Below are 57,671 nucleotides of genomic sequence, written 5' to 3'. Positions count from 1 at the left end.
TTCAATCGTTCAATTAGATGCATGGCATTGGAATGATGCTATCATAAAAGAGAATGATGGTATTCATGTGAACTTTCCATCTACTTTTAGAAGAAGCGGTTCATGGTTTGAACCAGGAGGAATAGAAGCAAACAAAGAATACTCGAAGCAAATCTCAGAATTAGCTGCTTTTTTAACAAGCGCTAAAGCCTATTTAGGAGCTTCTTCAAAAGATAGAAATTTAGTTTTAGAATCTACTAAAGGTTTATTTGATGGTACTCAGACTTTATATATCAATGCCAATGAAGAAAAGCAAATTACAGACGCTGTTCAATTTGCAAAAGAGAATGATATTAAAAAGATGGTAATTGTAGGTGGCTACGAAGCACACAAAACGGCAGAATTATTACAAAAAAATAATGTTGGAGTTTTACTGCGACGTGTTCATGACATGCCTTTGAACGAAGATCATGATATTGATTTACCATACAAAGCGGCCAAATTATTAACTGATAAAGGCGTTTTAGTAGGTTTAGAAAATAGTGGTTCTCATGAGAGAATGAATACTAGAAACTTACCATTTTTAGCGGGTACTTGTGCTGCTTACGGCATGGAAAAAGAAGAAGCTTTAAAATTAATAACTTCAAATACTGCAAAAATCTTAGGAATTGATGCGCAATGTGGTACCTTAGAGCAAGGAAAAGACGCAACGCTTTTCATATCAGAAGGAGATGCGCTAGACATGCGTACAAATAAATTGACTAATGCTTTTATTCAAGGTAGAATGATCAGTTTAGAAACGCATCAAACAAAACTGAATGATAAGTACAAAGCGAAGTATAATCAAAAATAAAAATATCACATGGGACTATTTAATGCCATATTAGGGAACGCATCAGAGGTTAATACTCAAAATGTTGCTAGCGAATTTGAACCACTCCTTATAGATGGAGAAATTATTGAAAAGGCTTATAAGCTAATTAGAGATATGTTTATCTTTACAAATAAAAGATTAATTCTGGCTGAAAAGCAGTTGGTGGGCACTAAAGTAGAATACATGTCTATTCCCTACTCGAGCATTAAGAAATTTTCGAAAGAGAGTGCAGGAATTTTAGATATGGATGCTGAGCTAAAAATTTGGCTGAACCATGACAATGCTCCAATTGTGAAACAATTCGGAAAAAGTGGTAATAACATTAACGAAGTATACCAGATTTTAAGTCAACATACTTTAAAGTAAAAAAGGCCTAAAATCCATAACAAAAAAAGCACCAACTGTAATTATTACAATTGGTGCTTTTTGATTAGAACAAACTCTAGTTTACTTTAAAACTGTAAATTCAATTTTTGAATCGTTGTATATTCTGTGCGTTTGTTTTTTGAAATCCTCTGGTTTAGCATAAAAAATATTTTCGACGAAAGTCTGTGGATTTAAATCTATCAATGGAAACCAAGTACTTTGAACTTGAATCTGGATTTTATGACCTTTTTTGAAAGTGTGAAATACATCTTGTAATTTCACGTTAACTTCAGTTTTTTCATTTGGAACAAATGCTTCCGGTTTTATAAAACTATTTCTAAAACGACCTCTCATCACTTCACTTCTTACCATCATATGATAGTTGCTCATTTTTAAATAGGGACTAACCTCTTTAGTTTCTGGTTCATCATTTGGAAAAACATCTATAACTTTCACAATCCAGTCGGCATCTGTTCCCGTAGTTGAAACTTGAAGCTTTGCTAAAATCGAACCTGCTAAAGTTGTATCATCTGTTAAAACATCAGTTTCAAAAACGATTACATCAGGACGTCTGGCAGCAAATCGTTGATCATCTGTCATGTATTTTCGTGGGGTCATTCCTTGTTGCTTAATGTCCTCTGAATACGGCACCGGTTTCTTTGGATCACTTACAAATTCTTCAAACGAGATGTTTCGCTTTGCCATTGTAGTCAATTGATTTTCTTGCAAAAAGAAATCTTGCTTCACACTATTTTTTGGAGGCCAAGCATCGTAGGTTTTCCATTCTTTCGAACCAGAGTCAAAAACATAAGCTTCAGGTAATTTATTTTCTCCCTTACCATTATTTTTCAAGAAATGACGAAAGAAATTAGCTTCTATGTTTTTTTGATAAAAATTAGAAATACTATCACCAAAATTAATATTACCTATAACCTGTTTAGCTGAATTTCTTGCCCAATCTCCGTGACTCCATGGACCCATCACTAACGTATTGTAATTCTTGCTTGTTTTTTCGATTGTTGAATAAGTATTTAGTGGACCGTATAAATCTTCGGCATCAAACCAACCTCCTACGGTCATGACAGCTGGTTTTATATTTTTTAAATGTTGAAGAATTCCGCGTTTCTGCCAAAAATCATCATAACTAGAATGATCTTTTAGCTGTTGCCAAAATTCATTGTCTTTCCCATAAAACTTATCTAAATTTGATAATGGACCAGCATCTAAAAAGAATTGGTAATCATCATTAGTTCCTATTTCTGGAAACTTGAACCAAGATTCAGTTGTACGCTTAGTTTTTTGAGGACCAAACAAAGGTGTAACTTTCCAATAACTCAATAAATAAGCACCATTGTGATGAAAATCATCAAAAAAGAAATCTGAAATAGATGCTTGAGGCGAAACAGCTTTCAATGCTGGATGATTACTCAATAAGGAATACGTCGCATAGAAACCAGGATAAGAAATTCCCCAAGTCCCAACATTACCATTATTATTTGCTACATTTTTAACGAGCCAATCAATAGTATCATAAGTATCTGACGCTTCATCAATTTCGTTTTTACCTTTTTTACTTGGAATAAAGCCACGCATGTTATCATATAATCCATCACTCATGTATCTTCCTCGCACATCTTGATATACGACAATGTAACCTTCTTTCATCATTGTTTCACTAGGCGATATGCCTCTTTTTAACCGCCCTTCTCCATAAGGACCAGAGTTGTAAGGCGTTCTTTGCATAATGATAGGATACTTTTTGCTAACATCTTTCGGAGAGTAAATAGCACTAAATAGTTCAACACCATCACGCATCTTGATGTGCACTTCTTTTTTAGTGTAATTATCCGCGACGTAATTGCTTGTACTGTTTTGAGCAAAAACAAATACACCAAAAAACAATAGGCTAAGACTTAGTAGTTTTTTCATAAATTCTGTTTCAATTAATATAGAGTTTAAAGGTAAAAAATATCAGCGAAATTGAAAATTATAGCACCTTATTTCTTTAACAATGATGGATTTAGTTTTGGATTAATATGATCAAACATTCTAATAAAATGATTTTAACTTTATTCAATAATAAAATACTAATTACATATTTATAAGTGTCAAATGTTGGCAAACACTTTACGATCTTTCTCTAATTCGGCCGTAACTAAAAGACTCGATAAAGAATCTTCTTCAACTAAATTAATTTATCACTTACTAGAGAAATTTGAAACAAAACTTTGCAGAAAAGTCAGAAAACAAACTAAAATCTGGGTTTTATAGCTCTTTTTCCTTCATTTTAGCTTATCTTTGTAAAATACCAAGTTATGTTTTGTTGTTTTCGAATGCTCATTTAGCATAAATAAAATACAAAACTAAGATTGCTTATTTCGGAATAGTCTCTGAAAAAAAACATCTTTCAATTTGCAGTCACTGCATCTTTTGCCTTTGGAAAAATTCCATATTCAGGCTAATTAATAATCACTAATAAGTAGCATAAATCAATTTTCTCACGAGAAGATGATTGATCATTTGCATCTAATTAAAAAGTAAAATACGCAATAAAATGGAATTCAAACAAATCAACGATACCACCGGAGAAGACGTCATTTATACAAACCCAATAATCGCACTCTTTTTATATGCACATTTAGAGCAGTACGGAGATACAGTTGAAGATATAAAAAAATGTATAGACTATGTTATGAATCCTAGCAAGGGAGGAAATATCATTGTGGGAATCGACGATCAAAAGATTGTAGGTGTTGTAATCTTAAATAATACAGGAATGAAAGATTTTATACCTGAGAACATTTTAGTTTATATCGCTGTAGATAATACGCAACGTGGAAAAGGGTATGGGAAAAAATTAATGGAAAAGGCAATTTCTATTGCTGAGGGGAATATCGCATTACATGTGGAACCCGATAATCCAGCTAAAAAACTATACGAAAAATTAGGTTTTACTAATAAATACCTAGAAATGCGTCTCATCAAATAAATCCATATGGAAAATTTAAACGCACTTACAATTTTACGCAAAGAGTTACATCAACATCCTGAAGTTTCAGGAAACGAATTTACTACAGCGCAGCGTATTTTTTCTTTCTTAGAAAATTATCCACCAGATGACATATTAACTGAAGTAGGAACTACTGGAATTTTAGCAACTTATAAGGGTAAAAACGCAGGAAAAACGGTGCTTTTTAGATGTGAACTAGATGCATTACCTATTGATGAGATAAACACATTTCAGCATAAATCAATCTTTAAAGGAGTTTCTCATAAATGCGGCCACGATGGTCACATGGCAGTTTTATGTGCATTAGCACAAAAACTGCATAAAGACAGACCGGAATTTGGCAACGTTATTTTATTGTTTCAACCTGCTGAAGAAGACGGTAGTGGTGCAAAAAAAGTATTGGAAGATAAACGTTTTCAAATTTTAAAACCTGATTATGTTTTTGCTCTCCATAATTTACCTGGTTATAAAATGCACCAAATCGTAGTTAAAGATCACGCATTTTCCTGTGCAGTAAATAGTATTATTATTATATTGAAAGGAAAAACAGCGCACGCAGGTGAACCTGAAAAAGGTGTTAATCCAGCCTTAGCAATCGCTGCTATTACGACTGCATTTAACGAATTGATTCAAAGTGATATTTCAAGTGAAAATTACTGTTTGATTACGCCGATTTATAGCAAATTAGGTAAAAAAGCATACGGTGTTTCTGCAGGTGCAGGAGAAATACATTTTACGGTACGAAGTGATAGTAATTTACGTATGGAAGAAATAGAAAACACTTTAGAAAAACTAGCTAAATCACTCGCTAAAAAACACCATTTAAAATGTAAAGTTAAATGGACTCAAAGTTTTAAGGCAAACACTAATAATAAAGAGGCTGTAGAACTAATCAGAGCCGCTGCAAATTATAATTCATTTGATTTGATCGAGAAGGAGCATCCTTTTACTTGGGGTGAAGATTTCGGTTTATTGACACAACATTATACTGGAGCGATGTTCGGACTTGGATCTGGAGTTGATACGCCTGCCCTACACAATCCTGATTACGATTTTCCAGATGAAATTACACAAACTGGAGTGTCAATGTTTTATCAAATCAGCAAACAAATTACAGATGCATACTAATTCAATAATAGAGCTGAGTGAAACAGCTTATCAAAAAAATGTCGACTTTTTAAAGAAAACTTTTGGAAAGAATGTCACCGTGTCCTCTGTTGTCAAAGGAAATGCATACGGTCACGGTATAGCCGAATTTACGACTATAGCTTTTAACTGTGGAATCAATCACTTCTCTGTTTTTGATGTTCAGGAAGCAAAAGCATTAAAAGAGGCATTGCAGGACAAAGTTACCATTATGGTTATGGGTTTAGTCACTGATCAAGATATGCAGTGGGTTATTGAAAACAATGTCGAATTTTTCGTTTTTGACAAAAGCCGACTCAACCAAGCCATAAAAATTTCAAAGAAAATAAATAAAAAAGCGGTCATCCATATCGAAGTGGAAACGGGAATGAACAGGACTGGCTTTGATAAAAAAGATTTAATTTCTGTTCTTTCGATCCTTAAAAAAGAGAAAGAACATCTATATCTAAAAGGACTTTGTACGCACTACGCGGGAGCCGAAAGCGTTGCTAATTATTACAGAGTTAGTAATCAAATAAAGAAATTTGAAGAAATATATGAAGTGTTTTGTAACAATGATTTGAAACCTGAGATTAAGCATTCTGCTTGTTCTGCTGCATCAATTATGTTTCCCGAAACAAGAATGGATTTAGTTCGAATAGGAATAATGCAATATGGAATGTGGCCAAGCCCAGAAGTATTTGTAACGTACTTACATTCTAAAAAAAATAAAATCGATCCTTTACATCGTGTTATCAGTTGGAAAAGCAACATCATGAGTGTGAAAAATGTAAAAATGGGTGACTTCATTGGTTATGGAACAAGTTTCATGGCTAAGCGTAATATGAAAATTGCTGTAATACCTATTGGGTACTGCCACGGTTACAGTCGGTCTTTAAGTAATCAAGGCCGCGTGCTCATACACGGACAGCGATGTACCGTCGTAGGATCAGTAAATATGAATATGATGACCGTCGATGTTACTGATGTTGATGTAGCAAAAAAAGAAGATGAAGTAGTATTAATTGGTACTCAAAAAACACTAGCAGTTTCGGTTGCTTCATTCAGTGATTTCAGTAACCAACTCAACTACGAATTATTAACACGGATTTCAACAGCAATTCCAAGAAAAATTAAAGAATAATGGCCTTTATAAAATTATACAGAAAAAAATTGGAAGAGAATTATGCCTTCTTAGACAATATTTTCAAATCAAGAAATATTGAATGGGGCGTTGTTTCCAAACTTTTATGTGGAAATAAAATATATTTAAAAGAAATAATAGCACTGGGCGTAAGAGAAATTCATGACTCAAGAGTCAGTAATTTAAGAAAAGTAAAAGCTTTAGACCCAGGAATACAAACAGTCTATATCAAACCACCAGCTAAAAGAAGTATAGAAAGTATTGTTAGATACGCTGACATCAGTTTTAATACTGAAATTTATACAATCCAACTCCTTTCAGATGAAGCGGTGAAGCAAAACAAAGTGCATAAAGTAATCATCATGATCGAAATGGGTGATTTACGTGAAGGTGTCATGGGCGAAGAACTAATAGCTTTTTACGGCACAATATTAAAAATGCCAAATATCGAAATTTCAGGTATTGGAACAAATTTAAATTGTTTAAGTGGCGTGATGCCAACTCAGGACAAACTGATTCAACTAAGTCTTTACAAGCAGTTAATCGAGGCGAAATTTAATATAAGCATTCCCTATGTTTCGGGTGGAACTTCAGTAGCAATTCCATTGATATTAAAAAATGCTCGTCCCATGGCTGTGAATCATTTTCGAATAGGAGAAGCACTATTTTTTGGAAAAGACTTGTTTACTGGAGACACGATTGAAGGAATGCATAATGATGTATTTAAATTATATGCTGAAATAATCGAAATAACAGAGAAGCCAAAAACACCAACTGGTGAATTAGGAGAAAATGTAGCTGGTAATTCTTTTTCGATGAACGATGTAGATGATTTAGGAGTTACTTCGTTGAGAGCAATATTAGACATTGGTCTATTAGACATGCAACCGCAATATATTGAATCTGATGACGCTGATATATCAATTGTTGATGCTAGTTCTGACATGTTAGTTATTGACATCTCTGAATCAAAAAAGAAATATAAGATTGGTGATTTAGTCGCTTTTAAAATAAGATATATGGGAGCATTATATCTCTTAAATTCTGATTATATTGAGAAAACTATTGAGTAGTTTTTTAAATAAGAGAGCTTGATTTTATTATTGTTTTTACTTTATGATTATCTACATCAATTAAAAAATTAATTTAGGATTTGAATTACTTAATAAAATTGAAAAATCATCAATCCAAATCATTAAACTTGAATAAATGAAAACATACACATTTGCCATTGTCGGTTGTGGAAAACTGGCTCATATTATTCTTGACGCCTCATTAAAAGGACTGCTGCCAAATTTTAAATTGGTTGGATGCTTCTCAAGATCTTTTGAAAAAGCAGTTGAAATTGCAAATAAAGTAGATCGTAGCGAAACCGGATATATTTGTAAACCCTGCCAAAGTTTTGAAGAAATTCAGCAACTTAAACCTGATTATATTGTCGAGACGGCTTCTCCAACCGCATTTCGTGAGATAGCGATTCCAGCTTTAAAAAATGGATCATCATTAGTTACTTTATCTATTGGGGCACTTGCTGATGCGGATTTCTACAAACTGGTTCAGGAAACTGCTTTAGAAAATAACACTCGTGTGCATTTAGCTTCAGGAGCTATTGGTGGTTTTGACGTGATGAGAACTGTTGCACTAATGGAAGATTGTGAGGTTACTTTTCGAACTGAAAAAGGCCCAAATTCTTTAAAAAATACAAGTGTTTATGATGATTCTTTGCAAACGGTGAAGCGCGAAGTGTTTACGGGAGATGCAAAAGAAGCTATCGCTCTTTTCCCAACGCGCGTTAATGTTGCGGTTGCTGCTTCATTAGCGTCAGTGGGCCCTGAAAACGTAAAAGTTTCTATAAACTCTGTGCCAGATTTTATAGGTGATGATCACCTTATCGAAATAAAGAGCGAACATATTCACGCCGTAATAGATATTTACAGCAAAAACGCGCAAATTGCAGGTTGGAGCGTTGTAAATACACTTCGGAACATTGTTTCACCTATTGCTTTTTAGAAAATGCAGTTAAATTAGCCAATACTTTTTCGCTTAAGCGTACAAATGCTTGTTGCGTTCTACCAGATGATATTTGCATACAATTGACATTTGTATATTTTAGTAAACTTTCAATTCCTAAAGCTCCTAATGTATCTGTGTAAACGAGATTATCATCCTGAATCCAACTTTCAAAAGCTGTCAAATCCCAAGCGGGAGAAAGTCCAGTATTGAATAAGATTTTGCTATTTCCCAAAGCTTTAAATTCAGCTTCATGCAATAAGACAGTATTTTTATTCAAACAACAAATGATAACTTCGTTTTCAGCCAGTAATTGTTGTAAAGGTAAAAAAGAATAGCCTTTCGTTTTAGCGTCTTCTTTTTCGCTGCGAGCGAAATAGGAGATTTCTGCACCAAAAAATCGAAGTGCATCAGCAACCATTCCTCCCGATTTTCCTAAACCTACAATACCCACTTTTAAGCCAGTAATTTCCCTTGGAACAATACTCCAAGCTTTCCTTGGTTTTCCGTCTGAGGTAGTTCCAAAACCATGTAAACAGCGTACTAATTCGCTGACTACATATTCAACAACACCTTCGTCTCCATAATCAAGTACACCTTTAACTGTAATACCTCGAGAATTAGCATAGTTAATGTCGACGTTAGCGCTTTCTGGCGTGTACAACGAGCAACACATTCCAATATACTTGAGATTCGGACATTGTTCTAAAATTTCTTTTCCCAATGTACTTCTAAAACTTAATAAAACCGCATCTGCATCACCAATTCGTGCGACAATTTCGGCTGAATCTGCAGGTTGGTTTTCATGCAAAATGACAATCTCTGCAAAAGATTCTAATTCTTTATTTGCCGAAGGGATCAACTCTAACGGCTCTATTCCAACAAGTTTCTTGAACATCATTATCATGTTTGTAAAATATAAATAAAATATAACTTTGGCTTATAAATACGCAGTTGTATTTACAATTCTTAGTGTATAAAAAAAAGGCCTATTCGGCCTTTTTAAAACGATCAATTCCTTCTCTTAACCATCCTTTATAAGATTCAATGTTTGAATTGTAGCTCTCTGGTTTATCAGAAAGCATATTACCATCCGTATCTAATATTATATAATAGGGTTGCGCATTGGCTTTAAATTTAGTGATTTGGAAATCACTCCATTTATTTCCTATACTTGTAATTTCTTTACCAGTTTCTTTAGAAACGTATTGTTCGTTTTTAGGTAAATCTTTTTTATCATCTACATATAACGAAATCAAAACTACCTCACCTTGTAAGATCTTAAGAATTTCAGTATCAGACCAAACGTAATCTTCCATTTTTCTACAGTTCACACAAGCAAAACCTGTAAAGTCAAGTAAGATCGGTTTGTTAATCGATTTTGCGTAAGCAACTCCTTTATCGTAATCGTCAAAAGCAACTAAGTCGTGAGGTCCTAAATGTGCTCCTTCTGGCAGCACTTGAGCTGTTGCAGCTGAACCTCCTTTTGAACCTCCCACTCCATAAGGACTTTCACTATAAGTCATTGGTGGTGGAAAACCTGAAATCACTTTTAATGGTGCTCCCCAAAGTCCTGGAATTAAATAAATAGTAAATGCTAAAACCACTAATCCAAATGATAATCTTCCTACAGATATATGTGGCATCGGACTATCGTGTGGCAATGTAATTTTTCCAAATAAATAGAACGCTAATGTTCCGAAAATCGCAATCCAAATCGCTAGAAAAACTTCTCTTTCTAAGAAATGCAATTGTAAAACTAAATCAGCATTCGATAAAAATTTGAAAGCTAAAGCTAATTCTAAAAATCCTAAAACTACTTTAACTGTATTCAACCATCCACCTGATTTAGGTAATGAGTTTAACCAACCTGGGAACATTGCAAATAACATAAATGGTAAGGCTAGAGCCAATGAGAATCCAAACATACCTACAATAGGTGCAATTCCACCTTTGGAAGCTGCTTCAACTAATAGTGTTCCTACAATAGGTCCTGTACATGAAAAAGATACAATTGCTAAAGCTAAAGCCATGAATAGAATTCCTATTATTCCTCCTCTATCTGCTTGACTATCTACTTTATTCGCCCATGAATTAGGCAACATAATTTCAAATGCGCCTAAGAACGAAGCAGCAAACGTTACTAAAATTATAAAGAAAATAACATTGAACCATACATTAGTAGACAACGCATTCAAAGCGTCAGCACCAAAAATCCAAGTTACTACAAGTCCTAAAATAAGATAAATCCCTATTATTGAAATTCCGTAAATAATGGCGTTACGAATTCCTTTCGCTTTTGTTTTACTTTGTTTTGTAAAAAAACTAACAGTCATAGGAATCATTGGGAACACGCAAGGTGTAAGCAATGCGGCAAATCCTGAAAGAAAAGCGATAAAGAAAATAGACCATAGTCCTTTCTTTTCTGATTTTTTATCATCCAAAACTGGAACTTTTTCAGTTGTCACTGCTGAAGCAGTTGTCACTTCTGAACCTTGAGCAACTGTATCAACTACTGCAGTATCTGGTGGAACTACAGTTGTAATATCTGCTGGAACAACTACAATACTTTTTGCAGAAGCAGGAATTTTAAAAGTGAAATTTTTCTCTACGTTGATGCAAACCTCTTTACAAACTTGGTAATTAAAATCGACTTTAATTTCAGTCAAATTTGGATTCGTGATCGAAATCTCTTGTCTCACTTGTCCTTTCTTTTCAAAGAACTTTTCATTGACTTCGAATATATCATTATAAGCAGTTCTAGTTTTGCTTTCCACCGCCTTTCCAACTAAATTAAAATTCCCTTTTTGATTTTTAAAAGTGATTTCTAAAGGAAGTGGCCCACCATCTGGAGTAGTTTGAGAGTATAAATGCCAATCGTTTTCTATAACCGTATCAAATATCAAAACGTAATTAGTATCCGATTTTTTTTCGATTTTCGTAGTCCATTTTGCAGGATCTAAAATCTGTGCATTTACATTGGCAAAAGCCAAAAAAGCAATAAGTAAAAATAATATTTTCTTCATTAGTCCAATTCTATTTTAATTATATTCTTAGTTGTATTTTTAATTTTAAACCGTTCATCCTGACGTAAACCAATTACCCAAACAATGTTGTCATTTGAACATAAAAGCCAAGTTTTTTCCTTTTCCAACAAGGATAATTTTTCATCCTTGAAAAATTTACTTAATTTTTTTGACTTACCATCCATTCCAAAAGGTTGAAATTGATCACCTTCATTCCACCGTCGTAATACAAGTGGATAATCCAATATATCTGAATCGACAAATATAGTTTTATTTGAAACGATAGTCCTCTCAGCTGCTGGCGAAAAAGTCATATTTAAGGGAACATTAACTACTTTCTGGTCTGCGGTGATCAAAAACTCTTCTTTTTTATTTACGTAATCGAAAGGACTTAAGATTAAAGTTTCGCGATCTTTTAACAATCTATATTCTGGTGCGTATACAAATTTCCCTGACTGACTGTTAACCAAGTCATAGATATCTTCCCAGGCTGAAAATCCAAATTCATTCAGCCATTGATATAAATAAGACTTATAATTTGGAAGTTTTAATAGCTTTTTTAAATCAAAAGTTATTTTATCATCCTCTTGACTAGCCACTTGTTGATACACCATTATCGTCGCATCTTCAACCATGTCCTTTGCATCTTGCAAATACGATTGTGTTGTGATAAACGAAGATAGAAAATTAGGATTTAGTTCTTTTAACATCGGAACAAGATGGTGCCTAATTTTATTCCGAAGGTATTTATCTGAAGAATTGCTGCTATCTTCACGCCATTGTATCTTGTGCAATTCAGCATAATCTTCCAATTCTTTCTGGCTAAACGCCAATAGTGGACGAACTACTTTCTCATTTTGTTCCGGTATCCCCGTTAATCCATCTAAGCCCGTTCCACGTGATAAATTTATCAAAAAAGTCTCCAAATTATCATCCGCATGATGCGCTGTCAAAATATAATCGTAATCTTCTGTTTCTGCCAATTCATAAAACCAATTGTAACGCAATTCCCGCGCTGCAACTTGCGTAGAAACTTTGTAATCCTCTGCGAAAGCAGTTGTATCAAATTGAGTTATAAATACTGGTATGTCATTTTCAGTAGCGTAATCTTTAACAAAATTTTGATCACTAAAACTATCTACACCACGCAATTGAAAATTGCAATGTGCAATAGCGATTTCGTAATCTAATTGCTGAAATAAGGAAAGCATAACCATACTGTCAATACCGCCACTTGTGGCAAGCAATAGTTTTTTACCAGTTAAAAACTGAAAATTATGACTCAAATGATTTTGGAATTTTTGTAACATTTTCAAATTTAATTGATTTTAATTGAAACTATGAATTATAAATGTAATCGCAACAATTAATCTTTTTTAAACCATTAAGGAAATTAAGTTTAGTTAAGTTTTAATGCCTAAAAAAAATGTGATTTTTACTTTCAGTAATTGTAAAAAAAATCACACTATGTATTTCTATTTCTACAGAGATTCGTGGAATAATAAGACAACACTATTTGTGTTAATTCGTGCAATTCGTGTCTAATTTTCAAAGTATTTCATTTATCCTAACAAGACTTCTCGCATTGCTTTTGCTTTAAGCAAACACTCTTCATACTCTTTTTCTGGAACAGATTGCGATGTAATAGCACTACCCACAGAAAACGAAACATATTTTTTTTCTTGATTATATAAAATACTACGAATAACTACGTTAAAATCGAAATCACCATTTGGCGTAAAATAACCTACGGCACCGCTGTACAATCCACGTTTAGTTTCTTCCAGCTCTTCAATAATTTTCATAGCCTCAATCTTCGGAGCGCCAGTCATACTTCCCATTGGAAAAGTAGTTTTGATCACATCAACTGCAGCGTACTGCGCATCCAACTTAGAAGTTATAGTAGTAATCATTTGGTGTACTTGCAAAAAGGAATAAATACCACACAACTCTGTAACCTTTACGCTTCCTTTTTGTGCTGTTTTTGATAAATCGTTACGTACAAGATCAGTAATCATGATATTTTCAGAACGTTCTTTAGGATCTGAAATTAAGTCATTTTTAGATTTTTCATCTTCGATCGAATCTGAGTACCGTTTTGATGTTCCCTTTATGGGCTGCGAAATTATACTTTCTCCTTCTTTTCTTAAATAACGCTCTGGCGTGGCAGAAAGTAAAAAATGTTTATTGTTCTTAAAAAAAACAGCAAATGGCGGTTTTGATATTTCGTTAAGCTTTAAGAACTTTTCGGTAGGATTAATACATGCATTTTCAGCAAAAAACTCCATACAGAAGTTAGCTTCATAAATATCTCCTCGATGAATGTGTTCTAAAACTTTTGAAACCTTGGTAAGATAATCTTCTTTGGCAATTCGTTGCTGAATAAGAAGTTTTTCATCCAATACTTCTTGGAAATCATCACCCGAACATATTTCTTCAAAATCCTCCTCGACCTCATCGTCACAAAAATTAAGATATTGAATTTCGACATCATTACCCTTTAAAAAAAAGAGTTTCTTAGGTTGGAAGAAAAATAAATCGGGAAAATCTAATCCGTCATAATTTTTAGAAACTAAAACTTCAGTATTGTTTTTTAAATCATACGACAGATAACCAAAAAGCCAATCTTTGGTAATTTGTTGGTACTGTTTTAAATCATCAAAAGCGTTGTTAAAATCTGTTTTAATCGAGGTAAAAGCATCAACTGCAATTATACAATCGTAGCTTGAATATTCTTGAGGATAATCATTGCTATCTAAATAAATGATTTCGCGAAATTGCTGTGACCAAGTCAATAACTGTTTCTTAAACAGTTTTGAATTACCGATCGATTTATGTATTGAGGTTCTCAAAAATAATTATGTTTAAAATTCAAAATTACGATAAAAATCAAACCTTAGATTACTGATTCGATCAAAAAAATATAATTAGAATGCGATTCTGTTTAGAAGACAAGTAATAACATACAAATATTTTATTCCGATTTCTAATTATAATGAATCAATAACCTCTTTCATTAGCTGAACACTTTTCAACTTCAAATCGTGGTCATAAAGTGGGCTCGTCATCATCAATTCGTCCACTTTAGTATAGTCTATAAATTGTCTCAGCTCTGCTTCTACCTTGCTTTTACTACCGATAAACGAACAAGCAGTCATTTGCTTTACATGAAAATGTTCTTCTTCTGACATAATTCCGTCCAAAGAATTAACAGGCGGTTGCAAAGGTTTCCTATCATTGCGAATTAAATTTAGAAACATCATTGTCAAACTAGTCGAAAGGATTTCTGCTTCCTCATCTGTATCTGCTACGACAGCGTTTACACAGGCCATTGTTTTCGGTTTATCTAAATACTTTGAAGGTTCAAAATTGTCGCGATAAAATTGGAAAGCTTGGTACATTTGTTTCGGTGCAAAGTGACCAGCAAAAGCATACGGTAACCCATTGGCTGCAGCCAAAGCCGCACTATCCATACTCGAACCTAAAATCCAAATAGGAACATTCGTCCCTTCAGCAGGAAACGCTCTCACATTTGCAGCAGCATTATCTGCAGAGAAAAAATCTTGTAAAGTAGCAACATTTTGCGGAAAACGTTGCGATTGCTCGTAAAAATCTTTCCTAATTGCTTGTGCCGTCAATCCGTCAGTCCCAGGTGCTCGTCCTAAGCCTAAGTCAATACGATTAGGATATAAAATCTCAAGTGTCCCAAATTGTTCCGCTACAATTAGTGGCGCGTGATTAGGTAACATAATACCACCAGAACCAACGCGAATAGTTTTAGTCTGACTGGCAATGTAACCAATAAGAACAACGGTCGCGGTACTAGCCACATGAGCCATATTATGGTGTTCAGCTAACCAAAATCTTTTATAACCTAAGTTGTCTGCTAATTGTGCCAGCGCTTTAGTTTTTTCAAATGTTTGCTTGGCGTCACTATCTTGGGTAATTATTGCTAACTCTAAAATCGATATGGGAATATTCTTTTTCATTATCATTTCTTATTTGGTGCAAAATTACGCTTTTAGAATCAGCCTTGAAATTAAGTGGTGTTAAGAGATTTGTAATGTTTGTGTATACAAATGAGATCTTTTGCATTCATAAAAAAACTCGGTGAATTCCGCAAGTCAATTCCTTTCAAACTCAAGTTAGTGAATTCCTTCTAAAACAAACGTAATTAATGTTTTGATGCTTGAAACCTTCTAGAATAAGCATAAAAAAACCTGCAATTATAAAGTGCAGGTTTAGTTTTTGTGTTATAAAAGTAATTTATTTACCATCTACATAATCTTGTAAATAGCTAAATCTTTCAGTCAATTTTCCTTTTTCAGTAATTTTGGCTCTATTTAGAATTCCATCTTTATCATCGTTAAAAAAGGCGGGGATTACATGCTCTAAAAACATTTCCCCAAATCCTTCACTGGCATCTTTAGGCAATTCACAAGGCAAATTATCTACTGCCATAACAACAATTGCTGCAGGATGAAAAACGTCAACTTCTATATTCTCTTCCGGCAAATATCCATATAAAGGTTCTGCAATAGTCGAAGACCTCAACGTACATGCAATGGGACCGTTCACATCACATGAAACGTCAGCAACGACTTTTATTTTACAGTCATTTGCTTTAAGCATTTCTCTTGTAAGTATAACGGGAGCATCATTACCATAAAAATGGCCGGTAATATAAATATCAGTTACTTTAGTAAACTTCTCAAAATCCGAGTCATATTCCTTTGGGTTTTGATAAAAATCAGTAAAGTCTAAAACCTGACCATCTTTGCGCTTATTATATTCTAAAACGTCAATTTGAGTATAGACAGCTTGGGTATAATTCTTAGTTAAATAATTTTCAACAGAAACTTCTTTAATTTTAATGGCATCTAAAACTTCTTTAGCTCCATTACCAACTTTTCCAGTACCTGTAATTACAAATTTTAAAGGTGGTAGCACAATTCGCTTTAAATGACTTATCAGAGCTTCTTTACCAGCTAATGTTTCCGCTTTTGGCAATTTAAACAATTCAAATTTGATTCCGAATGCGCGAATACCGTTATAAGCTCCCACAATACCTGCATATCGCCCGAAACCTATTAGTCTGCGGTTATCAGCGTCAACGATTGTTTCATAGTCATATAAATCAATGTTTTTCTCTAAAACAGCTTTTAATAAATTTCTATTATACGGCTGTTTTTTTATTGTATGTGAAAAGAAGAAATAGGATTTATTAGCAATTAAATTTTCTATTGGAACCTCTTTTACACCAAATAAAATATCGCAATCACTAACATCGTCAACCACGTCAATACCTAAATTTATATATTGAGCATCTTCAAATATTCTAATATCTGAAGTTTCTACTTTCACACTAACTTGTTGGTATTTCTGCTTTAAAAGTGTTAATTCGTTTGGAGAAAATATAACTCTTCTATCGGGTGGATTTTTTCTTTCTTTAATAATTCCAAATTTCATGGTATCAAGGGCTTTAAAATTAATGTAATATAACTTTATAGTATTCGTTTGTTACAAATATAACATTATATACTAAACACTATTTATTTTCTAAATAAAATTGATGGATTGCAATCTATTACCCGCTGACTGACAAAATGATACAGAAAAACCGTAACAAATCTACTGATAAAATAGTGTTAAGGTTTAAAAAAACAATGAATCAAAAGGCATTGATTCTATATATTTGCTTTTCTAGCACTACAAAAATGAATTTCATAAAAAAAACAAATATACTACATATATCGCTCCTCTTTTTAGTTTTTAGTTCTTGCGCACAAGACAAAAAGAAAGTTGAATTGAGTGATAGCGAACTTCCAAAGAGTACAATGCCTAAAATGAGGCCTTTAGGAAAATCACAGAATAAACTAACGGCAGATTACATTGAAGCAAAAAAACAGGAAATTGATTCTTTTTACAAAAAAAATTGGCCTAATAATAGCGCAAATGGAGGTTTTTTAGTCGCAAAAGACGGACAGATTATTTATGAGAAATATGAAGGATTCTCTAATTTTAGAGCTAAAACTTTAATTACCAAGTCAACTCCAATACATGTTGCGTCAGTAGGTAAAGTGATTACAGCTACGGCGATTCTAAAATTAATTAACGCTAAAAAAATAGAATTAGATCAGAAAGTCAATACCATTTTAAAAGATTTTCCTTATCCTGAAGTTACTATAAAAACATTACTGAATCATAGAAGTGGAATGCGTAACTACGCCTATTTTACAGACCGTGATAAAACAGTTTGGAATCGACGTGATATTTTAACCAATCAGGATATTTTGAATATCATGGCCACAAAGAATATCGGTCTTGAGTTCAAAACAGATACTCGCTTCAGCTATTGTAATACTAATTATGCTATGCTCGCTTTAGTGATTGAAAAAATTACAAAGCTGCCGTACGAAACAGCAATGAAGCAAATTATTTTTGAGCCTTTAGGAATGAAAAACACGTACGTATTCAATTATAAAAGAGATAAAGACACCGCTGTTACCTCATATAAAGCGAATAAAGTGGAAATAGGCACAGATTATTTAGATGCGGTTTATGGAGATAAGAACATCTATTCTACGCCTAGAGATTTGTTGAAATTTGATAGAGCTAGAAACAGCCCTAACTTTTTAACACCGGAGTTGAATGCGATGGTGTACACTCCCTATAGTAATGAACGAAAAGGAACCAAAAATTACGGACTTGGTATTCGAATGGTAAACTGGGAAACAGGACAAAATTTCTACTTCCATAACGGATGGTGGCATGGAAATACGTCATCTTATATAACGTTGCCAAAGGAAGGTGTCACTATTATCGCTCTTTCGAATAAATTCACAAGAAAAACGTATGACATTAGAAAATTAGCGCCATTGTTTGGCGATTATCCTTTCAAATTAAAAGACGAATAAAAAAGGAATGGTTTTTGAACTACTGATTATTAATTAGATTTTAAATGCTTATATTTGCACACTCAAAATTTGCATTTCAGTTTTGAAATAAAAAAGGGGTCGACTGGTTTTGACAGCAAGTCGAATTGATTAGTAAGCACGTCGAGCATTGAGACCTTGCTCGTAAATCTAAGATCTTAACATTTTACACGGCGAAAATAACTACGCTTTAGCTGCATAATCCGAATTATAGTACGATTAAGCCACGTTCCTATCAGATAGGAAAGCTGGATTCTCCTTGAAAGCCTTGGTTTGTGGCGGTCAATTTAGGGGAACCGTAAAAATAAACCTAGATTTCCATGAGCTTCGGGTGGATTTCGAAATTAAGAAGATAAGTAGCGTGTGGCTGTTTCTGGCCTAGCACACTATCGAAAATTCAATCAGGAAATAAACGTGTAGAAAGCTTTTTAGTTGCTTGTTTGGACCCGAGTTCGATTCTCGGCGACTCCACAAAAAAACCCTGTAATCAATTGATTTACAGGGTTTTTTATTAGTTGAAAATTAAAGTAGTTCCTTTGTTTATTTCTTTTTGTTTTTCTTCTCCTTCACAAATAACCCAGCCGTATATTTCTCATACAACTCAAACAAAAACTCCATACGTTTGGCTTCACTTGTAAAAGCTTGTTTGCTGTAAGCTGCATCAACGGCTTTGTCTAACTCATTATGTGCTTTAACTAAAGCCGGTGGCATCGTTAACGGACTGTATAAATCTGCCAAGGAACTGCTAGGAAAACTAGCTCTCACATCTAAAACATTCTGAGCTTTCTCTTCAATAATTTTTATTTGATTTTCTGTTGGATTTTCTGGCCAAGGATAGTTGTTATAAACAATACTTGAAGAATATCTGTAATCACTTTTAAGTCTCCCACATACGAACTTAACCCATGCCATGTGCATGATAGAAGTTAATATTCCAAAATGAAATAGACTTGCATTAGGAATTATATAAAGTTGATTCGAAGCTATTACATTAGGATTTAAAAAACCGATTGGAATGTATTTTCTATTTTCTGAAGAAACTGTTGGAAAGGCTAAATAATTACTTTTTGGTTGTCTTATTTCTGCAAAAATTGTTGGGGTTTCAGCAAGTCTTTTTGTTGTGATTCTATCACTATTTGATCTCCAATACTTAACTGCATTAATTTTTTCTATTATTAAAGAATTCTTTTTTAAATCATTGGGCATACTATCTAATAACCACAAACAATATCTTTTTTCAGAATGCAATAATTCTCTTCCACCAATAAACGGTCTTATTAATTTTTCAGAGTCGCTATTAATTTTAATAATATTTTGTTTTTCATCTTCTGACAATGTATAATTTCCATTATCTAAAGCAAAACTCCCGTAATTTATTTCGGGAACATTACATATAGAATTTCTTCTACTGGTTATAAATATGTCTTTCCCTTCAACTAAATAAGGGTTAATATTTTTAACTTTTATCTCATGTGGTTCTGCTTTAATATTTTCATATTCATATAATCTTTTAAGAGAAACATCAAAATTTGCAAAACCAATTATCACACAATGGACCGCAGCATTACCTTTGGCTTCATTTCTCCAAGAAAATGTTTGATGAGCAAAATGGATTTTAACTTTATAATAATTGAATAATAAATTCCACAAAATATTAACTTGCTCTCCTTGTGAAATTGAATTTGTAGAAACAAAGGCAACCTTTGTATTAGTGTTTTGAATTAACTGAGCAGCTTTTACATACCAGCAAGCAACATAGTCCATAACTCCTGAACCTTTTATTCCTTTAAAAATAATTTCGACATCGCTTTTTTGACAACTATTTTGTTCTTTTTTACCAATAAAAGGAGGATTCCCGATGATGTAATCATATTTACTTAAATTACTACTAGATGTAGGATTTTGATTTATAGGATTAATGTGTACTTTTTTGGAATAAATATTCAAAACCTCATAGTTTTCTTTTATCTCATTAACTTCAAAAATATTAGTCACATCTGCACTTATATCCATTGTCCTTTTGTCATCTAGACTATTCCAATCTACTCTTAAAGCATTCCCATGCACAATTTTAGCCGATTTTTTCAAAGGTAAACGAGCGAAATATTGCCCAAACTCATTACTAATTAGCATGTTCATTTGGTGATCAATTAACCACATCGCTACTTCGGCAATACGTGCAGGGAATTCTTCGTATTCAATACCATACATCATGTCAACATCCAACCAAATAATGTCGCTAATATCCAATACTCCTTGTCCTGATTTGTAAGTGGCTCGTAAAACTTCCAGTTCTAATAAGCGTAATTCTCGATATGTGATGACTAAAAAGTTTCCGCAACCACAGGCAGGATCTAAGAATTTTAGCTTGCTTAACTTTTTATGAAATTCTGGTAATTTGTTTTTGTTGCCTTTTATGTTTTCAAATTCTTCCCAAAGTTCATCAAGAAACAAAGGTTTAATTAGTTTTAAAATATTGCTTTCACTAGTGTAATGTGCTCCTAAATTGCGTCTTTCTTTAGGATTCATAACACTTTGAAACATCGAACCAAAAATAGCTGGCGATATTTTGCTCCAATCGATATAACAGCAATCTAGCAAGGCTTTGCGCATTTTACTGTCAAAACTCGCCATTGGTAGAATCTCTTCAAACAATTTACCGTTAACGTAAGGGAAATCGTTTAATTGCTCGTCTAAATTTTTAAAACGTTTGTCTTTTGGAGTATTTAAAACCTGAAATAGTTCTTGCATTTTTGAAGCCAAATCGCTTCCATCTTCTGCAGTCCTATTTTCAATAAAATCTTGTAATTGTTGTTTGTTAAATATGGTAGTGTCTTCGGCAAACAAACAAAACAATAATCGGACTAGATAAACTTCTAGCGGATGTCCTTCATAACCAATTTCTTCTAAACGGTCGTGCAATTTCCCCATTAACTCCGCTGCTTTTATATTAGCGGGATCTTGTTCTTTAAAGGTCTTTTTTTGGTAGCCCAATAAATAGCCAAAACTTTGAACGTTTTGAACTAATTCATCTAAAGTAAATTGTACTGTTGTTTGATCTTCGGTATCATATAATCGGAAAATATGGAAGTCGCAAACCAAGACATACTTTGGTAGTTCATTTTGTTTTAATCCATGCGTATAATCAATGGCTTGTTGAAAAGCTTTGTCAAGATTTTTGCCACGACTTTTCATTTCAACTAAAATAGTACCTTTCCAAAGTAAATCAATATAACCATCAGCATCTGATAGTTTTTTTACTCGATGTTCAAATGTTCCTATTTTTTTGCGAGTAATCCCAAATACGTCAAAAAAAGCATCTAAGAAGGATTTTGCATCGGCTTCCTCGTTAATAGTGTCTTTCCATTCTTTCGAAAATCCAAGTGCTCGGTCTTTTATTTCGTTCCAGCTTAAAGCCATAGTAAATTATGCAATTTGTTAGTGATCAAACCTACCAAATATAAATGATTTTAACACGATTATTTACACGTATATATACCTGATTATTAACAAACTTACAGAAGAAGATTTCAGTTTATTTGCGGGAGGCGTAAAAACTAGTTTATTTAAGATCTCTGCTCTTGCTTTAAATATTCTTTAATTATTTCTCTTTGCTTCTGGTTCTAATTGTTTTTGGCACTAAATTTTTATTAATTAATTTTACTACTTCTATTCTAGTAAATAAAAATTACCCTTAATTAAGTTATTAAAACCAATTTTAACCTTGAAAAACTAATTTTACCTGAAAAACCAATAATAAAATCAGCGGTGCAAACTTAGCAAACACAAGAAGTTTAAAATAAATATTATATTTGATTTAATATATTTTACTGGATTCTCTTATATTACTTCCAAATTAGTATAATAACGAACAAATAGATGGATACATTCAATGACATAAAAGAATTGATTTCTGCTCTGAAAAGAGAAGAGAAATTGATTTCTGAAATGTTTAGCAAAAGAAAATCTATTGATTACAAATACAGTGATGCAGTAGCGCTGGTCGATTATGACGAAAATCGTATTGACTATTTGATACAAAGATCCGTTTTGAGAGAAAATGGTGGATTATTAGAACTTGACGACCAATTTTTAGAATTTTTTGAACAGATTCTAGATGTTAATGAAGAAGTCAACTTGTCCTATATTGATGAAAACATCAGAAATATTAGGGAAAATATTGATTATTTTTTAAACGAAAATAACGAAAACAAAAAATACATTTACCTACGATTTATAAAAAAAACGTTCCGTAAAATGGGAACTGTTACTCTTCGAAGTGTAGTGGATTTGAGAAGAAATATCGAGAACACGTTTAAGAACGAAGCTAATTATAAAAACAAACAGCTAAAGTTAGAAAATCTAGACACGAAAAGAAAAGTTATTGAGAACCTCATAAATCATACCTTAAAACTGATTAATGAAGATGAAATCACCTTTTTTAACAGAGCTTTAGATGAGGAGTTAAATAGAATTATTATTGAGTTAAAACACCAATTGGGAGAGTGTTCTCATAACTTGATTGAAATAGAAAAACAAATTATTGATTACCTCAATCAAATAAAACATCAAGGACTGTTTTTAGAAAAACTCCGCAAATTAAAACATTTAAAAGATCATTTTACAATTGAAGCCGAAACGGACATTAAACAAATAATAGCCTCCAAAAATCAAGTTATTTTTGAAACCAGAATAACTGAACCCCTAAATTTATCCTTAGATTTTCTTCGAGAAAGCGAAAAAGCTTTTGAAGCAATTAAAAAAGTTGCGAAAAATCATAAAAATAGAAAGCAGTACAAACCAATATTAGCCGATAGAATATCGGATGAATACCTTGAAAGTACTATTGAAAATGAAATAATGATCAATTTGGAAGAAATTAGAAATAAATTTGTTGCAACCAGCGATAATCTATTCAACTTTATACTCCTTTATGACTTTCTTAAAGAAGTTGATTTTGAGGAACGAGTAACCCTATTTTGTCAAATTATTTCTCAATACGAAGAAGAATTAGTAATAGAAGATGATTTCAAAAAAACAAATGGCATAGAATACGCCATCGTATATTCAAAATAATATTTATGATTACAAAATATACTTCCGAAATATTTGACGTGCTTCGCCGAGGGCAGTTTATCTGTTCAAACAGCCCAAATGAAAACATTCAAACATTATATAAAATCCTTGATGATCAAGACACCTTTGAAGATTTATACGAGTATTTTTATCAAATCAATTACATTCTAGAGCAAGGAAACGAATATTTTTATTTTAGCCGTGTTGAAAACAATGTTGATTTAGAGAGGAAATTAGAAAAAGCTTTTAATTGGATTGATATTCTAGATTTTTTTAAAACTTTCGATTCTTCGTTTGATGTTGGCTTTCGGTTTTCACCAGCAGATATTGTGAATCAATTAAAAAACAATGCCGACTTAAAAACAAAATTAGAAAGTCTTAAAAAAATAAGTGGTGATCAAAAAAACTATACGGATAGAGTTAAAAAAATAATCGAAAGATTGGAAAAAGAAAATTTCATTACACTTGAAAATGAACTGTCTGAAACCTACAAAGTTTTAACTTCTTTCAATTACCTAAAAGACATCATTACTACTATTAATATCCCTGAAGCAATAGAAAATGAGATACCTGAATAAAATAGTTTTTATAAATAGTGCCTCAATTCTATATAAGGAAATTGAATTAGATGGAAACACGCATTTAATCGGTACACAAGGTGTTGGCAAAAGTACTTTGCTTCGCGCCATTTTGTTTTTTTACAATGCTAATAAAACGAAATTGGGTATTCCAAGAGAGAAAAAAGGTTTTGATGATTATTATTTTGAATATCAAAACTCTTATATTATTTATGAAGTTGTTAAAGATAATGTTCCGTTTTGTGTTTTAGCCTACAAAGTAAACGGCAAGGTTGCTTTTCGATTTTTCAATTCCAAATACAAAAGAGAAAATTTTGTTGATACAGACAACAAAGCATTTGAAAATTGGGATAAAATAAGAAACTCTTTTGGGAAACAAATCCATTATACTTCATTGATTACAAGTTATGAAGATTTTCGTAGAATCATTTATGGAGACAATAAAGGATTAAATCCCGATTTCCGAAAATATGCTTTAATCGAAAGTAAACAATATCAAAACATCCCTAGAACAATCCAAAATGTATTGCTTAACTCCAATTTAGAGGCAAAATTCATTAAAGACACCATTATAAACTCTTTGAATGAAGAGGAATTTATTATAGATATTGAAAATTATTCGAAAAGTCATTTGCGCGATTTTGAAACTCAAATTAATGATATTAAAAGATGGTTTGATAAAAACAAAAAAGGTCAAATTATTGTTCGTCATCAAGCAGACCGCATTATCAACAAATACAGCGTTTTCAATTATTTAAATAGAGAAAAAAAGGAATTGGCTTTAAATCTACAGTCTAGAATGGCTTTTATTGAAAGTCAAAAACCAATAGTAGTATCAAGTTTTACAAGTGAAAACAGTTCGCTCCATTTAATTTATAAGAAGAAAGAAAACTTACAAGATCTTCATTTAAAAAGAGAGCAAAAAATAATTTCAGAGATTGATTATATCAAGAAAGAATTAGCGAAAGCAAGTGATAAACAAACAGAATATAGCAATCAAAACATTTCTGATTTAATTCAAAAAGTAGCTCAAAAAAACACTTTGAACAATGAACAAAAGAAATTGGGTGAAGAAAAAAACATCCTAACCTCTTCCTTTGGGCTCATCAGTCAGAAATATGATGCTTTGATCGCGCAGATTCAAAACCAAAATCAGGAATATACAAATACTCAAAACTCCGAAACCAATAAAATCCAAAGTGACTTTAGTGATGCTAAAACAGCATTAATCAATAGGTATCAATCGTTAATTTCTCAAATTAGGGTTAACAATAAAGACGAAAAAGAAAAGGTTAATAACGAATTAAATACTATCCAAAACGAAGAAAATCGCCTTAAAAACAAAAAAGCAGAACTAAAGCATCAAACCTTTTTTGTAGATGATATTGAGAAGCACAAAGACGAAAAAAAAGTATTAGAAAATCGAATATTACTTTCGGAGTCAATCCTTTTGGATTCAAAAAACAAAACAGATAACATTCGAAAAGAATGGGATTTAGAAACAAATCAAATCGAAAACAGCACTACTATTTCCATTGAAAAGGAAAAAGACAAAAGTGAAAAGATTACTGCAAAAATTGAGGTCATTGAAAACAAGATTAAGCAAAGCAAATCTTCACTTTATGGTTGGTTAAATGATACAATGCCAAATTGGGAAAATACAATAGGAAAAGTAATTGACGAAGACACTGTGCTTTTTAATTCGGACTTAAACCCAAAATTAATTGATAGCAAAGCCAATACGTTTTTCGGCATAGAACTAAATTTAAATGCTTTAAAAAGCAGAATAAAAACAGTAAGGGAATACAATTTTGAAATTGAGGAACATCAAATAAAAGTTGCAGAAATTCATAAAACAATTGATCAAATTAATGCCAATAAAGAGTCAAATTTACTAAAAACAAAAGCTAAATTTCTAAAACAATTAAAAGAGATTAAAGAAACTACTTCAGAAAACGAATACATTAAAATGCAATCGGAAGAAAAGCTCTCGAAAAATAAAATTGAATTGAATGAGTGGATTGAGAAATCTAAAACCGAAAAACAAACGATTTTACAAAACTTGGATCAGGAGTTAGACAAAACAGCGTCTCTGAAAATTAAGACACAAGAACAAATAGAACTCATCAAAAAAGGAATTGATCGAAAAATCACTTTAAAAGAAAAAGAAAGAGATACCGAAACAACAAATTTAAACACGATAAAGAACTTAAAAATTAATGAAATAGCAAATGCTATTTCGATAAACAAAAAAGAGTCAGAAAATCGCATTTTGGAACTCAAAAAACAACAAACGTCTGAACTACAGGACAAAGGCGCCGATACAAAAAGACTTGATGAAATAGCTATTAGATTAACGGAATTAGTGAAATCTCTTGATTTTATTACCAATAATGAACGTGTCGTTTTTGAATACGAGAAAGATAAAAGAGAACTTTTTGATACAATTCCGGAATTGAAAGCCAATAAAATAAGTTTAGAAAAAAAGCAAAATACGTTTGAATCCGAACATAAAATGGAAACAAATAAACTAGACGAAAAACATCGTAATCAAAAAGAAATTGTTGAAAAAATTCAATCAAAAATTACTGAATTTCAAGAAGATGAAAATAAGTTTCTAGAATTTAAGAAATCGGAAACATACACAAGTATTCTACTTTATTTCTCTGATCCAATTAATGAAAGCAAAGACAGTAAAACCGCTATTTCAATTATATCTGAAATAAATGACAAGCACTATAAAGGGATAGAAACCTTCAAAGAATTACAGCAGGCTATAAACACGTTTAATGGAAACTTTGCTGAACATAATATTTTTAGTTTTAAAGTAAAATTAAATGAGGATGCTGACTTTTTAGATTTTGCATCTGGTTTAAAAGAATTTATTGAAGCCGATAAAATAAATGAATTTGAAAAAAGAGTCAATGAACGCTTTGCTAACATTATACGTTTAATTGGTAGAGAAACTACTGAACTCAACTCCAAAGAAGCCGAGATTGAAAAAATTATAAGAAAAATAAATGACGATTTTGTAAACAAAAATTTTGTCCAAGCCATTAAAGAAATGGAAATGAGAACGCAAAAAAGTTCCAATCCAATAGTAAAATTACTCATTCAAATTAAAGAATTTAATGACGAAAATAGTCAACTATTAGGAGAATCCAATTTGTTTACCGGTTCTGATACCAATTCGAAAAATCAAAAAGCGGTAGAATTATTAAAACAATTAGTTAATGAACTGGGGAAATCTAAAAACACTTCGCTTACTTTGTCAGAATCTTTTGATTTGCAATTTAGAATTGTAGAAAACGACAATGATTCGGGTTGGGTAGAAAAATTATCCAACGTAGGAAGTGAAGGAACCGACGTTTTAGTAAAGGCAATGATTAATATTTTACTCCTGAATGTTTTTAAAGAAAGTGCTTCCAAACAATTCAAAGACTTTAAATTGCATTGCATGATGGACGAAATAGGACGACTTCACCCCAATAATGTAAAAGGTATTCTGCGTTTTGCCAATGAAAGAAACATTTTATTAATCAATGGTTCGCCAACAAGTCAAAATGCAACTGATTATAAATACACTTATAAACTGGCGAAAGAGCAATCGAAAACAGAAGCGAAAAAATACATTACAAAAATAAATCGTTTGGTAAAAGTAGATGCAAAAATTCTTAATTAATGGAATTAACTTTAAAAATAGCAAAAATAATAGTACAACTAATCAATGGAGAAACGATTGCCGACAGCGCTGCCAAAAGCAAGTTAATCGACGATTTAGTAAGTGAGAATATTATTTTAAGAAAAGGAAAACATAAAAAACAGTTACAGTTATTAAACGAAAATAATTTACGCATCTATTTAGAAAATCAATTACGAATCAATGATTTGGAGCGTTACATTTTACTTCTAGAAAATAAGAATTCTAGTCGTGCCGAATCTGTAAAAATTACCAGTGATTCTAAAAAATCAAAAGAAAGAGCATTTAAAGGTTTTTTGGTAAACTGTTACAATCCAATTATTGCCGAACTAAATAATCAAGAAGTAACCATCCATCCAACATTGGGTAGTTTTGTCTTTATTTATGATTATGAAACTTTTAAAATACCCGAAGTGATTACAATTATAGGAGTCGAAAATGCTAAAAATTTCAGTCAGATTCAAGATCAAAAACACTTATTTAAAGATTTAAATCCGCTATTCGTATCACGTTATCCACAAAATCAAAACAAAGATTTAATAAAATGGTTGCAATCTATTCCAAACAACTATTTACATTTTGGAGATTTTGATATTGCCGGCATTGGGATTTATTTGAATGAATACAAAAAGCTTTTATCACAAAAGGCGACGTTTTTCGTTCCTGAAAATATTAAAATTGCTTTAAGAAAAAATGGAAATAGAGAACGGTTTAATAATCAAAAACTAAATTTCAAAATAAATACCATTCAGGAAGTAAAAATTTTAAACTTATTGGAAATCATTAATATAGAAAAGAAAGGGTTAGACCAAGAATATTATATTGAGACCGAAACCCAATGATAATAACAAAATTTAAATCAAAAAAATCATTACATTTTCCCTATTTAACAATGTTCTAATCAGTGTACGTCTTTTTTCAAAAAACAGATTAAATAACCGAAGAATAAAGACTTTTACTAAATTAATAACCCTGAAGTCAACTGTTTAAGTTCTATAATCAAGACTCTCAAAAAACGTCAAAACAGGTATTAAATGTTCGATTGTAGTCCCATTCACTCCACAAAAAAGGGATGATTTTAGAATCATCCCTTTATTTTTATATTAGAATTAGTAAATTTTCCTTTGATTTCTGCACAAGTCATTAAATTCCTTTTATTTATCAAACTGGAAATCTCACAGAATTGAAATTTTTTTTAATCCCTCTTAAGTATCCTATTTAGTTTAACCGTTCTTTGAGTTGGCCACAAAGAAACCTTTTCATTTTTAATTCGAATGGAATTGCTTCGCAACCACATACTTCACCTTTCCTTCGTAAATTAAATGAAAAACGAATGCTATTTTGAATCCATTTAAATCAAAACATCTTACAAGGAGTGATAGTTTTTAAAAAAGTAGCAACTTCAAAGCATACTTAAAATGATGTAACAATCATCAAAAATGATGTAACCATCACTTTAACATCAATTCCTACATTTACATTATTGATATGGTTTACTTATAAACTGTAAAAAAATAAATGAATGTCGTCTAATAAACGAACTCAATTAATCTAATTTATTTAAATCTTAACAATTAACCTTTAAATTATTTATTATGACAGAAATTAAAATTGAAAAGAAAAAGTCGATTTTCCCATGGATATTATTGGCACTTGGTATTATAGCTGCAATCTGGTTCCTATTTTTTAGAAATCAAGAAGTAGTAGAACCTATGGAAACGGAAACAACAAGAGAAAACACTCAAGTATCAGAAAGTAATAGCGCAGTTAATGCATACTTAATGTTTATTGAAGATACAGAGGCTGATATGGGTTTAGATCATGAATATACCAATGATGCATTAATGAAACTTACAAATGCAGTTGAAGCTAAGGCGAGTGAAACAAATTTTGACGTTTCAGATAATATTATGAAGGCAAAGCAGATTGCTGAAGAAATTACCAAAGATCCAATGTCTAAAGATCACGCTAATAAAATTAGAAGTGCCGCCGATATCTTAAGCTCGTCAATGCATAATATGCAGAAAGAAAAATTCTCAAATTTAACTGCTGAAGGAAATGCTGTTAAAACTGCTGCTGAATCTATTGACCCAGCGACTTTAACATTAGATCAAAAAGATGCTGTAAAATCGTTTTTTAGAACGTCAGCAGAATTATTAAAGAAAATGAATTAATATAATTACTAAAAATTAATATTATGAAAAACGAAAATAAAGATTTATATTATTTGCACGAATTATCTGATTATAAAGTAGCTGATAATTATGCTGATGTACGTGATTGGCAAGTAGTAGATTCAGATGGAAGATTTATTGGAAAAGTAGATAGTCTACTAGTTAGTAAGCAAGCGGAACGCGTTGTTTACTTAGATGTCGAAGTCGATAGCGCTGTCATTGAAGAAGGTCACGAAACGTATAGCAAACCTACAAGTGAAGGCATACACGAGTTTTTAAATGCAGATGGTGAAAACCATTTAATTATTCCAATTGGTGTTGTAACGCTTGATGAGAGTTTGTCAAAAGTTCATTGCAATGGAATCAGTTATTCTATGTTTGCAAAAACTAAAAGATTCAAAAAAGGAACTGAAATAAATCGCTCTTATGAATTAATGGTTTTACCAAATACGCAAAATGAAATAGGAAATGATGTAGCAAATCAGACAGATAGTTCATTTTATAATCGTCAGGAGTTTTTCCCTCGTAAAATAAATGAAGAATAAATTTCAACAATTCTAGTTTTATAATGAGTTAGAGTAAAATTTTAATTCATCAGTAGTAAAGCCCTTGCAATGATTTGTAAGGGCTTTACTTTTTAAATATTTTATCGTACCTATCGACATTTATGATTTAATGCGAGAATAGAAAACTCTTTAATCGCACTTAAATATTTGAAGAGTTTAATTATTATCGGTAAGAAATATTTCATCAACTACAGCAACCATCTCTACTATAATTATAAAAGTAAGTAAGACTTATTGTTCCAATAAAAAACCCATCAAAAACTATCTAATTAGTTTTTAATGGGTTTTAATAAAATTTTGTCAATCAATTAGACTATTTCTTGTTCATCAAAAATTTTCGAATTTGAAAATCTTCGATAATTATTTAATCACAATTAAGCTCCTCGCCGATTTCGTTTTATAGTTTTTATTAAGTTGAACTGGAAGAATGTTTTCCTTACAGTCATTAGTATTACTCTCTTTTAAATTTGATAAGGAGAAATGATAATGCTCGTCCGTTTTTACCTTGAATAACTTATTCCCTTTCGCTCTAGAGGTATACGTCTCAATAAGCAATCTAGCTGATAGATAACAAAGTGTTGATTCTGCACCTTGATTTAAATTTACATTCTCTTTCTCTAGGCCATCATAGCAACCTCCGGTAATAGGATTGTACATAATATGATTTAAATGATTATCTCCTAAAAACCAGTTAAACGCTTTTTTTAAATATTTTTTATACTCTGATTTGCCTAATGCTCTATAAAATATATCTAAAGCATGCATCATATAACTTGCTTCTATCGGCTGCTCACCGTAATTATGAGGAATAGCTCCTTTTTCATGCCAACCATTATTACTAATAATTTTGAATCGGCCATCTATGAACATTTTCGAAATTAAAAAATCCATGGATTCTACTGCTATCTCTTTTGTACGTTCTTCTCCCGTAATAAGAAAAGACAATAACAAAGCTTCTGGAAGAATACTATTAGCATACGTTAATTTATCTTCAAACCAATTCCAGTTTGCAGAACTTGTATGTTCATACATTGCTTGTAACTTGTGCGAAAGAAATATAATTTTATTTTTTAAATTCTCTGTCGGTACAACATTATAAGCATGATAAAAACCTTTTATCGCAAAACCAATCGCTCGAGGAGAATGCATCTCACTAACACAGTTCATAGCCAAGTTTAAAGATGAATTTGCTTTGTGTGTCATGTCATATGGAATAGTTTTTCCACTTAATCTTAAAAAATACCCCAAAGCCCAAATCGCCCGACCATTGGAGTCATCCAGGTTTTCATTGCTGTTACGATCTTCAACAGTATTGTTTTTATCTACATAATTTATAAATGTTCCATTTTCCAACTGACACCTACTAATAAAATTAAGGTAAGTATTCATGTAAGGAATATCAGAGCGATCTCCACTCAACTGATAATGTTTGCAGATAGTTATTAATGCTCTTGCGTTATCATCTAAAGTATAGCCTGAATCTAAATCAGGTTCTGATATCTTTGAAAATTGAATCATACCCATTTCGGTAGTCATCGTTTTCTGATGATCCATTTTTATTTTTGGATATGAAATTTTTATGTCGCTAAGTCCTTCTGCAATTTTTTGATACACGTTGATATGTTTAATAGCAGTGTTCTCCCAAGAAGTCTTAGTAGTTTTTGCATAAGCATTTATGGACATTGCATCTCTTAAACTTGAATCACTTAATAATTTCAAAGTTGCATCTGCAAATTGTTCGACATTTTGAATATCAGCTAAAATACCAACATCAGAAGTCAAACTTTCCATTGTATGAGGAATTTTACTAGCAACAATTGGGCAAGAACAACTCATTGCGTAAGAGAATGTTCCGCTAACCGCCTGATTTGGATCCTTAGATGTAAATAAATACACATCAGTAGCTTTTAAATAATCTAAAAGCTGATTCACCTCGAGATATTCATTCACAAATCGAACATTGTTTTCTAAATTTAATTCTGCTACTATTGCATCGAGAGAATTTCTATAAACGTCTACGTTATTGACAATAGTATTGGGATGCGTTTTTCCTAAAATTAAATAGAGAACATTTGGAAATTTTTCTACAATTTTTGGAAGCGCTCTCAAACCAGTTTCGATACTTTTTCCTTCACCAAGTAATCCAAAAGTTGAAAGAACGATTCTATCTTCAAAATCAAATTTTTTCTTAGCTTTTTCAGTAGTTTCATAGTCTACCAAGTGTGTTCCATGAGGGACTAATGAAATATCATTCTCTGCGATATTGTAATCTTCTATTAGTATGCTTTTTGATTTATTAGTCATTACAAAAATCGCTTTCGAATAACTGCAAAGCAATTGCACAACTGCCTTTAAATCAGGATTAGGATTAGGAAGCACAGTATGAAAAGTGTATGCTACTGGTTTTTTTAACTCCTTCAAAAAATCTAAAATATAATCTCCGTACTGACCACCAAACAAACCAAACTCATGCTGAATGTGCACTAATTTAACATCAGGATCACTATTTATTTGAGAAGCAACTTTTACATAAGCTTCTTTTTCTTTAGAAGGCAAATGATATGTAGATGAAGCGCTTGCCTCACCAGAAAAAGTTATTTCGCAAACTTCACTAATTATACTTTTCCCATAAATTTTATTAATTGCATTAATAGTATCCTCCGTAAAAGTGGCTATACCACAATGCGTAGGAGGAAAAGTAGAAAGAAAAACTATTTTTGAATTTTTTGAGAGCGTTTTCATCTGTATTGGAAAATTATATTAATTCAGTGCTTCTATTTATATCGTCTAATATTAGATTACTATCTAAATCAGTTGGATATTGTAAAAATTGATTGATGCTTGTTTTATTGCTGTGTGACTGATTCCCCTTAATTAATAGAGACGTAAGCTTTTTGTACATGCCCGAACGGATGGAAAGGACATGCGCCATTACAGCTACTTCAGCAACCTGACACCCGTGTTCTTCGTTTAATCAAACATCGAATCAATTTTATTATCATATTTTAAAACAATAAATATGTAGTCAAATCTTTTTTTATTTTTATTTCTAAATCAATAAAAATAAATTAAAAAAAATTGTTTTTAAATGTATTGTAAAGCTATAAATAGTTCACTGATTGCTAGTTATACAATTATTTCAAATCCTTATACTATTTACATATTTGTCTTAAACAAAACTTAAAAAGAATGAAAATTGTAACATTGGAATAATTTTATACTATTTTTTTGTAGCTTTGAGTTAGTTCCATTTATAAGTTGCTATTAAATAGTAAATGATTTAGAGTAATAGTAATTAATACTAATTCAGTAATGCTATCTAACTCTTTAAAAAAGTGTGAATGAATTAATAATTTTTTATAGACTTAAGCATAAGTTGTAATACATAAGGCATCAATTAACTTAAAAAAATTGCAAGGTGATTTGCAATAGAAAAGTTCTTAGTAGTTATTTCTAATAAATTTAATAAAACAAAAGTTCGCATCATTCAAGCGAAAAACAATCCCCGAAATTGTAATAAACCCCAAACAAATTATTAATTAAAATACATTTTATGCGAGTTCCCGTAATAAGAAAAAATACAGTTTTTTATCCAGATGCTAAAAGAGTAGTTGCGAGATATTTTATGAATGGTGATGAACGTACGCAAAATTTAGTGAGTCGCATTATGATGTTAGATGAAAAGCAAGTCTCAGTAAGTCTAGAACATACGTTAAGGGAATTTGCGAGAAGACATCGAAACATTTCTAAAATATTTTTCTCCCATTGTGAAAGAATAAGAGGTATTATCGAAGGAATGCAGATCAATTATAATGAATTGACAGATGAACGTAAAATGTTAATTGGTTCCTATTGCACTATGGAGTATGCGATAGAATCGGCAGCATTTTTTAATCCTTCTATTGTCGAGGATTTGGACCAATCTGATTTAGAAGAAGGTGAAACGCGAGTAATAATTTCTTTTAGGGCAACGGGTGAAGGGCATATTTCTTCCATCGTTTTTAGAAGAGGAATTTTAGACAAGAATAACAATCTCCGCGTAATGAAAATTGGAAATCATATTGATAAGGCTGAAATCCAACACAAAACTCTATATAACAAAGAGCGTTTTCTCAATAAGCTAGTTGAAATGAATATACCTCAAAAATATTCACACGATATTATGCAAAATTTACCTGAGGAATTTGAGTACTCAGTTCTACATGAATTATTAAATAACGCACTTAGAGATCCATTAATTGGTCATAATAGAAAGACTGCGTTAGAAGAAATAATTTGGTTATCAGATTCTTTTTATGATATCCAATTCAAGCACGATTCTGATTTAACAGAACGCGTTATTTTTCCAGTATCAGATTCAGAAAGTCGCGGTATAGAGGATGCACGTTTCGTTCGTTTTACAGATGATGACAACACAGTAAAAGTAATGGCAACTTACACGGCATACAATGGCCATGTAATTTTACCTAAACTGATTTCTACTGAAGACTTTTACTCTTTTAGAGTAATGCCGCTCTACGGAACAGGAGCTAAAAACAAAAATTTAGCATTATTTCCTCGAAAAATTAAAGGGAAATACGCAATGCTCTCCCGAATTGATGGTGTAAATAATTATTTAATGTATTCGGATAGACCAACACAATGGAATAATCCTGTATTACTTCAAGAGCCCAAATACTGCTGGGAATTTACGCAAATTGGAAACTGTGGTTCACCACTATGGACTACTGAAGGTTGGCTAGTTATCACGCACGGTGTCGGTGCTATGAGACGATATTGCATAGGTGCCTCACTATTTGACTTGGATAATCCTTCAATTGAAATTGGGCGTCTTAAAGAGCCTTTATTATCTCCTCTTGAAGATGAGCGCGAAGGATATGTTCCCAATGTTGTTTACTCTTGTGGATCAATTATTCACAACAATAACCTTATCTTACCTTACGCAGTATCTGATTATTCCTCGACTTACGGAGTTGTTGACCTTGCCGAATTGCTAACTGCTCTAAAGAATAGTAAGTAAGATTTTAAAGGATTTACAAGGACCCAATTTTACTTTACAAACCATGTTTCAGAGAAACTTTGTTAAAGTTTTATTTTCGAAACAACTATAAAAAAGTAAGAAACCGTCATTTGATGGTTTTTTTTGTATACATTTGTTAACCGAATGGTTAAACCATATAATTAAATCAGATGACTAAGGAGAAATCAGAAAATACGGAAATAGAAATACTTAATGCTGCTAAAGAAATATTTCAGCAAAAAGGAATGGATGGTGCTAGAATGCAAGAAATTGCAGATAAAGCCAAAATTAATAAAGCCCTCCTACACTATTACTATCGAAGTAAACAACTCCTTTTTGAAGCCGTATTTAAAAATGCATTTTCCCTACTCGCTCCTCAGCTTAATAGCGTGCTTAATGATGAAAGTGATTTATTCGAAAAAATAAGGAACTTTACTAATAGTTATATTTCGTTTGTTATTAAGCATCCCTACTTACCCAATTTTGTTATTCAAGAATTAAATAAAAATCCAGAATTCGTTTTAAAATTACGGGAGCAAAAAAACTTTCCCACCATTGATACTTTTAAAACTCAGGTAAACGACGCAATTAAAAATGGAGTTATTAAACCTATAGAAGCGGAACAATTATTTATTAATATAATTTCAATGAATGTTTTTCCTTTTATAGGTAAACCGTTATTAATGGCTTTGACTAATACAGATAAAAAAGAATATGATAGAATAGTTCAGAAACGCAAAACTGAAGTGGCAACATTTATAATTGACGCGATAAAAATTTAGAAGATGAAAAAGAAGTTAATAATAGTATTTCTATTTCTGCTACCACTGCTTTCGAGCTCACAAAACATCTTGACTTTGCAGGATTGCTATTTAATGGCGGCAAAAAATTATCCTACTGCAAAGCAAACAACTCTATTAGATCAAAAATCAAAATTTGAAACAGAAAGTATCAGCAAAGGAAAACTTCCAAAAATTGACCTTAATGCGCAAGCCACATATCAATCTGATGTTATAGGTTTTCCTTTGTCGATGCCTAATTTAACTCCGATAAATAAAGATCAGTACAGAGCCACATTAGATATCAATCAATTAATTTATAATGGTGGAATCATTGATGCAAATTCAAAACTAAAAGAGTCACAAATTAAAACACAACAGCAACAAATTGAGATCACGCTATATCAATTGAAAAGCCGAATCAATCAATATTACTTTGCTGTTTTACTACTTCAAGAAAAAAAGTCGTTATTAATTTCGAAAAATGAATTGCTATTATCGAAAGTTAAAGAAGTAAAATCAGGAGTGAAATTTGGTGCTATTCTCCCCGCGTCTGAATTAATCTTAGAAGCGGAATCGTTAAAGATCAAACAGCAATTAACGGAAATAAAGTTTGAAAATGAAAAGATAGTTCAAAATCTTTCTGAGCTAACGTTTTCACAGATAGATTCACAAACAAAATTTGTACAACCACAAGTTTCTGCTTCGACCAGCAGTACCATCAGACCGGAGCTTACATTTTTCGAATTACAAAGTGAACAATTAGAATTTTCGAAAAATTCAATAGCGAAATCAGTTCTGCCAAGAATAAACGCATTCGGTCAAGCAGGTTATGGAAATCCAGGTTTAAACATATTGAATAATACGTTTCAACCTTTTTATGTAGTAGGATTAAAAGCAAATTGGAATGTTTTTGATTGGGGAAAAAACAAAACGGATCAAAAAGTTATTCAAATCGCTAAAGAAATTGTCCTGTCAGAGAGAGAAACATTCGAATTAAATACAAAAATGCAATTACAAGAAATGCAATCAGAAATTAATAAAACTATTGAATTACTTAAAACGGATGAGGAAGTAATTGAAGTTCGAGAAAAAATAGTCAAATCAGCAAATGCTCAGATGAAAAATGGAGTAATTACCACATCAGAATACCTTACGGAATTAACTAATTTATTCGAGGCAAAAAGTTTTCTGAAAACACATGAAGTACAATTGGCTGCAGCCAAATCAAACTTTGAACTCATTAAAGGAAATTAAGAAAGTAGCAAATACATATTTATAAATGAAAAATATCAGTTTAATAATAGCACTCGCAATAGGATTATTTTCCTGTAGCAAAAATAGTGAAAAAGCGGATGGTTACGGCAATTTTGAAGCCACAGAAGTTACAGTTTCTGCGGAAGCGAATGGGAAAATAGAGTTTCTTGACATCCAAGAAGGCGATCTCGTAGAACCAAAAAAACAAGTTGGTTTAATTGATACCATCCAACTTTATTTAACAAAGCAGCAATTACTTGCTTCCAAAAATACAGTCTCATCAAAATCAGCAAATGTGTTATCTCAAAAAAGTGTTCTGCTACAACAACTTAAAACTGTAAAATTAGAGAAAGAGAGAATAAGAGGCATGTATGATGAGAACGCTGCAACGAAGCGTCAAGTTGATGAGATAGATGGAAAAGTAACTGTAATTGAGGCTCAGGTAAATGCTGTTGGCACTCAAAATGCGCCAATAATTAGCGATTTAAAATCTATCGATGTCCAAATTGAGAAAATAAACGACCAAATTCAAAAGAGTAAAATAGTAAATCCAATTCAAGGCACCATATTGTCCAAATACGCTGAATCTGGCGAAGTAACCGCTTTTGGAAAACCATTATATAAAATTGCCAACATTTCAGACATGACTTTGCGCATATTTGTTAGCGAAACTCAGCTACCGCAAATAAAGATAGGGCAAGAAGTAGCAATAAAAATTGATGCAGTAAATGAAATGAAATCTTTTAAGGGAACTATTTCTTGGATTGCTTCACAAGCAGAATTTACGCCTAAGATTATACAAACTAAAGAAGAAAGAATAAATTTAGTTTACGCCGTCAAGGTGAAAGTAAAAAATGATGGAAGCCTAAAAATAGGAATGCCAGCTGAAATGTGGATCAAATAAAAAAGACAAATAATAAAATTTAATATCATGAAAAAAACAATCGTACTACTATCAATCTTCGCATTATTCAGTTGTAAATCAGTTCCTGTAGAGCCTGTAAGAACAATGAATTTAAAAGATTTGCATACGGAACAGAAAGACGTACAAACTGCGCTTCTATTTGCTCCATCAGAAAATAAAGTGATGTCTCTACAAATAGAAAAAGGAAAGCAATTAGCAGAACATATAACTAAAGTTCCAGCACTTTTAGTTTGTGTATCAGGGAGCGGTAACTACGGAGATGAAAGCGGCAGAAAATTGTCATTAAAATCAGGTGATTACGTAAAAATTGAACCAAATATTAAGCACTGGGTGGATGCGTATGAAAACAGCAATTTTCTATTGATAAAGTAATGAGTATTATAGTTCATAACATATCAAAATCATACAAAGCTGTTAAAGCACTTGATGCTGTTTCTTTCAACGTGGAAGAAGGAGAATTATTTGGTTTAATAGGTCCTGACGGAGCAGGAAAAACAACTATTTTCCGCATATTAACCACGCTCTTAATTGCAAATGAAGGAAATGCCTCCGTCTCTGGTTTTGATGTTGCAAAGGACTTTAAATCAATTAGAAATTCTGTAGGCTACATGCCTGGCAAATTTTCTCTATATCAAGATTTGACAGTTGAAGAAAATCTAACTTTTTTCGCTACTATTTTTGGAACAACTATCGACGCAAATTACGACTTGATAAAAGATATTTACGTTCAAATAGAACCATTTAAAAATCGAAGAGCTGGAGCATTGTCAGGTGGAATGAAGCAAAAATTAGCTTTATGCTGTGCATTAATTCATGCTCCAAGAGTATTGTTCCTCGACGAACCTACAACTGGAGTGGATCCTATTTCTAGAAAGGAATTTTGGGAGATGTTAAAGAGATTACAGCAAAAAGGAATTACTATTTTAGTATCAACGCCTTATATGGATGAGGCGTCGCTTTGTGATCGAATTGCCTTGATTCAAAATGGAAAAATTTTAAAAATAGATTCGCCTGAGAATATTATAAAAAATTACGAAAAAATTATTTATGATGTTTCCACAAGAAATACGCATTCATTAATACATGATTTAAAAAATTATGCTAGTCATTATAGTGTTTACGCTTTTGGAGAATACATTCATTATATAGATAAGAATAGTGATTTTGACAGTACTAATCTCAGGAAATATCTGGAAGATAAAAATCATACCGAAATAGAGATTAAAAAGGCGAATATTACGATCGAAGATGTATTTATGGATTTGTAATTGTAAATCAAAATTTCATAAAATTGTTATTTACTGAGTATGAATAATCAAGAAATAAAACCGCAATCAGAATTTAGTTCTCGCGTTATCGATGACGCAAAAGAGAAAATTATCTCTGTTCAAAATTTGACTAAAAAATTTGGTGACTTTGCCGCAGTCGATGCTATCTCTTTTGATGTTTACAAAGGTGAAATATTTGGCTTTTTAGGAGCGAATGGCGCCGGGAAAACAACAGCAATGAAAATGCTGATTGGAATTTCAATTCCCACTGCAGGAGAAGCTCAAGTTGCAGGATTTGATGTTTTGACTAATGCTGAAATGGTTAAAAAAAATATTGGCTACATGAGTCAAAAATTTTCATTGTATGATGATTTAACCGTTAAAGAAAATATTGTTTTTTTTGGAGGAATCTATGGACTATCTCGAGCAGAAATTAAAATTAAAACTGCAGCACTTGTCAAGGAATTACAAATAGAAGCCATCATAAATAACTTGGTCGGCTCCATGCCTTTGGGTTGGAAACAAAAACTATCTTTTTCTGTTGCATTGCTGCACGAACCTAAAATAGTTTTTTTAGATGAGCCTACAGGAGGGGTTGATCCTATAACAAGAAGACAATTTTGGGAAATGATTTACACTCAAGCTTATAAAGGAACTACGATTTTTGTAACAACACATTATATGGATGAAGCCGAATATTGTGATAGAGTTTCGATAATGGTAGCAGGAAAAATTGAAGCATTAGACACACCAAAGAATTTAAAGAAGCAGTTTAATGTAGAAACAATGAACGATGTGTTTTTAAAATTAGCTAGAAATATAGAATAGCAGTATATCAAAAGTCGAACAGCTGATAATTAAGATTTAAAAAATAAAATTTGCGGATTAGCAGCACTAAAAAACAGGTAATAATCTTTAGAATCTGTTTTTAAATTAAAAAACTTCTCAATCTATGCTTTATGCTCGTCAAGTTTGCGATTAAAAACTTCATAAAATGAAACGATTTATAGGTTTTATAAAAAAAGAATTTTACCATATTTTTAGAGATAAACGATCGCTGTTTATTCTATTTGGTATGCCTATAGCTCAAATATTACTTTTTGGTTTTGCAATTACTAATGAAATTAACAACGTCGATATTGCAGTTTTAGATCATTCAAAAGACTTCGAAACACAGAAAATAATAAATAAATTAAAGTCATCGCCTTATTTTAGCATCGAAAATCAACTTGATAGCGAAAAGGAGATTGAATCAGAATTTAAAAAAGGTAAGGTTAAAGCAGTCCTAATTTTTGAACCTAATTTTAGTCAAAATTTAGTAACTAAAAAATCAGCAACCATTCAAGCTGTAACAGATGCCACTGAACCAAATGTCGCGAATACAATAGCAAATTATACTGCGGCTATAGTTCAAAATTATCAATCCCAAAAAAATAGTTTAAGTGGCAGTCCTGCCTCCGTAGAAGTGCAATCACGAATGTTCTACAACCCAGAATTAAAAAGTGTTTTCAATTTTGTTCCAGGCGTTATGACTGTGATACTAATGTTAGTTTCTGCAATGATGACATCGATCTCCATTACCCGCGAGAAAGAACTTGGCACAATGGAAATCCTTTTGGTTTCACCTTTGAAACCCTTTCAAGTTATCATTGGAAAAGTATTTCCATACGTTTTCTTATCGATAATTAACGCAGTTGTAATTTTGCTTTTAGGATATTTCGTTTTTAAAATGCCAATTAACGGAAGCCTATTTCTACTACTATTCGAAAGTATTCTCTTCATCATATCAGCCTTGTCATTAGGGATATTAATCTCTACCATCTCAGACTCGCAACAGACCGCAATGATGTTATCTCTAATGGGACTAATGTTACCCGTAATAATACTTTCTGGCTTTATTTTTCCTATAAATAGTATGCCAGTGCCCATGCAAGTAATTAGCAATATTATTCCGGCGAAATGGTTTATTATAATCGTAAAAGCGATTATGCTTAAAGGTGTAGGGATACAATATATCTGGAAAGAAACTCTTGTGTTAATTGGAATGACGCTCTTTTTTATTGCTTTGAGTATTAAAAAATATAAAATTAGATTAGAATAATTGGTCCCCTATTTATACTTATTATTATTAAAATGAGAACAATACTATTTATTGTACAAAAAGAATTCAAGCAAATTTTTAGAGATAAAAACATGCTTAAATTAATATTTATTTTGCCCATTTTACAATTATTAATATTGTCAAATGCAGCGACTTTTGATGTGAAAAATATCAACATTACTTTTGTGGATAATGATCAAAGTACGGAATCAAGAGCTTTAATAAATTCGTTCAAGGCTTCCTCCTATTTTAACCTTACAGCACCACTTTTTTCTGAAAAAGAGGCAGTTGAAGAAATGCAAAAAGGAAACACAGATATAATTGTAAATGTACCCATTCACTTTAGTCGCGCTCTAATAAAAGAACAACGTGCCAGTATTTCAGTGACGATCAATGCCATTGATGCTGCAACTGCCGGTATTGAAAATGTATATGTTTCACAAATTGTAAATGCTTTCAGTAGAAATATTTTTACTAAATCTAATTACTTTTCTAGCAATAAGGAAGTTCCCGAAAACATACTTGTTATTCCCTCTTTTTGGTATAACAATACGCTCAATTATAAAACTTTTATGGTGCCAGGAATATTAGTTTTATTAGTAACGATGCTGACTTTGTTTTTGTCATCTATGAATATTGTTAAAGAAAAAGAATTAGGAACCTTAGAACAAATAAATGTTACACCAATAAAAAAGCATCAATTCATCATTGGCAAACTCTTTCCTTTTTGGATATTAGGTTTAATAGTATTGACCGTTGGGTTACTTATTTCGAAAATGGTTTTTAACGTTCCAATGTTAGGTAGCATCACACTCATTTATCTTTTCACATCGGTTTATTTACTGTTAGTTTTAGGAATCGGGCTTTTTATATCAAATCATACTGACACCCAACAACAAGCTATGTTTATTGCCTGGTTTTTTATGGTAATTTTTATTCTGATGAGCGGTCTATTTACTCCAATCGAAAGTATGCCTAAGTGGGCACAGAAGATTACATTGATAAATCCAATCCGTTATTTTGTAGAAGTAATGCGAATGGTAATGCTCAAAGGCTCTAGTTTTGTAGATATTATTCCGCAATTTATTATTATTTCTTTATATGCTTTTGCTATGAATGGCTTATCGGTGTGGAGTTATAAAAAAAGTAATTAATAGTTAATAATAGTTTGCTCTTTTTCAAAAAGTGAAGCTGTTAAAAACGGTAGTATACATCAATGAAGAGAATAAATAGTATTTAAATTTCAAAGCCAATTAAGTAAAAAAATTACCTTTGGCACTAGTTTTACTTATACTATGAGGAGTACTAATTAAAAACTAAAATTAAATTTATGGAATATGTTGGTTATTTCGCGTCAATACTTATTGGCGTAGCATTAGGTTTAATTGGAGGTGGCGGAAGCATATTAACCTTACCAGTTTTGGTCTATCTTTTTGCGATAGAACCAGTTGTAGCTACAGCTTACTCGTTATTTATCGTAGGACTTACAAGCGCTGTAGGAAGTGCAAATTATTTTAAAAAGGGATTAGTTAATATAAAAACAGCGATCGTCTTTGGTATTCCTTCAATTATTTCTGTTTTTCTTACACGCGCCCTACTCGTACCTGCAATTCCCGACATCATTTTTTCTTCGGGAAATTTTACTTTTACAAAAGATCTTTTTTTAATGCTATTTTTTGCATTGATAATGATTTTTGCTTCTTACAGCATGATTAAAAAAGATAAAATAAAGTTAGAGATAGAACCTGAAATACAAAAGTTCAATTATCCAATTATCTTAATCGAAGGTGCTATTGTTGGTGTTGTTACTGGTCTCGTAGGTGCTGGAGGTGGTTTTTTAATAATCCCTGCATTGGTGATTTTAAGTAAATTACCAATGAAAGAAGCGATAGGAACATCACTTGCAATTATAGCGGCCAAATCACTAATAGGTTTTTTTGGAGAAAGTAGTGAGAGCGCAATCAACTGGCAATTCCTATTTACGATTTCAGCTTTTGCGATTGTCGGAATTTTTATTGGAACAGCACTTAGTAAAAAAATTGACGGTAATAAACTTAAACCTGCATTCGGATGGTTTGTATTAGTCATGGGAATCTACATCATAACTAAAGAACTTTTCTTTTAAAACGAACATTCATCAGCTAAAAAGATAGTATAGCTAAATTTTTAAATTTATTAAAAATACTAAAATCAATATGACTTTTTGAATCAAGTTTTACTCTAGCAAATTTTTGATTAAAAGATATCTGAATCTCTTCATTTCCGATAAACGTAGAACGATTTACGTTTACAATATCTTAAAAATAATGGTTACTATTATTTTCGACGAGAAAATAAAAATTTTTAATTTACTGAATATAAGACGTTTGTACTAAAATATTATTAATTTAGTGTAGATTTTAATTTAACCATTTTATAAAACTACTAAGAAGTTAAGCACTTTTAAATCTTTAGCTTTGACTAATAGTATGACACGCAATTCCAAGAGTTAAGTATAAAAAAAATGCAATTTTAATATTCATGGTAGACTTCTAATCTATTTTAAAATCGGCAAAATTATAGCTCCATTCAGTACACTTTTAATTATAAAAAAATAGCATCATGGAAACAACGAAAACAATTTATGAGCTACACGAAGAGCATAAAACTTGGTTGAACAAGCTTTTATTTTATAAAGATGAACTATTTATAATGGAAAATAGAATCTCGGAGATTGCGGAGAAAAATACCTCTATTGAAGTTCGCACAATAATAGATTATTTTTATAATCAAATAAGTATTCAGAAAGAAGAAATTGATTTTATAAAGCATGATATAAACAGCCATGAAGCATTTTTAGAAGATGCGCTACGCAAAAACCACAATTCGATCCAAAATGATAAATTTTTAGATCATAAAAAGCATAGAGAGAGCGTTACCATATTTGAAAAATTATTTAGAGAGCTACGAGAGGAATTAATTGAGTTTTTAAGTAAATGGATGTAAAATAAGATTTTTTAAGGATTCTACTTAAAAATTTGAAGTCTAAAATAGATGTCAATATATTAATTATTACGCTCTTGTAAATTACAGTATAAGTGGTCGCTTAGAAATAGTAGTACTTTGTAACATTAGTCACGCTGAATACCGAAAATAGATTCTAAATTTGTAAAGTACTTTAAAATAAAAGATATGTTTTTTCAACACGTTTACGACAAGACACTTGCACAAGCAAGCTATTTCATAGGATGCCAAAAAGCAGGCGTTGCAGCAGTTATAGATGCAAAAAGAGACGTGGACACGTACCTTGAAATTGCAAAAGCTAATAATATGAAGATTACTCATGTTTTAGAAACACACATTCACGCCGATTTTCTAGCTGGTTCAAGAGAACTAGCTGCTCTTACCGGTGCAGAAATGTATCTTTCAAGTGAAGGCGGTCCTGACTGGCAATATGAGTTTCCTCACACAGATATTATAGATGGTAGTATTCTAAATTTAGGAAATCTGAAGATAGAAGTAATACACACGCCAGGTCACACTCCTGAGAGTATTAGCTTTTTACTAACCGATTCTCCCGCAAGCGAAGAACCAGTAATGTTGTTTACAGGAGATTTCGTATTTGTAGGTGATGTAGGAAGACCAGATTTACTTGAAAAAGCAGCAGGTTTAAAAGGCACGCAAGAAATTGGCGCTAAGCAAATGTACCAATCCATTAAAAAATTTGAATCTTTACCTGCTTATATTCAATTATGGCCAGGTCATGGCGCAGGATCTGCATGTGGAAAAGCTCTTGGTGCCGTTCCAAGTTCTACAGTTGGTTACGAACTTATTAGAAATTGGGCTTTTCAGTACGATGACGACGAACCTGGATTTATAAAATATTTATTGGAGGATCAACCAGAACCGCCAAAATATTTTGCCATGATGAAAAAATTAAACAAAGTTGATCGTCCGCTTTTAACTTCAGTTCCAAAATTAAAAAAAATAGATTCTATAGAGTTGTTAAAAGCTTTAGCAGAAGGAGTGAAATTAATTGACGCACGGGACAAGACAATTTTCTCTAAAGGATTTATTCCAAAAAGCATTAATATTCAAGGAAACAATTCTTTTGCTACTTGGGCGGGTTGGTTTTTAAGTTATAACGAGCCGTTTATTATGCTCGCAGAAGAAACGCAATTAGAAGACCTTACTAGAAAATTAATGCGAATAGGATTAGATAATATTCAAGGCTATATTCCATCAACTAAAATATGGGAGGACAATGGCGGAAAGCTTGAGAAAGTAAACCAAATTAATATTGAAGATTTTAAAAAATTAATATCCGACAAGGATTCTCAAATAATAGATTTACGCAGCGCCACTGAATATAATGAAGGCCATATAAAAGGTGCTACAAATGTTTTTATAGGTGCTTTAATGGATAATTTAGATAAAATAAGTAAAGACAAAAAAGTAGTCATACATTGTCAGGGAGGCGATAGAGCAGCAATTGGCTATTCGTTATTAGCTAGAAATGGTTTTACAAACATTGTAAATTACTCTCCTGGAATGAACGAATGGAAAAGTCAAAACAATTTAGTGGTACAATAAAAATACCGTTTAAATTAAAAATATTTTAAAAAGAGAAAAATAATAGTATTTAAAATTAAAATAAAATGGAAGAAAAGATAGTGAAACATGCATTTTTAGTAGATGTTCGTACAGTAGAAGAATTTTCAGAAGGGCATGTCGCAAGCTCAACAAATATTCCTTTAGATCAGTTATTAGATCATATTGATGAATTTAAAGGAAAAGAGCAAATAGTCGTTTTTTGTAGAAGTGGTAATCGCAGCGGACATGCAAAGATGATTTTAGAGCAGAATGGTTTCAAAAATGTAATCAATGGAGGCACGTGGCAAGAAGTAGATGAAGCAAATAATAAGTTATAATTTCTCTAACTTAATTGATAAAAGATTTAATAAGTAGGGAGTTTGAATAATTAAAGATCCAACAATAACGATGAACAAAGATTTAATTTTAAGGGAAAAACTAGCTTTGCAAAGAACTATTTTAGCAAATCAATCCACCCTCCTATCCTTTTTAAGAACATCCATGTATTTTTTGATTGCTGGCTTAAGTTTAAGAAATTTACTTAAGGTCGAAAACAGCTTAGTAATTGAAGTAGCACTTTTTATTGCGGCTTTTGCAATCTTTGTGATCGGAATTGTTAATTTTCTGAAGCATAAAAAATCAATTATAAACAATAGGAAACATATTGGTGAATACCACTTAGAATACAACAAATTGTAAAATTATTTTGAATATTTAAGGATATTTAAAGGATGAAATGTTCGTTAAACTACGATATTAAGACTGATGAAAAATTGCTAACAGGGTATAATCTGTAAAACAATGAATGCTTTTGCAGTTAGTGCAATCATTTCAAACAAGAATATTGAATGATAATTATTAAAGTAATTTATTAGAAAAGAATTACCAAACAAAAACAAAATTGAAAACATCAAAAAATAAAATATTTAAAAATATTGCTTTTTTAGTATTTATAGCACTTTTTTTATTTACTCCTTTGGGAACCTTTGTCAAAGTTCAACTAAACCGATTAATTGTATTCGCTCCAAAAACGATTGAAGTCCAAGATCAAAAAGTACTTTCTACTTATCAATGGCAACTCGTGAATGCAACAGGAAAAAATGTATCACTAGAGGAATTCAAGGGGAAAATAATATTCATTAATTTTTGGGCTACTTGGTGTCCTCCTTGTATCGCTGAAATGCCTAGTTTACAAAAATTATACAACGATTATCAAAACAAGGTTGTGTTTTTATTTGTCACCACCGACCCTTTCGAAAAAGCTAATAAGTTTTTAGATAAAGAAAAATTAAGTTTACCAATTTTTCAGCCACTATCAAATCCACCATTGGAAATGGAATCATCTACAATACCTGCAACGTACGTTATTGATAAAGAAGGAAACATCATTGTAGCAAAAATTGGGACGGCAGACTGGAATAGTGATTCTTTTCGTAAAAAAATTGATGAATATCTTCAAAAGTAAAAATTTCTTGGAAGATGTTCGAAAGCTTTACATGTGAAAAAGCAAACATTTTTATTAATTCAAATGATAAAATGTTTGCAGTAAATAGCGCACTAAAAAATACATCACAATTCCTACTATCAAAAGTGTAATAAAGCAACTAATTAAATTAAGCATCACATTAGGTATAAATTTCAACCTACGGTGAGTCAATATCGGTTCTCTGCGAAGTCTTTCGTGAATATTTTCTTTGACTATTAAAATTTTATTTTTGATACTATTGTGTTTAAGATAAATTAGTCCTTGAATTTAGTTTTAGGAAGTGCAATATTAACATTCGAAGTTACACATTATTTAAGAAAAAGAACAATAATTAATGTAATTACATAGTCAAAAAAAAAGCCGAGTCAAAAAATTGAGGCGGCTTTACTATTATATTAAAATTTTGCTATAAAGTATAATCTGTATTAATAAAATTAGATTCCTTACTGTCTAATAAAGCTTGGAGAATTCCATTATTATAATCATTGTCCTTTGAAGCAACAAAGGTTCTTATTGAGAAAGAACGCAATGCATCATGTATACTCAATGTACCTACAGCTGAATCTTTGCGTCCAGTAAATGGATACACATCAGGTCCACGCTGACATGAACTGTTTAAATTCACTCGACAAACTAAATTCACTAAAGTATCAATTAAAGGTGCAATTGTTTTAATATCTCTTCCAAACAAACTTACTTGTTGTCCGTAATTTGATTCTGCCATATCATTTAATGGCTCTTGAATGTTCTTGAAAGTCATAACCGGTACAACTGGACCAAATTGCTCTTCATGATACACGCGCATATCTTTATTTATAGGAAACAAAACTGCTGGGAAAATGTAGTTCGTCAGGTGTTTTCCACCCTTTTCATTTAGTATTTTCGCACCTTTTTTAACCGCATCATCAATTAATTCTTGAATATAAGCAGGCTTCTCTTTTTCTGGAAGTGGTGTCAAAGTCACTGATTTATCCCATGGGTTTCCGTAAACTAATTCATCAACTTTCTTAGCAAAACGTCTATTGAATTCATCAGCAATCGTTTCATGTACATATAAAATCTTCAAAGCTGTACAACGCTGACCATTAAAAGACAAACTACCAGAAATACATTCTTGAATAGCTAAATCTAAATCAGCATCTGGTAAAATAATAGCAGGATTTTTAGCTTCTAATCCTAAAATTAAACGCAATCTGTTCTTATTTGGATGTTGGTCTTGCAAAGCAATCGCCGATTTACTGTTACCAATTAAAGCTAAAATATCAACTTTTCCTGATTTCATTATTGGAGAAGCCACTTCGCGTCCTCTACCGTAAACAATGTTAATGGCACCTCTTGGAAAACTACTTCTAAAAGCTTCTAATAGAGGAGAAATTAATAAAACGCCATGCTTAGCTGGTTTAAAAATTACTGTATTTCCCATTATCAAAGCAGGAATCAAAAGCGAGAACGTTTCGTTTAAAGGATAATTGTATGGTCCAAGACACAATACTACTCCCAGTGGTCCACGGCGTACCATAGCATTAACCCCTTGACTTTTCGTAAAACGGGAACTATTCCTGTCTAATAATTTATAATCTTCAATAGTATCATAAATATACTCTACGGTACGATCGAATTCTTTTTCAGAGTCAGGAAGAGATTTTCCAATTTCCCACATTAAAAATTTAACAACCTCAGTGCGTGTTGCTTTCATTTGAGTAACAAAATTCGACATACACTTGATTCGATCCGCTACTTTCATTGTTGGCCATAATCCTTGACCATTATCATAAGCTTTACTTGCTGCATTCACTGCCTCAAGAGCTTCACTCTCTCCCATAAATGGTATAGAACCTAATATAGTTGGCGCATATTCATCTGTAGAAGAAATTGTTGAAAAAACAGCTGTTGTCTGGCCTTCCCATTTTTTCAATTCTCCATCAACTAGGTAAGTATCTTGATTTAATAATGTAGTAATCTGAAATTCTTGTGGTATTAAACTCATTTGAAGGTTTGTTATAGTTATAATTTTGGTGTTTTAGAAAAGCTTTTTATGTCTTTTTTTATGGCTGTATTATTTCTCCGTCCCATTCAGTAATGCCTCCTTCTAAATTGTAAGCGTTTTCAAAACCCAATTGATTCATGATTTCGCAAGCTTTAGCACTTCTCATTCCAGAACGACAGTAGACATAATAATTATTATTTTTATCTAAATTTTCGATAGCATCTATAAATTCCTGTCCACTATGAATATCGATATTTATTGCACTGGCAATATAACCTTCATTAAATTCATCCTCGGTTCTTACGTCCAAAACAACTGCTTTTTCATCAGATTTATATTTTGAAACCCAGTCTTCTTGTGTTAAATTCATAATGATATTTTTTCTGTAAAATTACAATGTTTTTATGCAGTAAGCCAAACACCCATAGTTAAATGGAAAATATTTATAAGAAAACGTTTTCGCAAAACAGTAACTATCAAATAAGGATCAGAAATTCGTTCTTTTTTACGAAATCGCAAATTCTCAAGGCCTTAGCTAATTTATAAAATTATAATCACAATTAGATATTCGTAAGCCTTTTGAGAACTCAATATCGAGATTTTGACCGTAAATTAACGTACTTTTACAAAACAAACTATTGAAAAAAAACATTTTAATGCTTACTTCTACAAAAAATATATTTCCTTCCTTTTCTACAGAATTAGTAAAAGAAATTGAGACAAATGCAGTTATTCAGTCATTTGAAACTGATACTGTAATAATTAGAACAGGACAATATATCAAAAATACGGTTTTAGTTATCAGCGGAAAAATTAAAGTATATCGAGAGGATGAAAACGGAGGAGAATTTTTCATGTACCATCTCCAGCCAGGTCAAGCGTGTGCAATTTCAATGATATGTGCAACCAAAAATGAAAAAAGCCAAATCATGGCAAAAGTCGTAGAGGACGTTGAGTTAATCATGGTGCCATTACCATTAATGGATAAGTGGATGATGCAACATCGAAGCTGGTACGAATTTGTAATTGACACGTACAGAAGCAGGTTTGAGGAAGTTCTTGAAGTGATTGATAATATAGCTTTTAGAGCGATGGACGAGCGACTTGAGTTTTACTTAAAACGTCACGCGGAGGTATGCGGATGCAAAGAATTAAAGTTATCACATCAAGAAATCGCAACAGAATTGAATACTTCTAGAGAAGTTATTTCTCGTTTACTAAAAAAAATGGAACAACGCGGACTAGTAACTTTATACCGAAATAATATCGAACTGTTGAAATAAACTGATTAGTGAAAAATAGCTTAAGCTTTTATTACTCTAAATCCTCTATTTTTTTCGAATTTCAATATTTACCATTATAAGTAAATATCACACAAAGCAGCTAATTAAAAAGTAGATCTTAGACTTTAATTAAATCAATTTATTTAATTTTAAAGATTGTTTTTAAATAGCATTAATCAATTTGTTTATTTTGGATTCCTACCGATAATAAAAAATAGTACCCTTTCAACTTCCTACGAAAAAAATAAAAAACTTATAAAACCCTTACTGATTCAAAAGTACCAATGTAACAATTGTCACTTTATATCTAAAAAATTAGAGGTAAATTTGTACTATAAATATAAAAGAAAACTATCATGCAAATAGAGCAAATATATACTGGATGTCTAGCGCAAGGAGCTTATTACATAACTTCTAATGGAGAAGCTGCGATTATAGATCCATTACGCGAAACCAAACCCTATTTAGAAAGATTAGAGAGAGACGGAGTTAATTTAAAATATATTTTTGAAACCCATTTTCATGCTGACTTTGTATCTGGCCATATTGACCTTAGTAAAGAAACTGGTGCGCCTATAATATATGGTCCAAATGCAACATGTGAATTTGATTGTATTTCTGCTGTAGATGGTCAAGTATTTAATGTGGGTAAAATTAAAATAAAAGTAATACATACTCCAGGACACACTATGGAGAGTACAACATTCTTACTAATTGATGAGAATGGGAAAGATCATGCTATTTTCTCTGGAGATACATTGTTTATTGGTGATGTAGGAAGACCAGATTTAGCTCAAAAAGCAGCTTCAATGACACAAGAGCAGCTAGCTGCAATTTTATTCCATTCTCTTAGGTCGAAAGTTATGACGCTTGCTGATGACGTAATTGTTTATCCAGCTCACGGTGCTGGAAGCGCTTGCGGTAAGAATATGAGTAAAGAAACGGTTTCTACAATAGGTGAGCAAAAAAAGACAAATTATGCCTTACGAGCAGATATGACTGAACAAGAGTTTATTAAAGAAGTTACCGATGGTTTACTACCGCCACCTGCTTATTTTGGCATGAACGTAGCGATGAATAAAAAAGGTTACGATAGTTTTGAAAATGTTTTAAACTTAGGTATGCGAGCTTTATCAGCAGTAGAATTTGAAGCTGCTGCCGAAGAAACTGGAGCATTAATGCTAGACACTCGTAAAAATGGAGTATTTGCAAAAGGTTTTATTCCACAGTCTATTAACATTGGAATAGATGGTGATTTTGCTCCGTGGGTTGGTGCTATGATTGCTGATGTTAAACAGCCAATTCTAATAATCTGCGAAGTTGGTCAAGAAGAAGAAACTGTGACAAGATTAAGTCGCGTTGGGTTCGATAATCTAATGGGCCATCTTGAAGGTGGATTTGAAAGTTGGAGAAAATCGGGTAAAGAGATTGATACAATAAACAGAATTTCAGCGGAACAATTTGCAAAAGAACTAAAAGTTGGCGAAAGCAAAATTATAGATATTCGTAAAGAAAGTGAATATAGTGCAGAACACGTTGAAGAATCGTATAGTAGACCTCTTGCTACAATAAATGACTGGATAAAAGATATTGATTCGAAAGAACATTTTTATATGCACTGCGCAGGTGGTTATAGAAGCATGATTGCAGCCTCAATTTTAGAAGCGCGTGGTTATAGAAATTTCACAGAGATTGAAGGTGGTTTTAATGCCATTTCTAGAACTACCTTACCAAAAACTGACTTTGTTTGTCAAAGTAAAGTATTGTAAATGAAATTTCTATTATTAAAATAGCAGAAATTAGTAGTGCGATTTTTATAAATTTAAAAAATCGCATTGCTACATTTATTAATAAATGTTTCTTTGATGCAATATAAATATGTGACCTTTTTTACAAAGCAAAGTATTATTTACATATAATATATTAGTGGTAAAAAAATATTAAAAACTTACTAAATGGACAATAACAAATGCTGTACTAACTCTAAAGAAAACAAATTAGACGCAGACTATTGGGATGATCAATACAAAGCTAAAAAGACAGGATGGGATTTAGGAACTGTTTCACCACCCATTAAGTCATACTTTAATACTTTAAAAGACAAAAATATTGCAATTCTAATTCCTGGATGCGGTAATACTTATGAAGCAGAATATTTGCTTGTTAAAGGTTTTACAAATATTACTATCATTGATATTGCACCAACATTAGTACAAGAGTTAAAAAATAAATTCGATAACAATAAAAGTATAAAAATAATATTAGGCGATTTCTTTTTACATAATGGCAAATACGATCTAATTATTGAACAAACTTTTTTTTGTGCGTTGTCTCCACATTTACGTGAAAATTATGTTTTAAAAATGCATCAATTATTATCAGAACAAGGTGTATTAGCAGGACTGCTATTTAATAGAACATTTGAAATTGGACCTCCTTTCGGTGGCAATAAAGAAGAATATCGCGAACTTTTTAAGTACTATTTTGAGTTTCTTAATTTCGATCAATGTTACAACTCTTTCGGACCACGAACTGATTCTGAGTTATTTTTCGAATTTAAAAAAAGAGTTATTCGTTAGTTAAAATTTACAAATAAACAGATTCGCAATATCCAAAGCTTAGAGACAAATAAAGAGTAAATAGGAAAAGAATAACTTATTAAAGATTTATAGAGTACATATTGCATACAAATAACTATTGAGTTCGATTTTTTAAATCACAAATGCCGGAACAAATACGAACTATTAACTTTTACACCGGAACACTTAAATACTAATAAGATGAAAGATTTACTTTTAAGAAATTGGCATCCTATGCGATTCGCTCGCTTAGCATTTTCAATATTTTTATTTATTCAAGCATATATTTTAAATCAATGGTTTTTTATAGCTTTTGGTTTATTTTTCTTGATTCAAGTAATTTTTAACTCAGGGTGTGGTGTGAACGGATGCGCTGTGCCAAACAAAAAATATAAAAGAAGATGAGTAAATTTGATACAATTATTAATTCCGAAAAGCCAGTTTTAATAGACTTTTTCGCCACTTGGTGCGGACCTTGTAAAATGCTAGGACCCATATTAAAAGAAGTTAAAGATAGTTTAGGCGAAAGAATATCCATAATTAAAGTAGATGTAGATAAAAACCAACAGATTGCTTCTAAGTATCAAGTTCGCGGTGTCCCAACTATGATCCTATATCAAAGAGGGCAACAATTATGGAGACAGTCAGGCGTACTAACTAAGCAAGAAATAATTAAGAATATTCTTGAGAAAAGCAATAAATAAAATTTTAATTAAAAAATCTGTTCTAGAGTCATTATTAAAAAAGCTATTACTCTAATTGGATAAAGATGTTTATAGAAACTTAATTCTAAAACTCACCTTTACTATTTAAACTACTATAATCTTTTATGGCAAAGGAAAAACAATACCGTCTTTCAAAAACGGAATCATTATTTGTTAAAGCACCTCTTTCTAGATTAAAAAATCTTTCGTTTGTGTTCCAAGTAGGATATCACTTTATAAGATCATTTCAAAAGATGCATTTTATCGGACCGTGCGTTACCGTTTTCGGTTCTGCTCGCTTTGGCCCAGAGACGGATCATTACCAAAGTACTGAAAGAATTGCTGCAGGAATAGCAAAGTTAGGATTTACTATAATGACTGGCGGAGGTCCGGGTATTATGGAGGCTGCAAATAAAGGAGCATACGAAAATGGTGGCTATTCTGTTGGAACAAATATTGTTTTACCTAGAGAACAAAAACCAAATCCTTACGTGCATAAATGGATTTATATCCCTTACTTCTTTGTTAGAAAAGTAATATTAGTAAAGTATTCATATGCCTTTGTAGTGATGCCAGGCGGAATAGGAACTTTGGATGAATTATTTGAAGCACTTACTTTGGTTCAAAATAATATTATTGACGATTTCCCTATAATTATTTTTAATTCGGTTTATCACGAGGATATTATTAATCACATGCAAAAGATGGTTGATGATGAAAGTATCAGCCCAGAAGATATGAATTTACTGTTTGTAACAGATTCTGAAGAAGAAGTAATTAATCATTTAAGAAATCACGCAATCAAACAATTTGGTTTAAAGCGAAAAGAATATAAACCAAAGTGGTGGTTAGGAGAGAAGAAGAGATAAAATTATCAATTTACTAGTCATAAAAATTATAATCATTTAGTTATATTCATAAAACTTGAATACTTTAAGAAATGATTTTTTTATTAATTGAGCTTAGTCTTTTTTTAAAAGAATATCTCTCTTAAAGTAATACTGTAAACAATTCAGAAGTTCCAACTAAGAAGGCACAAGATTTTTATAATGTATTCCTATGAAACTTTTGCCCACTCTACTTAGATTTGGGTTTAAGATCATAAATATTTAACAGTAACACTGAAAGCTGAATTTAAGAAAGTAGTGACAGATAATCTATAAAATTTGGAAAAACTAAAATTCCCATTTAGTAATAAAAATAGAAACCAGACATTTAATAAAAATTTTATTAGATTCTAAAGTCCCAACCAGTTCGAAAAGAAAAAACCCTTCATCTTACTAAGTAAGGGTTTTTAAAGAAATGCGACGACATACTCTCCCGCATAACTGCAGTACCATCTGCGCAGGCGTCCCGAAGTTTCGGGATTTACTTCTCTGTTCGATCAGTTTTTAATTAATTCCCAAAGTTTCATAAAACAAAAAACCTATCATCTAAATGATGAAGTATTTTTAAAGAAAGGCGACGACATACTCTGGATCAATACATAATGTTGTGGGGAAATATTAAAATCTAGATATTTGTGATTCCAAATTATAGCAAATGCAAGATTCCTACAGCGAACTAATCAAGTTACTATTACCCGAAATAATTGTTGAATACTTTGAATTGACCTCTTATAAAAAGGAACAGGAGATACTTCATTTGTATCTAAAAGAGATTAATTCGATTCCCAAAGAATACAGACCTTTTAAATTAAGTTCAAAAGGCTTCTTTGATGAGATAACTGTTCAGGATTTTCCTATTCGTGGACATCAAGTATACCTGCATATTACTCGTAGAAGATGGCTGAACGAAGACACTGGAAAAGTAGTTTTTAGAGATTGGAATTTAGTAGCTGACGGAACTCGTGTAACACAGGAGTTTGCGTCTTTTTTAAAAGAGATCAATAGATTCCAACCCAAATAATTGTAAAGCTATAGCCTCTTTCTATGGGGTTTCTGGAAGAAATTTGCAATATCAGTACAAAGATTACCTAAGTGATTTTAAAGCTTGGAAACAAAAGTCGCACGCAAAACAATGGCTTATTTTTCCTGAAAACATTGGAAAAAGATTATCAATAGATGAAACGTCTCTCTCTAATGGCGAACTCTATACTATTGTAACCAATAAAGCTGGCAAAGGTAGAAAGGGAACTATAGTAGCCATGATTGCTGGAACCAAAGCAGAAACAGTAATTGCTATACTAGAAAAAATACCATTAAAGCTAAGGAATTCAGTTACTGAAATAACACTCGATATGGCGGCTAACATGGGTCTTATTGCTAAGAAATGCTTCTCTAATGCAGTAAGAGTTACGGACCGATTCCATGTCCAAAAACTAGCGCTCGAAGCTTTACACGAAATCAGGATTAAATATAGATGGCAAGCAATTGACATCGAGAATGATGCTATTGAAAAAGCTAAATCCACAAAAGCTAAATTCGAACCCAAAATACTATCAAACGGTGATACCATTAAGCAACTATTAGCTAGAAGCCGTTATATCTTATATAAAAACAAATCAAAATGGTCTGAAAACCAATCTGAAAGAGCGAGATTTTTATTCGAATTGTATCCTGATATTGAAAAAGCATACCAGCTATGTCAAGACTTACGAAATGTTTTTGAGAATACTACCGATAAAATTTACGGTCTAAGTAAATTAGCTCGATGGCATGAAAAAGTAGCTCAAGCTGAGTTTAAATCATTTAATACAATATCTAGATCAATACAGAATCATTATCAAACAATCTTAAACTATTTTGATAACAGAAGTACCAATGCTTCAGCGGAATCTTTCAATGCTAAAATAAAAGCTTTTAGATCTCAATTTAGAGGAGTGAGAAACATAGAATTTTTCCTGTTTAGACTAACGAACATATATGCCTAATTTTTGCTACTCCACAGGTTTTCGTTATGATCCCAGAAAAGTTGATTTCTTCCTATTTAGATTAACTAAGTTATTTGCATAATCCCCAACTTTTGTTCTTGATCCTAAATTCTAATGGTAAGGGTTGAATTAAATATATTTTACCAACTTTTTATAAAACAAAAAACCCTATTCACATAAATGAATAGGGTTTTTAAAGAAAGGCGACGACATACTCTCCCACATAACTGCAGTACCATCTGCGCAGGCGGGCTTAACTACTCTGTTCGGGAAGG

Annotated in this window: 48 protein-coding genes and 1 other RNA gene (1 of these 49 running past the window's edge); 38 read left to right on the top strand and 11 right to left on the bottom strand. The window is 31.8% G+C overall.

Features of this window, described 5'->3' with window-relative positions; translation table 11 throughout:
* Window positions 1–832, top strand: partial view of an amidohydrolase family protein gene (locus RCH19_RS10080; RefSeq protein ID WP_343023112.1) — the 3' portion only. 476 nt of this gene lie to the left of the window's left edge; the window shows 832 of its 1,308 coding nt (coding positions 477–1,308); its start codon lies off the left edge, out of view; it ends in the stop codon at window positions 830–832.
* A gap of 9 nt (window positions 833–841) precedes the next feature.
* The gene (locus RCH19_RS10075) at window positions 842–1,219 is read left to right on the top strand and encodes a PH domain-containing protein (protein WP_121926489.1); all 378 of its coding nucleotides are present in this window, start codon (window positions 842–844) and stop codon (window positions 1,217–1,219) included.
* 81 nt (window positions 1,220–1,300) lie between these two features.
* Here RCH19_RS10075 and RCH19_RS10070 read toward each other — a convergent pair whose 3' ends face one another.
* Window positions 1,301–3,148: a CocE/NonD family hydrolase gene (locus RCH19_RS10070; RefSeq protein ID WP_343023111.1), complete on the bottom strand. Its 1,848-nt coding sequence runs from the start codon at window positions 3,146–3,148 to the stop codon at window positions 1,301–1,303.
* 625 nt (window positions 3,149–3,773) lie between these two features.
* On the opposite strand from RCH19_RS10070, the gene RCH19_RS10065 reads away from it, so the two are divergent.
* The 5 genes from RCH19_RS10065 to RCH19_RS10045 all read left to right on the top strand — a co-directional run bounded on the left by RCH19_RS10065 (window position 3,774) and on the right by RCH19_RS10045 (window position 8,508).
* The gene (locus RCH19_RS10065; RefSeq protein ID WP_343023110.1) at window positions 3,774–4,208 is read left to right on the top strand and encodes a GNAT family N-acetyltransferase; all 435 of its coding nucleotides are present in this window, start codon (window positions 3,774–3,776) and stop codon (window positions 4,206–4,208) included.
* A gap of 6 nt (window positions 4,209–4,214) precedes the next feature.
* On the top strand, window positions 4,215–5,357 hold the full coding sequence (locus RCH19_RS10060) for an amidohydrolase (RefSeq protein ID WP_343023109.1): 1,143 nt from the start codon (window positions 4,215–4,217) through the stop codon (window positions 5,355–5,357).
* Window positions 5,347–6,498, top strand: a complete 1,152-nt coding sequence (gene alr, locus RCH19_RS10055) for an alanine racemase (RefSeq protein ID WP_343023108.1) — start codon at window positions 5,347–5,349, stop codon at window positions 6,496–6,498. The genes RCH19_RS10060 and alr overlap by 11 nt, the downstream gene beginning before the upstream one ends.
* Entirely contained in the window at window positions 6,498–7,571 is a 1,074-nt protein-coding gene (locus tag RCH19_RS10050) for an alanine/ornithine racemase family PLP-dependent enzyme (RefSeq protein WP_121926484.1), read from the top strand. Before alr ends, RCH19_RS10050 begins: the two co-directional genes overlap by 1 nt.
* A gap of 136 nt (window positions 7,572–7,707) precedes the next feature.
* The gene (locus tag RCH19_RS10045) at window positions 7,708–8,508 is read left to right on the top strand and encodes an aspartate dehydrogenase domain-containing protein (RefSeq protein WP_343023107.1); all 801 of its coding nucleotides are present in this window, start codon (window positions 7,708–7,710) and stop codon (window positions 8,506–8,508) included.
* On the opposite strand, the gene RCH19_RS10040 is transcribed toward RCH19_RS10045, so the two are convergent.
* From RCH19_RS10040 to RCH19_RS10015, 6 genes are all read right to left on the bottom strand, one after another.
* Window positions 8,495–9,409, bottom strand: coding sequence for an NAD(P)-dependent oxidoreductase (locus RCH19_RS10040; RefSeq protein ID WP_245980962.1), 915 nt, complete (start codon window positions 9,407–9,409; stop codon window positions 8,495–8,497). The two genes, RCH19_RS10045 and RCH19_RS10040, sit on opposite strands and share 14 nt — an antisense overlap.
* Before the next feature lie 88 nt (window positions 9,410–9,497).
* Window positions 9,498–11,534 (bottom strand): cytochrome c biogenesis protein CcdA, encoded by a 2,037-nt coding sequence (locus RCH19_RS10035; protein WP_343023106.1) that lies wholly within the window; start codon window positions 11,532–11,534, stop codon window positions 9,498–9,500.
* Window positions 11,534–12,844, bottom strand: a complete 1,311-nt coding sequence (gene tilS / locus RCH19_RS10030; RefSeq protein ID WP_343023105.1) for a tRNA lysidine(34) synthetase TilS — start codon at window positions 12,842–12,844, stop codon at window positions 11,534–11,536. Before tilS ends, RCH19_RS10035 begins: the two co-directional genes overlap by 1 nt.
* Window positions 12,845–13,096: 252 nt before the next feature.
* On the bottom strand, window positions 13,097–14,386 hold the full coding sequence (locus tag RCH19_RS10025) for an anthranilate synthase component I family protein (RefSeq protein ID WP_343023104.1): 1,290 nt from the start codon (window positions 14,384–14,386) through the stop codon (window positions 13,097–13,099).
* A gap of 138 nt (window positions 14,387–14,524) precedes the next feature.
* Window positions 14,525–15,523 (bottom strand): LLM class flavin-dependent oxidoreductase, encoded by a 999-nt coding sequence (locus tag RCH19_RS10020; RefSeq protein ID WP_343023103.1) that lies wholly within the window; start codon window positions 15,521–15,523, stop codon window positions 14,525–14,527.
* Window positions 15,524–15,800: 277 nt separating this feature from the next.
* Entirely contained in the window at window positions 15,801–17,003 is a 1,203-nt protein-coding gene (locus RCH19_RS10015) for an NAD(P)-dependent oxidoreductase (protein WP_343023102.1), read from the bottom strand.
* A 248-nt stretch (window positions 17,004–17,251) separates the two neighbouring features.
* On the opposite strand from RCH19_RS10015, the gene RCH19_RS10010 reads away from it, so the two are divergent.
* Both RCH19_RS10010 and ssrA read left to right on the top strand, forming a co-directional pair.
* Complete coding sequence (locus tag RCH19_RS10010) at window positions 17,252–18,451, top strand: serine hydrolase domain-containing protein (RefSeq protein WP_343023101.1); 1,200 nt, start codon at window positions 17,252–17,254, stop codon at window positions 18,449–18,451.
* 95 nt (window positions 18,452–18,546) lie between these two features.
* Window positions 18,547–18,943: a transfer-messenger RNA gene (gene ssrA / locus RCH19_RS10005) on the top strand.
* 66 nt (window positions 18,944–19,009) lie between these two features.
* On the opposite strand, the gene RCH19_RS10000 is transcribed toward ssrA, so the two are convergent.
* On the bottom strand, window positions 19,010–21,889 hold the full coding sequence (locus RCH19_RS10000; protein WP_343023100.1) for a DNA methyltransferase: 2,880 nt from the start codon (window positions 21,887–21,889) through the stop codon (window positions 19,010–19,012).
* Between the two features lie 459 nt (window positions 21,890–22,348).
* Here RCH19_RS10000 and RCH19_RS09995 point away from each other — a divergent pair, with 459 nt between their 5' ends.
* The 6 genes from RCH19_RS09995 (at window position 22,349) to RCH19_RS09970 (ending at window position 30,542) form a co-directional block, all read left to right on the top strand.
* Window positions 22,349–23,545 carry a hypothetical protein gene (locus tag RCH19_RS09995; RefSeq protein ID WP_343023099.1) on the top strand — a complete coding sequence of 399 codons (1,197 nt, stop codon included), beginning with the start codon at window positions 22,349–22,351 and terminating at the stop codon, window positions 23,543–23,545.
* Between the two features lie 5 nt (window positions 23,546–23,550).
* Window positions 23,551–24,123 carry a hypothetical protein gene (locus RCH19_RS09990; RefSeq protein ID WP_343023098.1) on the top strand — a complete coding sequence of 191 codons (573 nt, stop codon included), beginning with the start codon at window positions 23,551–23,553 and terminating at the stop codon, window positions 24,121–24,123.
* Window positions 24,107–27,805: an ATP-binding protein gene (locus RCH19_RS09985; RefSeq protein WP_343023097.1), complete on the top strand. Its 3,699-nt coding sequence runs from the start codon at window positions 24,107–24,109 to the stop codon at window positions 27,803–27,805. Before RCH19_RS09990 ends, RCH19_RS09985 begins: the two co-directional genes overlap by 17 nt.
* The gene (locus RCH19_RS09980; RefSeq protein WP_343023096.1) at window positions 27,805–28,665 is read left to right on the top strand and encodes a hypothetical protein; all 861 of its coding nucleotides are present in this window, start codon (window positions 27,805–27,807) and stop codon (window positions 28,663–28,665) included. Before RCH19_RS09985 ends, RCH19_RS09980 begins: the two co-directional genes overlap by 1 nt.
* 753 nt (window positions 28,666–29,418) lie before the next feature.
* On the top strand, window positions 29,419–29,997 hold the full coding sequence (locus tag RCH19_RS09975; protein ID WP_343023095.1) for a hypothetical protein: 579 nt from the start codon (window positions 29,419–29,421) through the stop codon (window positions 29,995–29,997).
* A gap of 23 nt (window positions 29,998–30,020) precedes the next feature.
* Complete coding sequence (locus RCH19_RS09970; protein WP_343023094.1) at window positions 30,021–30,542, top strand: PRC-barrel domain-containing protein; 522 nt, start codon at window positions 30,021–30,023, stop codon at window positions 30,540–30,542.
* A 381-nt stretch (window positions 30,543–30,923) separates the two neighbouring features.
* Here the strand turns inward: RCH19_RS09970 and RCH19_RS09965 are convergent, their stop codons facing one another.
* Complete coding sequence (locus RCH19_RS09965; RefSeq protein WP_343023093.1) at window positions 30,924–33,305, bottom strand: glycosyltransferase; 2,382 nt, start codon at window positions 33,303–33,305, stop codon at window positions 30,924–30,926.
* A gap of 811 nt (window positions 33,306–34,116) precedes the next feature.
* Here RCH19_RS09965 and RCH19_RS09960 point away from each other — a divergent pair.
* The 15 genes from RCH19_RS09960 (at window position 34,117) to RCH19_RS09890 (ending at window position 47,950) form a co-directional block, all read left to right on the top strand.
* Window positions 34,117–35,583 (top strand): glycoside hydrolase family 130 protein, encoded by a 1,467-nt coding sequence (locus RCH19_RS09960; RefSeq protein ID WP_343023092.1) that lies wholly within the window; start codon window positions 34,117–34,119, stop codon window positions 35,581–35,583.
* A 170-nt stretch (window positions 35,584–35,753) separates the two neighbouring features.
* Entirely contained in the window at window positions 35,754–36,365 is a 612-nt protein-coding gene (locus RCH19_RS09955; RefSeq protein WP_343023091.1) for a TetR/AcrR family transcriptional regulator, read from the top strand.
* A 3-nt stretch (window positions 36,366–36,368) separates the two neighbouring features.
* Window positions 36,369–37,619: a TolC family protein gene (locus RCH19_RS09950; RefSeq protein WP_343023090.1), complete on the top strand. Its 1,251-nt coding sequence runs from the start codon at window positions 36,369–36,371 to the stop codon at window positions 37,617–37,619.
* 25 nt (window positions 37,620–37,644) lie between these two features.
* Window positions 37,645–38,523, top strand: a complete 879-nt coding sequence (locus RCH19_RS09945; RefSeq protein WP_343023089.1) for an HlyD family efflux transporter periplasmic adaptor subunit — start codon at window positions 37,645–37,647, stop codon at window positions 38,521–38,523.
* 27 nt (window positions 38,524–38,550) lie between these two features.
* A complete protein-coding gene (locus RCH19_RS09940) occupies window positions 38,551–38,916 on the top strand; it encodes a hypothetical protein (RefSeq protein WP_343023088.1) in 366 nt (121 codons plus the stop codon).
* The gene (locus RCH19_RS09935) at window positions 38,916–39,812 is read left to right on the top strand and encodes an ABC transporter ATP-binding protein (protein ID WP_343023087.1); all 897 of its coding nucleotides are present in this window, start codon (window positions 38,916–38,918) and stop codon (window positions 39,810–39,812) included. Before RCH19_RS09940 ends, RCH19_RS09935 begins: the two co-directional genes overlap by 1 nt.
* Before the next feature lie 39 nt (window positions 39,813–39,851).
* A complete protein-coding gene (locus tag RCH19_RS09930) occupies window positions 39,852–40,640 on the top strand; it encodes an ABC transporter ATP-binding protein (protein WP_343023086.1) in 789 nt (262 codons plus the stop codon).
* A 166-nt stretch (window positions 40,641–40,806) separates the two neighbouring features.
* Window positions 40,807–41,913, top strand: a complete 1,107-nt coding sequence (locus RCH19_RS09925) for an ABC transporter permease (protein ID WP_343023085.1) — start codon at window positions 40,807–40,809, stop codon at window positions 41,911–41,913.
* Between the two features lie 32 nt (window positions 41,914–41,945).
* A complete protein-coding gene (locus RCH19_RS09920; RefSeq protein ID WP_343023084.1) occupies window positions 41,946–43,067 on the top strand; it encodes an ABC transporter permease in 1,122 nt (373 codons plus the stop codon).
* 176 nt (window positions 43,068–43,243) lie between these two features.
* Entirely contained in the window at window positions 43,244–44,038 is a 795-nt protein-coding gene (locus RCH19_RS09915) for a sulfite exporter TauE/SafE family protein (protein WP_343023083.1), read from the top strand.
* Between the two features lie 476 nt (window positions 44,039–44,514).
* Window positions 44,515–44,898 carry a hypothetical protein gene (locus RCH19_RS09910; RefSeq protein WP_343023082.1) on the top strand — a complete coding sequence of 128 codons (384 nt, stop codon included), beginning with the start codon at window positions 44,515–44,517 and terminating at the stop codon, window positions 44,896–44,898.
* Between the two features lie 186 nt (window positions 44,899–45,084).
* Complete coding sequence (locus RCH19_RS09905) at window positions 45,085–46,485, top strand: MBL fold metallo-hydrolase (protein ID WP_343023081.1); 1,401 nt, start codon at window positions 45,085–45,087, stop codon at window positions 46,483–46,485.
* Window positions 46,486–46,550: 65 nt separating this feature from the next.
* Complete coding sequence (locus tag RCH19_RS09900; protein ID WP_343023080.1) at window positions 46,551–46,823, top strand: rhodanese-like domain-containing protein; 273 nt, start codon at window positions 46,551–46,553, stop codon at window positions 46,821–46,823.
* 70 nt (window positions 46,824–46,893) lie between these two features.
* The gene (locus RCH19_RS09895) at window positions 46,894–47,184 is read left to right on the top strand and encodes a DUF202 domain-containing protein (RefSeq protein ID WP_343023079.1); all 291 of its coding nucleotides are present in this window, start codon (window positions 46,894–46,896) and stop codon (window positions 47,182–47,184) included.
* Window positions 47,185–47,386: 202 nt separating this feature from the next.
* A complete protein-coding gene (locus tag RCH19_RS09890) occupies window positions 47,387–47,950 on the top strand; it encodes a TlpA disulfide reductase family protein (RefSeq protein WP_343023078.1) in 564 nt (187 codons plus the stop codon).
* 427 nt (window positions 47,951–48,377) lie between these two features.
* On the opposite strand, the gene RCH19_RS09885 is transcribed toward RCH19_RS09890, so the two are convergent.
* Both RCH19_RS09885 and RCH19_RS09880 read right to left on the bottom strand, forming a co-directional pair.
* Window positions 48,378–49,958, bottom strand: a complete 1,581-nt coding sequence (locus RCH19_RS09885) for an NADP-dependent glyceraldehyde-3-phosphate dehydrogenase (protein WP_343023077.1) — start codon at window positions 49,956–49,958, stop codon at window positions 48,378–48,380.
* Between the two features lie 58 nt (window positions 49,959–50,016).
* Window positions 50,017–50,328, bottom strand: coding sequence for a rhodanese-like domain-containing protein (locus RCH19_RS09880; RefSeq protein ID WP_343023076.1), 312 nt, complete (start codon window positions 50,326–50,328; stop codon window positions 50,017–50,019).
* A 286-nt stretch (window positions 50,329–50,614) separates the two neighbouring features.
* On the opposite strand from RCH19_RS09880, the gene RCH19_RS09875 reads away from it, so the two are divergent.
* The 8 genes from RCH19_RS09875 (at window position 50,615) to RCH19_RS09840 (ending at window position 57,396) form a co-directional block, all read left to right on the top strand.
* Entirely contained in the window at window positions 50,615–51,241 is a 627-nt protein-coding gene (locus RCH19_RS09875; RefSeq protein WP_121926456.1) for a Crp/Fnr family transcriptional regulator, read from the top strand.
* A 356-nt stretch (window positions 51,242–51,597) separates the two neighbouring features.
* Window positions 51,598–53,010: an MBL fold metallo-hydrolase gene (locus RCH19_RS09870; RefSeq protein WP_343023075.1), complete on the top strand. Its 1,413-nt coding sequence runs from the start codon at window positions 51,598–51,600 to the stop codon at window positions 53,008–53,010.
* 186 nt (window positions 53,011–53,196) lie between these two features.
* A complete protein-coding gene (locus tag RCH19_RS09865) occupies window positions 53,197–53,820 on the top strand; it encodes a methyltransferase domain-containing protein (protein WP_343023074.1) in 624 nt (207 codons plus the stop codon).
* Between the two features lie 201 nt (window positions 53,821–54,021).
* Window positions 54,022–54,225: a hypothetical protein gene (locus RCH19_RS09860; RefSeq protein WP_343023073.1), complete on the top strand. Its 204-nt coding sequence runs from the start codon at window positions 54,022–54,024 to the stop codon at window positions 54,223–54,225.
* Window positions 54,222–54,524, top strand: a complete 303-nt coding sequence (trxA, locus tag RCH19_RS09855; protein ID WP_343023072.1) for a thioredoxin — start codon at window positions 54,222–54,224, stop codon at window positions 54,522–54,524. The genes RCH19_RS09860 and trxA overlap by 4 nt, the downstream gene beginning before the upstream one ends.
* 125 nt (window positions 54,525–54,649) lie before the next feature.
* Window positions 54,650–55,393, top strand: a complete 744-nt coding sequence (locus RCH19_RS09850; protein ID WP_343023071.1) for a TIGR00730 family Rossman fold protein — start codon at window positions 54,650–54,652, stop codon at window positions 55,391–55,393.
* 673 nt (window positions 55,394–56,066) lie between these two features.
* Window positions 56,067–56,432, top strand: a complete 366-nt coding sequence (locus tag RCH19_RS09845; protein ID WP_343023070.1) for a transposase — start codon at window positions 56,067–56,069, stop codon at window positions 56,430–56,432.
* 43 nt (window positions 56,433–56,475) lie between these two features.
* Window positions 56,476–57,396: a transposase gene (locus RCH19_RS09840; RefSeq protein ID WP_343023069.1), complete on the top strand. Its 921-nt coding sequence runs from the start codon at window positions 56,476–56,478 to the stop codon at window positions 57,394–57,396.
* Window positions 57,397–57,671 lie beyond the last annotated feature (275 nt).

This window comes from Flavobacterium sp. PL12 (assembly GCF_039123485.1).
GTDB lineage: Bacteria > Bacteroidota > Bacteroidia > Flavobacteriales > Flavobacteriaceae > Flavobacterium > Flavobacterium weaverense.
The sequence above is the reverse complement of the archived record's forward strand: the minus strand, read 5'-3'. Positions and strand labels throughout refer to the sequence as shown.

Excerpts from the sequence above, each read along its gene's own strand:
- RCH19_RS09870 (WP_343023075.1), top strand. The coding sequence starts at position 51,598 with ATGCAAATAGAGCAAATATATACTGGATGTCTAGCGCAAGGAGCTTAT.
- RCH19_RS09875 (WP_121926456.1), top strand. The coding sequence starts at position 50,615 with ATGCTTACTTCTACAAAAAATATATTTCCTTCCTTTTCTACAGAATTA.
- RCH19_RS09880 (WP_343023076.1), bottom strand. The coding sequence starts at position 50,328 with ATGAATTTAACACAAGAAGACTGGGTTTCAAAATATAAATCTGATGAA.
- RCH19_RS09980 (WP_343023096.1), top strand. The coding sequence starts at position 27,805 with ATGGAATTAACTTTAAAAATAGCAAAAATAATAGTACAACTAATCAAT.
- RCH19_RS10070 (WP_343023111.1), bottom strand. The coding sequence starts at position 3,148 with ATGAAAAAACTACTAAGTCTTAGCCTATTGTTTTTTGGTGTATTTGTT.
- RCH19_RS09955 (WP_343023091.1), top strand. The coding sequence starts at position 35,754 with ATGACTAAGGAGAAATCAGAAAATACGGAAATAGAAATACTTAATGCT.
- RCH19_RS09860 (WP_343023073.1), top strand. The coding sequence starts at position 54,022 with ATGAAAGATTTACTTTTAAGAAATTGGCATCCTATGCGATTCGCTCGC.
- RCH19_RS10065 (WP_343023110.1), top strand. The coding sequence starts at position 3,774 with ATGGAATTCAAACAAATCAACGATACCACCGGAGAAGACGTCATTTAT.
- RCH19_RS09865 (WP_343023074.1), top strand. The coding sequence starts at position 53,197 with ATGGACAATAACAAATGCTGTACTAACTCTAAAGAAAACAAATTAGAC.
- RCH19_RS09885 (WP_343023077.1), bottom strand. The coding sequence starts at position 49,958 with ATGAGTTTAATACCACAAGAATTTCAGATTACTACATTATTAAATCAA.
- RCH19_RS09940 (WP_343023088.1), top strand. The coding sequence starts at position 38,551 with ATGAAAAAAACAATCGTACTACTATCAATCTTCGCATTATTCAGTTGT.
- RCH19_RS09905 (WP_343023081.1), top strand. The coding sequence starts at position 45,085 with ATGTTTTTTCAACACGTTTACGACAAGACACTTGCACAAGCAAGCTAT.
- RCH19_RS09895 (WP_343023079.1), top strand. The coding sequence starts at position 46,894 with ATGAACAAAGATTTAATTTTAAGGGAAAAACTAGCTTTGCAAAGAACT.
- alr (WP_343023108.1), top strand. The coding sequence starts at position 5,347 with ATGCATACTAATTCAATAATAGAGCTGAGTGAAACAGCTTATCAAAAA.
- RCH19_RS09960 (WP_343023092.1), top strand. The coding sequence starts at position 34,117 with ATGCGAGTTCCCGTAATAAGAAAAAATACAGTTTTTTATCCAGATGCT.
- RCH19_RS09925 (WP_343023085.1), top strand. The coding sequence starts at position 40,807 with ATGAAACGATTTATAGGTTTTATAAAAAAAGAATTTTACCATATTTTT.
- RCH19_RS09935 (WP_343023087.1), top strand. The coding sequence starts at position 38,916 with ATGAGTATTATAGTTCATAACATATCAAAATCATACAAAGCTGTTAAA.
- RCH19_RS09915 (WP_343023083.1), top strand. The coding sequence starts at position 43,244 with ATGGAATATGTTGGTTATTTCGCGTCAATACTTATTGGCGTAGCATTA.
- RCH19_RS09970 (WP_343023094.1), top strand. The coding sequence starts at position 30,021 with ATGAAAAACGAAAATAAAGATTTATATTATTTGCACGAATTATCTGAT.
- RCH19_RS09850 (WP_343023071.1), top strand. The coding sequence starts at position 54,650 with ATGGCAAAGGAAAAACAATACCGTCTTTCAAAAACGGAATCATTATTT.
- trxA (WP_343023072.1), top strand. The coding sequence starts at position 54,222 with ATGAGTAAATTTGATACAATTATTAATTCCGAAAAGCCAGTTTTAATA.
- RCH19_RS09900 (WP_343023080.1), top strand. The coding sequence starts at position 46,551 with ATGGAAGAAAAGATAGTGAAACATGCATTTTTAGTAGATGTTCGTACA.
- RCH19_RS09920 (WP_343023084.1), top strand. The coding sequence starts at position 41,946 with ATGAGAACAATACTATTTATTGTACAAAAAGAATTCAAGCAAATTTTT.
- RCH19_RS09975 (WP_343023095.1), top strand. The coding sequence starts at position 29,419 with ATGACAGAAATTAAAATTGAAAAGAAAAAGTCGATTTTCCCATGGATA.
- RCH19_RS10010 (WP_343023101.1), top strand. The coding sequence starts at position 17,252 with ATGAATTTCATAAAAAAAACAAATATACTACATATATCGCTCCTCTTT.
- RCH19_RS10000 (WP_343023100.1), bottom strand. The coding sequence starts at position 21,889 with ATGGCTTTAAGCTGGAACGAAATAAAAGACCGAGCACTTGGATTTTCG.
- RCH19_RS09945 (WP_343023089.1), top strand. The coding sequence starts at position 37,645 with ATGAAAAATATCAGTTTAATAATAGCACTCGCAATAGGATTATTTTCC.
- RCH19_RS10020 (WP_343023103.1), bottom strand. The coding sequence starts at position 15,523 with ATGAAAAAGAATATTCCCATATCGATTTTAGAGTTAGCAATAATTACC.
- RCH19_RS10035 (WP_343023106.1), bottom strand. The coding sequence starts at position 11,534 with ATGAAGAAAATATTATTTTTACTTATTGCTTTTTTGGCTTTTGCCAAT.
- RCH19_RS10050 (WP_121926484.1), top strand. The coding sequence starts at position 6,498 with ATGGCCTTTATAAAATTATACAGAAAAAAATTGGAAGAGAATTATGCC.
- RCH19_RS09910 (WP_343023082.1), top strand. The coding sequence starts at position 44,515 with ATGGAAACAACGAAAACAATTTATGAGCTACACGAAGAGCATAAAACT.
- RCH19_RS09930 (WP_343023086.1), top strand. The coding sequence starts at position 39,852 with ATGAATAATCAAGAAATAAAACCGCAATCAGAATTTAGTTCTCGCGTT.
- RCH19_RS09845 (WP_343023070.1), top strand. The coding sequence starts at position 56,067 with ATGCAAGATTCCTACAGCGAACTAATCAAGTTACTATTACCCGAAATA.
- RCH19_RS10045 (WP_343023107.1), top strand. The coding sequence starts at position 7,708 with ATGAAAACATACACATTTGCCATTGTCGGTTGTGGAAAACTGGCTCAT.
- RCH19_RS09965 (WP_343023093.1), bottom strand. The coding sequence starts at position 33,305 with ATGAAAACGCTCTCAAAAAATTCAAAAATAGTTTTTCTTTCTACTTTT.
- RCH19_RS09985 (WP_343023097.1), top strand. The coding sequence starts at position 24,107 with ATGAGATACCTGAATAAAATAGTTTTTATAAATAGTGCCTCAATTCTA.
- RCH19_RS10060 (WP_343023109.1), top strand. The coding sequence starts at position 4,215 with ATGGAAAATTTAAACGCACTTACAATTTTACGCAAAGAGTTACATCAA.
- RCH19_RS09950 (WP_343023090.1), top strand. The coding sequence starts at position 36,369 with ATGAAAAAGAAGTTAATAATAGTATTTCTATTTCTGCTACCACTGCTT.
- RCH19_RS10075 (WP_121926489.1), top strand. The coding sequence starts at position 842 with ATGGGACTATTTAATGCCATATTAGGGAACGCATCAGAGGTTAATACT.
- tilS (WP_343023105.1), bottom strand. The coding sequence starts at position 12,844 with ATGTTACAAAAATTCCAAAATCATTTGAGTCATAATTTTCAGTTTTTA.
- RCH19_RS09990 (WP_343023098.1), top strand. The coding sequence starts at position 23,551 with ATGATTACAAAATATACTTCCGAAATATTTGACGTGCTTCGCCGAGGG.
- RCH19_RS09995 (WP_343023099.1), top strand. The coding sequence starts at position 22,349 with ATGGATACATTCAATGACATAAAAGAATTGATTTCTGCTCTGAAAAGA.
- RCH19_RS10040 (WP_245980962.1), bottom strand. The coding sequence starts at position 9,409 with ATGATGTTCAAGAAACTTGTTGGAATAGAGCCGTTAGAGTTGATCCCT.
- RCH19_RS10015 (WP_343023102.1), bottom strand. The coding sequence starts at position 17,003 with ATGAAATTTGGAATTATTAAAGAAAGAAAAAATCCACCCGATAGAAGA.